Annotated in this window: 50 protein-coding genes, 2 tRNA genes and 1 rRNA gene; 1 reads left to right on the top strand and 52 read right to left on the bottom strand. The window is 36.3% G+C overall.

The window, feature by feature from the left end:
- Positions 1-420: 420 nt before the first annotated feature.
- From lysS to metG, 42 genes are all read right to left on the bottom strand, one after another.
- A complete protein-coding gene (gene lysS / locus ABH957_RS28030) occupies positions 421-1,920 on the bottom strand; it encodes a lysine--tRNA ligase (RefSeq protein WP_404512744.1) in 1,500 nt (499 codons plus the stop codon).
- Between the two features lie 160 nt (positions 1,921-2,080).
- Entirely contained in the window at positions 2,081-3,079 is a 999-nt protein-coding gene (dusB, locus tag ABH957_RS28025) for a tRNA dihydrouridine synthase DusB (protein WP_002009708.1), read from the bottom strand.
- Positions 3,080-3,102: 23 nt separating this feature from the next.
- Positions 3,103-3,306: a helix-turn-helix domain-containing protein gene (locus ABH957_RS28020; RefSeq protein WP_000387027.1), complete on the bottom strand. Its 204-nt coding sequence runs from the start codon at positions 3,304-3,306 to the stop codon at positions 3,103-3,105.
- Positions 3,258-3,773 carry a 2-amino-4-hydroxy-6-hydroxymethyldihydropteridine diphosphokinase gene (gene folK / locus ABH957_RS28015; protein ID WP_404512742.1) on the bottom strand — a complete coding sequence of 172 codons (516 nt, stop codon included), beginning with the start codon at positions 3,771-3,773 and terminating at the stop codon, positions 3,258-3,260. Before folK ends, ABH957_RS28020 begins: the two co-directional genes overlap by 49 nt.
- Complete coding sequence (gene folB, locus ABH957_RS28010; protein ID WP_000358063.1) at positions 3,770-4,132, bottom strand: dihydroneopterin aldolase; 363 nt, start codon at positions 4,130-4,132, stop codon at positions 3,770-3,772. Before folB ends, folK begins: the two co-directional genes overlap by 4 nt.
- On the bottom strand, positions 4,133-4,993 hold the full coding sequence (gene folP, locus ABH957_RS28005; RefSeq protein WP_404512740.1) for a dihydropteroate synthase: 861 nt from the start codon (positions 4,991-4,993) through the stop codon (positions 4,133-4,135).
- Positions 4,968-5,840 (bottom strand): aminodeoxychorismate lyase, encoded by an 873-nt coding sequence (gene pabC, locus ABH957_RS28000; RefSeq protein WP_404512738.1) that lies wholly within the window; start codon positions 5,838-5,840, stop codon positions 4,968-4,970. Before pabC ends, folP begins: the two co-directional genes overlap by 26 nt.
- Complete coding sequence (gene pabA, locus ABH957_RS27995) at positions 5,834-6,421, bottom strand: aminodeoxychorismate/anthranilate synthase component II (RefSeq protein WP_404512736.1); 588 nt, start codon at positions 6,419-6,421, stop codon at positions 5,834-5,836. Before pabA ends, pabC begins: the two co-directional genes overlap by 7 nt.
- Positions 6,422-6,426: 5 nt before the next feature.
- Positions 6,427-7,824, bottom strand: a complete 1,398-nt coding sequence (trpE, locus tag ABH957_RS27990) for an anthranilate synthase component I (protein ID WP_404449621.1) — start codon at positions 7,822-7,824, stop codon at positions 6,427-6,429.
- A 223-nt stretch (positions 7,825-8,047) separates the two neighbouring features.
- Complete coding sequence (cysK, locus tag ABH957_RS27985) at positions 8,048-8,971, bottom strand: cysteine synthase A (RefSeq protein WP_002130221.1); 924 nt, start codon at positions 8,969-8,971, stop codon at positions 8,048-8,050.
- Between the two features lie 117 nt (positions 8,972-9,088).
- Positions 9,089-9,964 carry a redox-regulated molecular chaperone HslO gene (hslO, locus tag ABH957_RS27980; protein WP_002091564.1) on the bottom strand — a complete coding sequence of 292 codons (876 nt, stop codon included), beginning with the start codon at positions 9,962-9,964 and terminating at the stop codon, positions 9,089-9,091.
- Between the two features lie 6 nt (positions 9,965-9,970).
- Entirely contained in the window at positions 9,971-10,759 is a 789-nt protein-coding gene (locus ABH957_RS27975; RefSeq protein ID WP_404512734.1) for a type III pantothenate kinase, read from the bottom strand.
- Positions 10,760-10,981: 222 nt separating this feature from the next.
- Positions 10,982-12,883, bottom strand: coding sequence for an ATP-dependent zinc metalloprotease FtsH (gene ftsH / locus ABH957_RS27970; protein ID WP_002091565.1), 1,902 nt, complete (start codon positions 12,881-12,883; stop codon positions 10,982-10,984).
- Between the two features lie 85 nt (positions 12,884-12,968).
- Entirely contained in the window at positions 12,969-13,511 is a 543-nt protein-coding gene (hpt, locus tag ABH957_RS27965; RefSeq protein WP_002124550.1) for a hypoxanthine phosphoribosyltransferase, read from the bottom strand.
- Positions 13,508-14,938, bottom strand: coding sequence for a tRNA lysidine(34) synthetase TilS (gene tilS, locus ABH957_RS27960; protein ID WP_404449617.1), 1,431 nt, complete (start codon positions 14,936-14,938; stop codon positions 13,508-13,510). Before tilS ends, hpt begins: the two co-directional genes overlap by 4 nt.
- A gap of 203 nt (positions 14,939-15,141) precedes the next feature.
- The gene (gene spoIIE, locus ABH957_RS27955; protein WP_002091571.1) at positions 15,142-17,613 is read right to left on the bottom strand and encodes a stage II sporulation protein E; all 2,472 of its coding nucleotides are present in this window, start codon (positions 17,611-17,613) and stop codon (positions 15,142-15,144) included.
- A gap of 261 nt (positions 17,614-17,874) precedes the next feature.
- A tRNA-Glu gene (locus ABH957_RS27950) sits at positions 17,875-17,946 on the bottom strand.
- A gap of 13 nt (positions 17,947-17,959) precedes the next feature.
- Positions 17,960-18,033: transfer RNA gene (locus tag ABH957_RS27945), tRNA-Met, on the bottom strand.
- Between the two features lie 159 nt (positions 18,034-18,192).
- Positions 18,193-18,681, bottom strand: coding sequence for a S1 domain-containing RNA-binding protein (locus ABH957_RS27940; RefSeq protein WP_002063394.1), 489 nt, complete (start codon positions 18,679-18,681; stop codon positions 18,193-18,195).
- An 87-nt stretch (positions 18,682-18,768) separates the two neighbouring features.
- A complete protein-coding gene (gene divIC, locus ABH957_RS27935) occupies positions 18,769-19,128 on the bottom strand; it encodes a cell division protein DivIC (protein WP_002124547.1) in 360 nt (119 codons plus the stop codon).
- Entirely contained in the window at positions 19,125-19,778 is a 654-nt protein-coding gene (yabQ, locus tag ABH957_RS27930; protein ID WP_113938522.1) for a spore cortex biosynthesis protein YabQ, read from the bottom strand. Before yabQ ends, divIC begins: the two co-directional genes overlap by 4 nt.
- Positions 19,775-20,083 carry a sporulation protein YabP gene (yabP, locus tag ABH957_RS27925; protein WP_001059101.1) on the bottom strand — a complete coding sequence of 103 codons (309 nt, stop codon included), beginning with the start codon at positions 20,081-20,083 and terminating at the stop codon, positions 19,775-19,777. Before yabP ends, yabQ begins: the two co-directional genes overlap by 4 nt.
- Positions 20,084-20,141: 58 nt before the next feature.
- Complete coding sequence (locus tag ABH957_RS27920) at positions 20,142-20,417, bottom strand: RNA-binding S4 domain-containing protein (RefSeq protein WP_002009677.1); 276 nt, start codon at positions 20,415-20,417, stop codon at positions 20,142-20,144.
- A 14-nt stretch (positions 20,418-20,431) separates the two neighbouring features.
- Entirely contained in the window at positions 20,432-21,892 is a 1,461-nt protein-coding gene (yabN, locus tag ABH957_RS27915; protein WP_404512732.1) for a bifunctional methyltransferase/pyrophosphohydrolase YabN, read from the bottom strand.
- Positions 21,893-21,904: 12 nt separating this feature from the next.
- The gene (locus tag ABH957_RS27910) at positions 21,905-23,506 is read right to left on the bottom strand and encodes a putative polysaccharide biosynthesis protein (RefSeq protein WP_404512730.1); all 1,602 of its coding nucleotides are present in this window, start codon (positions 23,504-23,506) and stop codon (positions 21,905-21,907) included.
- A gap of 231 nt (positions 23,507-23,737) precedes the next feature.
- Complete coding sequence (spoVT, locus tag ABH957_RS27905; protein WP_002009670.1) at positions 23,738-24,274, bottom strand: stage V sporulation protein T; 537 nt, start codon at positions 24,272-24,274, stop codon at positions 23,738-23,740.
- Positions 24,275-24,409: 135 nt separating this feature from the next.
- Complete coding sequence (mfd, locus tag ABH957_RS27900) at positions 24,410-27,940, bottom strand: transcription-repair coupling factor (protein ID WP_404449609.1); 3,531 nt, start codon at positions 27,938-27,940, stop codon at positions 24,410-24,412.
- A 105-nt stretch (positions 27,941-28,045) separates the two neighbouring features.
- Positions 28,046-28,270 carry an anti-sigma-F factor Fin gene (locus ABH957_RS27895; protein ID WP_404512728.1) on the bottom strand — a complete coding sequence of 75 codons (225 nt, stop codon included), beginning with the start codon at positions 28,268-28,270 and terminating at the stop codon, positions 28,046-28,048.
- A gap of 70 nt (positions 28,271-28,340) precedes the next feature.
- Positions 28,341-28,901, bottom strand: a complete 561-nt coding sequence (gene pth / locus ABH957_RS27890) for an aminoacyl-tRNA hydrolase (RefSeq protein ID WP_087943057.1) — start codon at positions 28,899-28,901, stop codon at positions 28,341-28,343.
- A gap of 72 nt (positions 28,902-28,973) precedes the next feature.
- Positions 28,974-29,927: a ribose-phosphate diphosphokinase gene (locus ABH957_RS27885; protein ID WP_002091580.1), complete on the bottom strand. Its 954-nt coding sequence runs from the start codon at positions 29,925-29,927 to the stop codon at positions 28,974-28,976.
- Positions 29,928-29,945: 18 nt separating this feature from the next.
- A complete protein-coding gene (glmU, locus tag ABH957_RS27880; RefSeq protein WP_404512727.1) occupies positions 29,946-31,325 on the bottom strand; it encodes a bifunctional UDP-N-acetylglucosamine diphosphorylase/glucosamine-1-phosphate N-acetyltransferase GlmU in 1,380 nt (459 codons plus the stop codon).
- A gap of 325 nt (positions 31,326-31,650) precedes the next feature.
- Positions 31,651-31,944: a septation regulator SpoVG gene (gene spoVG / locus ABH957_RS27875; protein ID WP_000454042.1), complete on the bottom strand. Its 294-nt coding sequence runs from the start codon at positions 31,942-31,944 to the stop codon at positions 31,651-31,653.
- A gap of 152 nt (positions 31,945-32,096) precedes the next feature.
- Positions 32,097-32,471, bottom strand: coding sequence for a RidA family protein (locus tag ABH957_RS27870; RefSeq protein WP_000869819.1), 375 nt, complete (start codon positions 32,469-32,471; stop codon positions 32,097-32,099).
- A 123-nt stretch (positions 32,472-32,594) separates the two neighbouring features.
- Positions 32,595-33,443, bottom strand: a complete 849-nt coding sequence (gene purR, locus ABH957_RS27865; RefSeq protein ID WP_002091587.1) for a pur operon repressor — start codon at positions 33,441-33,443, stop codon at positions 32,595-32,597.
- Between the two features lie 54 nt (positions 33,444-33,497).
- Positions 33,498-34,367 carry a 4-(cytidine 5'-diphospho)-2-C-methyl-D-erythritol kinase gene (gene ispE, locus ABH957_RS27860; RefSeq protein ID WP_404512725.1) on the bottom strand — a complete coding sequence of 290 codons (870 nt, stop codon included), beginning with the start codon at positions 34,365-34,367 and terminating at the stop codon, positions 33,498-33,500.
- Between the two features lie 196 nt (positions 34,368-34,563).
- Complete coding sequence (gene sspF, locus ABH957_RS27855; protein WP_002094215.1) at positions 34,564-34,743, bottom strand: acid-soluble spore protein SspF; 180 nt, start codon at positions 34,741-34,743, stop codon at positions 34,564-34,566.
- A gap of 91 nt (positions 34,744-34,834) precedes the next feature.
- Positions 34,835-35,098, bottom strand: a complete 264-nt coding sequence (gene veg / locus ABH957_RS27850; RefSeq protein ID WP_002009653.1) for a biofilm formation stimulator Veg — start codon at positions 35,096-35,098, stop codon at positions 34,835-34,837.
- A 238-nt stretch (positions 35,099-35,336) separates the two neighbouring features.
- The gene (yabG, locus tag ABH957_RS27845) at positions 35,337-36,200 is read right to left on the bottom strand and encodes a sporulation peptidase YabG (RefSeq protein ID WP_404449604.1); all 864 of its coding nucleotides are present in this window, start codon (positions 36,198-36,200) and stop codon (positions 35,337-35,339) included.
- A 117-nt stretch (positions 36,201-36,317) separates the two neighbouring features.
- Complete coding sequence (gene rsmA, locus ABH957_RS27840; RefSeq protein WP_002091590.1) at positions 36,318-37,196, bottom strand: 16S rRNA (adenine(1518)-N(6)/adenine(1519)-N(6))-dimethyltransferase RsmA; 879 nt, start codon at positions 37,194-37,196, stop codon at positions 36,318-36,320.
- Positions 37,193-37,750 carry a ribonuclease M5 gene (rnmV, locus tag ABH957_RS27835; protein ID WP_002029323.1) on the bottom strand — a complete coding sequence of 186 codons (558 nt, stop codon included), beginning with the start codon at positions 37,748-37,750 and terminating at the stop codon, positions 37,193-37,195. Before rnmV ends, rsmA begins: the two co-directional genes overlap by 4 nt.
- A 260-nt stretch (positions 37,751-38,010) precedes the next feature.
- Positions 38,011-38,778: a TatD family hydrolase gene (locus ABH957_RS27830; RefSeq protein ID WP_002091591.1), complete on the bottom strand. Its 768-nt coding sequence runs from the start codon at positions 38,776-38,778 to the stop codon at positions 38,011-38,013.
- Positions 38,779-38,943: 165 nt separating this feature from the next.
- Positions 38,944-40,926 carry a methionine--tRNA ligase gene (metG, locus tag ABH957_RS27825; RefSeq protein WP_404512723.1) on the bottom strand — a complete coding sequence of 661 codons (1,983 nt, stop codon included), beginning with the start codon at positions 40,924-40,926 and terminating at the stop codon, positions 38,944-38,946.
- A 520-nt stretch (positions 40,927-41,446) separates the two neighbouring features.
- Here metG and ABH957_RS27820 point away from each other — a divergent pair.
- A complete protein-coding gene (locus tag ABH957_RS27820; protein WP_000843037.1) occupies positions 41,447-41,731 on the top strand; it encodes a transition state genes transcriptional regulator AbrB in 285 nt (94 codons plus the stop codon).
- 20 nt (positions 41,732-41,751) lie between these two features.
- On the opposite strand, the gene rsmI is transcribed toward ABH957_RS27820, so the two are convergent.
- From rsmI to rrf, 10 genes are all read right to left on the bottom strand, one after another.
- Positions 41,752-42,627, bottom strand: a complete 876-nt coding sequence (gene rsmI, locus ABH957_RS27815) for a 16S rRNA (cytidine(1402)-2'-O)-methyltransferase (RefSeq protein ID WP_002143972.1) — start codon at positions 42,625-42,627, stop codon at positions 41,752-41,754.
- Complete coding sequence (locus ABH957_RS27810) at positions 42,596-42,886, bottom strand: GIY-YIG nuclease family protein (RefSeq protein ID WP_002130207.1); 291 nt, start codon at positions 42,884-42,886, stop codon at positions 42,596-42,598. The genes rsmI and ABH957_RS27810 overlap by 32 nt, the downstream gene beginning before the upstream one ends.
- Positions 42,873-43,613 (bottom strand): tRNA1(Val) (adenine(37)-N6)-methyltransferase, encoded by a 741-nt coding sequence (locus ABH957_RS27805; RefSeq protein ID WP_002138893.1) that lies wholly within the window; start codon positions 43,611-43,613, stop codon positions 42,873-42,875. The genes ABH957_RS27810 and ABH957_RS27805 overlap by 14 nt, the downstream gene beginning before the upstream one ends.
- 120 nt (positions 43,614-43,733) lie before the next feature.
- Positions 43,734-44,084: a DNA replication initiation control protein YabA gene (yabA, locus tag ABH957_RS27800; RefSeq protein WP_002009639.1), complete on the bottom strand. Its 351-nt coding sequence runs from the start codon at positions 44,082-44,084 to the stop codon at positions 43,734-43,736.
- A 14-nt stretch (positions 44,085-44,098) separates the two neighbouring features.
- On the bottom strand, positions 44,099-44,926 hold the full coding sequence (locus ABH957_RS27795) for a PSP1 domain-containing protein (protein ID WP_002009637.1): 828 nt from the start codon (positions 44,924-44,926) through the stop codon (positions 44,099-44,101).
- 5 nt (positions 44,927-44,931) lie between these two features.
- Positions 44,932-45,915, bottom strand: coding sequence for a DNA polymerase III subunit delta' (gene holB, locus ABH957_RS27790; protein WP_113938530.1), 984 nt, complete (start codon positions 45,913-45,915; stop codon positions 44,932-44,934).
- Between the two features lie 35 nt (positions 45,916-45,950).
- Positions 45,951-46,577, bottom strand: coding sequence for a dTMP kinase (tmk, locus tag ABH957_RS27785; RefSeq protein WP_002009634.1), 627 nt, complete (start codon positions 46,575-46,577; stop codon positions 45,951-45,953).
- Between the two features lies 1 nt (position 46,578).
- Positions 46,579-48,000, bottom strand: a complete 1,422-nt coding sequence (locus ABH957_RS27780; RefSeq protein WP_404512721.1) for an aminotransferase class I/II-fold pyridoxal phosphate-dependent enzyme — start codon at positions 47,998-48,000, stop codon at positions 46,579-46,581.
- 79 nt (positions 48,001-48,079) lie between these two features.
- A complete protein-coding gene (locus ABH957_RS27775; protein ID WP_002091596.1) occupies positions 48,080-48,259 on the bottom strand; it encodes a sigma factor G inhibitor Gin in 180 nt (59 codons plus the stop codon).
- 198 nt (positions 48,260-48,457) lie between these two features.
- A 5S ribosomal RNA gene (gene rrf, locus ABH957_RS27770) occupies positions 48,458-48,549 on the bottom strand; the annotation flags it as partial.

The following is a 48,549-nucleotide window of genomic DNA, read 5'->3' as shown; positions in this document are numbered from 1 at the left end:
GATCAAACTCTCCAATAAAGTTAGTTTGTCTAGCATCTAAAAATAAAAATTGACGTTCACGTTGTTTGTTTCGTTCAGTTTTCAAAGAACTACTTAGCCGCTCATTTGCGACTTCCTTATGTTAACATCTTCATTTTTCGATGTCAACTAAGTTTTTCAATTTCTTTTTTGTCGTTTTCTGCGTTTCCGCATCAGCGACGGTTATTAATATATCATGTAGAAAAATGAAATGCAATAGTTTTTCTAATAAAATTTTTAACTTAGTAAAAAAGCATAAAAACAGCACCTTTCTTCTATATAAGTATAGTTTTTTTAATCCAGCATCCATTTAACGAGTAATAATCTCGCGTTCCTTTTAATAGAAGGTTTCTCTCCCCTCAAATAAAGAAATAAAAAAAGCTTTGGAGAAATCTCCAAAGCTTAGTCTTGTTTATGGCGCATAGCTGGGAATAATAATACGTCACGAATAGATGGTGCGTTTGTTAATAACATAACAAGACGATCAATACCGATTCCTAACCCGCCCGTAGGAGGCATACCGTACTCAAGAGCTTCGATATAATCATCATCCATCATATGAGCTTCGTCATTACCTTGCTCGCGCTCTTTTAGTTGAGCTTCAAAACGTTCTTTTTGATCGATTGGATCATTTAACTCAGTGAATGCATTTGCATGTTCACGTGCAACGATAAATAACTCGAAACGATCTGTGAATCGTGGATCTTCGTCATTCTTTTTCGCAAGTGGCGAAATTTCTACCGGATGACCGTAAATAAATGTTGGTTGGATTAATTTATCTTCTATTTTTTGTTCGAAGAACTCATTAATAATATGACCAACTTCCATTGTATTCTTAATTTCCACATTATGTTCTTTTGCAAGTTCACGCGCTTCTTCTACACTCATTGGATTCCAGAAATCTGCTCCAGAGTGTTGCTTAATTGCATCTACCATATGAAGACGTGTCCATTCTGGCTCTAAATTAATTTCATAATCACCATATTGGATTGTTGTTGTACCCAATACTTTTTTCGCGATATGAGCAACCATATTTTCTGTCAGTTTCATAATATCATTATAATCAGCGTACGCTTCATATAATTCAATCATCGTAAACTCAGGGTTATGACGAGTTGATACACCCTCATTACGGAATACACGGCCGATCTCATAAACCTTTTCTAATCCACCCACAATAAGACGTTTTAAATGAAGTTCAATTGCGATACGCATATATAATTCCATATCTAACGCATTATGGTGTGTAGTGAAAGGACGAGCAGACGCTCCACCTGCAATCGCGTGCATCATAGGCGTTTCTACTTCAAGATAACCGTTGTCATCTAAATATCTTCTCATTTCACGAATGATTTTACTACGGGTAACGAACGTTTCACGGCTTTCCATACTTGTAATTAAGTCCAAGTAACGTTGACGATAGCGTTGTTCAACATCTTTTAATCCATGGTATTTATCCGGTAATGGACGAAGGGATTTCGTTAAAAGTGTAAATCCTATTGCTTTTACTGAAAGTTCTCCAACGTTTGTTTTGAACACTTTACCTTCAATACCTACTAAGTCACCTAAATCTGCTGTCGTAAATAACTCGTACTCTTCATCTCCAACAGTATCTTTACGAACATAAATTTGAACTTGCCCCTGTAAATCTTGAATATGCGCAAATCCCGCTTTTCCTTTACCGCGTTTTGTCATAATACGACCAGCGATAGAAACAGTGATTTCTTTCTCTTCTAATTCTTCTTTAGAGAATTCTCCATATAGACTTACTAAGTCAGTTGTTGAATTTGTGCGTTCAAATCGCTTACCGAACGGATCGATTCCTTGCTCACGCAAATTATGTAGCTTTTCACGACGAACAAGCAATTGGTCGTTTAATTCTTCGTGGTTCATGTTATCCATGATATTAATATCACTCCAGCTCTATTAATTTTTACAATATATACAGTATAGCATTTTCTACTCAACTAGAAAAACTGCCAGCAACTAACTGGCAGTTCTTCTTTCTTTCACGTAATTATAGGAAGTGTATAGAAGAATGTCAATCTCCTATGCCCCCTTATTAACCAACATAAATTGTTTGTTGTTTCGCTTCTACTTCTTCTACAAATGCACCTAATACATTCGCAAGGTCTTCACGTGTGTCGCAAGTATTGATACCATTACGCACACTCGCATTACCACGAACACCTTTTAAATACCAAGCTGCATGCTTTCTCATCTCTCTTACGGCAACATTTTCGTTCTTTAAATCGATAAGACGATCTAGATGCAACATACATACATCAATTTTCTCACGCACTGTTGGTTCCGGCATTAACTCACCTGTCTCTAAATACTTTACCGTACGATAAATCATCCACGGATCTCCAAGAGCAGCGCGACCAATCATAACACCATCTACACCAATTTCATCAAGCATACGCTTTGCATCTTGTGGTGTTTCGACATCACCATTTCCGATAACCGGAATATTTACAGCCTGCTTTACTTGTTTAATAATATTCCAATCCGCTTTACCTTCATACATTTGTACTCGTGTACGCCCATGAACCGCTATCGCTTGTCCACCAGCACGCTCAACAGCTCTAGCATTTTCTATTGCGAAAATATGTTCTTCATCCCAACCAATACGCATTTTAACTGTAACTGGCTTTTCAACAGCATCTACAACCGCCGCTACCATCTCATATATTTTATTTGGGTCTAAAAGCCACTTTGCTCCTGCATCACACTTAGTGATTTTCGGCACTGGGCACCCCATATTAATATCAATAATGTCTGCTGTCGTATATTTATCTACGTATTTTGCAGCATCCACAAGAGTTTCTTTCTCTCCACCAAAAATTTGTAAGCTTAATGGCTTTTCTCTCTCATCGATATATAGCATATCTAATGTTCTTTTGTTATTAAGTAATATTGCCTTATCACTTACCATTTCGGCACAAACTAAACCTGCACCAAATTCTTTTACTGTCAAACGGAATGCAGAGTTACACACTCCCGCCATCGGTGCTAATACAACCGGATTTTTCATCTCAATATTTGCAATCTTTAACACTCGATTTACTCCTTCCTTCATAGTCACTTCGGCATTAGTTCATCTATCGAGACCTTTAATGCTTTAGCAACTTCTACTACAAAATCTTGGGAAGGCGATCGATTCCCTCTCTCAACTTCACCTAAAACAGATACAGATACCCCTAATTCTTTCGCAAAACCTTCTTGTGTATAGCCTTTTAGCTTTCGAAAAGCACGAATGCGTCTTCCCCATTTTTCTGCTTCCATACCGTTACTCCCTCTCGCCTTTTCATTTCTTCTACTTGTGAACGTGAAATGCCTTGTTTTATATCTTGATTGATTTCTAACAACGGAACGATAACAAAAGCTCTTTCGAACATCCGCGGATGCGGAACAATAAGATTCTCTGCTTCAATATTTTCTTGATTATATAGTAAAATGTCAAGGTCGATGGTCCTCGGGCCCCATCTAATTTCCCTTTTTCTTCCTAGGTCATTCTCTACCCTTTGTGTTACTTTCAATAATTCTTGCGGTGATAAATTGGTAGAAATTTTTATAACTAAATTTAAAAAGCAATTTTGGTCAGTATAGCCAACCGGATCGGTTTCATATACAGACGAAACATCATCAACTTGGATATGCTGGTTTTTATTTAAAAACTGAATCGCTTCAGTTAAATAAGTATAACGCTCCCCAATATTGGAACCTAATGCAATGTACGCTATATTATTCATGGACGCTCTCTCGTAATTTCTACCGCTACAGCACGATAATGTCCTGGTATCGGCGGATCCGGTTTAATTACCTTAATTGTACACCGTGAAATACTCTCATATTGTTTCAATATATCTGTAGCGATATTTTCAGCGATACTCTCTACAAGCTTATAAGTTCTATCTTCAACAACTTTTCTACACAGCTCAAAAAGTTCCCCGTAATTGACAGAATGCTCTAAGTCGTCACTTTCTCCTGCGCGTTTTAAATCCAACTCCACCGTTAAATCTACTTTAAATCTCTGACCTAATTTATTCTCTTCTGGGAATACACCATGATAACCGTAAAACTCCATATCATGGATATAAATTTTATCCAATTACTTTACCCCCTTACCAATCATCGCATCCATCATCTTAGCCATACGCGCCATTTCTTTCACATCATGAACACGGATAAATTCACAGCCCTTTTCAATACCAAGACAAACGGTAGCACCCGTTCCTTCAAGACGCTCCTCCACTGGTAAATTTAATACATGACCAATAAAGGACTTTCTTGAAGTACCTAAGAGGACTGGATAACCCAGTACATTTAACTGTTCTAAATTACGCATCGCTTCTAAATTTTGTTCAGGTGTTTTCGCAAAACCGATACCTGGGTCTAAAATAATATTCTCGTCTCGTACACCAGCATCTTTAGCAATTTTAATACTTTCATACAAATCAACAATCATATCAGCCATTAAGTTGCGATAGTTCATATTATCTCGGTTATGCATTAAGATAATAGGTACATCATAATAGGCTGCAACTTCAGCAATCTTCGGTTCCGCCTTCGCTCCCCAAATATCATTAATAATATGAGCACCAGCTTCAATCGCTTGTTTTGCAACTTCAGCTTTATACGTATCGATAGAAATAGGTAATTTCGCTTCTTTCGAAACCGCCTGAATCATCGGAACGACTCGCTTTATTTCTTCTTCTACCGAAACTTTAGCAAAACCCGGGCGGGTAGATTCACCACCGATATCAATAATATGAGCACCTTCATTTTTCATTTCTTTCGCATGTCGCACCGCAGCATCTACTTCGTTGTAACTCCCACCATCAGAAAATGAATCTGGCGTTACATTTAAAATCCCCATAATTAATGTCTTTTCATTTAAGTTCAATGTATATTCGCCGCAGCGCAAATCATAATCCCACTTCAAACTACACATCTCCTCTTCGCAATTCATTTCTGCTCCACAATTTCTCTCTCTGCACTCCATAAAGATCCATAAGTCTTTTTGTAACCACTCCCACTTTACCCGGGAAATCTTTCTCCTCTATACGATAAAGGGGGACAATCTCTTGAATAGAGTTCGTTACGAACACTTCATCCGCTGAAAGCAATTCATCTTTTGTAAAGAAACCTTCCTTTACTTCTATATCTAGCTCTTCAGCAGCCTTTATAATAAACGCACGAGTGATTCCGTTTAAAATCCCTGTTTCTAATGAAGGAGTATATAAAATACCTCCTTTAACAAAAAAGAGATTCGAAACAATACCCTCTGCAACATAACCTGTTTCGGTAAGAAAAACACCTTCCTTATTCACAACATTTCCAATTTCGCGTTTCCCTAAAATATTATTTAAATAATGATGGGACTTCAAGCGAAATGCACCCTCAGGTGTATTTCTCACTTGCTTTAAAATAACTCCTTCTTTTTCCACTACATTCCCTGGAGCTGCTAAAGGTTTTATAAAAACAATAACAGACGGTTCTTCATATACTTCCGTTTGTAATCCTATTTCATCTATACCCGCCGATACATTTAAGCGCACATACGCATGCTTTAACTCATTCTTAACAAGTAGATTCTTTAAAATAAGCATCACTTCATCTTTTGTCATTGTCCATTTGATTTGCAATATATCGAGCGCATCCATTAAGCGTTCATAATGATCATCCAATAAAAAGGGATGACCATTATAAATACGAAATGTCTCAAAAACCCCAAGCCCATATAGGTAACCGTGGTCATAAGGAGAAATTTTCGCTTCACTCGCTTCTACATACGCGCCATTTACGTAAATTAACACGATGTCACACTTGGGCTATATTTGCGAATGAAATTCTGTAGCAACTCTTTCCCGTGAGAAGTCATAATAGATTCCGGATGGAATTGTACCCCTTCAATCGGCAACGTTTTATGACGAAGCGCCATAATTTCACCTTCTTCAGTCCAAGATGTTATCTCTAAACAATTCGGTAACGTCTCTTTTTTAACGATAAGAGAGTGATAACGTGTCGCGGTAAATGGATTTGGGATATCAGAAAAAATCGTCTGCCCATCATGATGCATTAAAGATGTTTTTCCATGCATCAAACGCTCTGCCCTGACAACATCCCCTCCAAATACTTGCGCAATTGATTGATGTCCAAGACAGACCCCAAAAACCGGAAGCTTACCTGCAAAATATTTAATAACATCCATACTGATTCCCGCCTCATTAGGACTACATGGACCTGGCGAAATCATTAAAAAATCTGGTTTCATATTCTCAATATCCGAAATAGTCACTTCATCATTACGCTTAACAATAAGCTCTTGTCCAAGTTCTCCAAGAAATTGCACTAAATTAAATGTAAAAGAATCATAATTATCAATCATTAATATCATTTCTCTCACCTAACCGTTTCTTCGCTACTTTCTTTTGCACGCCATAAAGCGATTGCTTTTTTTAACGACTCTTTATATTCATCTTTTGGATTTGAATCAATTACAATACCCGCTCCAGCTTGCACATGCGCTTGTCCATCTTTAGCAAGTAGTGTTCGGATTACAATATTCAATTCCGTATCTCCAGAATAACCAATCCAACCAATTGAACCCGTATAAATTCCTCGGCGAACAGGTTCTAATTCTTCAATAATTTCCATCGTACGTATTTTCGGGGCACCGGTAATTGTCCCACCAGGAAATACAGCCTTCACCAAATCGAAAGCATCTTTATCTGCTTCCACCTCACCACGCACATTAGAAACAATATGCATAACGTGTGAGTATTTTTCAATTACCATAAATTCATCTACTTCAACAGTGCCATATTTACAAACCCGGCCCAAGTCATTTCGTTCTAAATCCACAAGCATTACATGCTCTGCTCTTTCCTTTTCATTTTCAATTAATTCTTTCGCTAATTCTTCATCCTCTTGCTCACTTGCTCCTCGAGAGCGCGTACCAGCAATCGGTCTTGTACTCACTTCTTTTCCTTGCTTTTTAATTAGCAATTCAGGCGAAGCACTAACAATTTGAAAATCTCCAAACTCCAAGTAACCCATATATGGAGATGGATTAATTTCACGAAGACTTGTATATATTTCTAATGGATGTGTTTGTAATGTTCTTTCTTGTCTTGTCGACAAGTTTACTTGAAACACATCACCCGCTCCAATATATTCTTGAATACGTTCAACGGCCTTCATAAAGCCCTCTTCCGTAAAAGCGACTGCTTCATTTTTCTTTTCAGGACATTCAAACGGCATAATCACTTCGGGAGCTTCTTTCATCCAAAGACCCTTCCATTCATTTAATCGTTCTTCTGCCTCTTCACACTCATCTACATAATGCGTAATAATCCATAATACTTTCTCCTGTTGATCATACACAAACACGTCATCAAATAACAAAAAGAATATGTCAGGTATATTAATATCATCCTCCGCAAGAGAAGAAAGTTTTTCAATATAACGGATACAATCATAACTAAAGTATCCAATTGCCCCACCCTGAAAAGGTGGGTACTCCGGATTATAATCCGTTTTCCATTTCTCCATATACGCTTGCATTAAATCTAATGGATTCCCTCGCTCTATTGTTTCCTTACCACTTTCGCTTATATGTAACGTCTCATTCTTACCCTGAATTACCGCTATTGGATCCAGCCCAACAATGTTATAACGACCACCACGTCCACTTTCTAACAAAATATGTTGCGGCTTATCCTGAGAAAGAAATTTATATTGCTTAAAGAAATCTAACTGATATGGAATAGAAAGCGCTAAAGATTTTCTTCGTTGCATATCAACACCCCGTCTTCTGTTATCCCACCCTCTTAAGCCAATCAACTCAAACTACATAAAATTATTTATATAGAGAATGATTATACTTGAGGGCTAGTGAAAATAAATTAATTATACTACTTCTTATTTTACATGAAGTTTTCTAGTCATTCACTCTTTTCCTTTTTCCAATCAAAAAAGAAAAAGCATCCTTTTTTAAGGATGCTTTTCAAATCACATTCAATTATGACTCAAATTGATAAAGTGGTGTACTTAAATAACGTTCACCGTTACTTGGGATAATAACAAGTACCTTTTTCCCTTTACCTAATTTCTTCGCAACTTCTGTCGCTGCATAAACGACTGCTCCCGAAGAGATACCAACTAAAATACCTTCTTCTTTAGCCACTCTTCTCGCATATTCGAACGCTTGCTCCGTTTTCACTTGAATAATTTCATCATATACCTCTACATCCAATGTCTCCGGAACAAACCCCGCTCCAATTCCTTGGATCTTATGTGGTCCTGGCTTTCCACCAGATAATACTGGTGAATCCGCAGGTTCTACCGCGTAAATTTTGATATCTTTATAAGCTTCTTTCAGCACTTCACCGGCGCCTGTAATTGTTCCACCTGTACCAATACCTGCGATAAACGCATCTAATTGATCCCCCATCTGTTCAACAATTTCTGGACCTGTTGTTATACGATGGATTTCTGGATTCGCTTGATTTTGGAACTGTTGTGGTATAAAGTACCCATGTTCTTCTGCTAATTCAGTTGCCTTTCGAATTGCTCCGCCCATTCCTTCAGGTCCTGGAGTCAATACTAATTCAGCACCGTAAGCGCGTAATAAATTACGACGCTCAATACTCATTGTTTCTGGCATTACTAAAATTGCCTTATATCCTTTAGCAGCTGCTACCATCGCTAAGCCAATACCTGTGTTACCACTTGTCGGCTCAATGATTGTATCGCCCTCTTTTAATAATCCTTTATTTTCAGCATCTTCAATCATAGCTAACGCGATACGATCTTTAACACTGCTCCCCGGATTCATAAATTCTAATTTTAAGTATACATCTGCGCTGTCTGATTCTACGATGCGGTTCAACTTAACGATCGGCGTTTTCCCGATTAATTCTGAAACTGATTGTGCCACTCGCATTCCTGTCACTCCTAACACCGAGTATTTTTATTGGTTTTATCTATATTTAGATTTTGTCAGAAAATTCCCTGTTTGTCAATCTATTCGGGCGGCTGATTCTCCGCCTAAACTTCTTTATTACAGGTTCTCAATTAGACTTGTAATATCTTCTTTAGCGAATTTATGTCGTTCATTACAGAAGTGACAGTGAACTTCCGTCTCTTCTTCTTCTGCACGAATTTGTTCTAGCTCCGCTTTACCTAAACTAATTAGCACGCTTTCAATACGCTCACGTGAACATGTACAATTAAATTGAACATCCATTGTTTCTAGCACTTTCACTTTATCTTCTCCAAGCACTTCATACAGTAATTCTTCTGGAGAAAGACCTTGTTCGATTAATTGTGATACTGGCGGGATTTGTTGAAGACGCTCTTCAATAAATGAAATTGTTTCTTCCTGCGCACCTGGCATAATTTGAAGAATGAATCCACCCGCCGCTAATACGCTATCATCTCCATTTACAAGAACACCAACACCTACAGAAGAAGGCGTCTGCTCAGAAACCGCGAAATAATATGTGAAATCTTCCCCTAGTTCTCCTGAAACAATGGGAGATTGACCAATAAACGGTTCACGCATACCGATATCTTTAATTACCGTTACAAATCCTTCTGTACCTACCGCTTGATATACACGTAATTTTCCTTGTTCCGTTCCTTCAAAATCAACATGCGGATTCGTTACATAACCACGTACATCCCCATTTGCATGAGCATCGACTAAGATAGGACCAATCGGGCCGTTACCCTCTACTTTAATCGTTAACTTCTGCTCGCCTTTTAACATAGCACCCATCATTGTACCCGCAGTTAAAGAACGACCAAGTGCCGCTGAAGCTGTTCTCCATGTATCATGACGTTTTTGCGCCTCACTTACTGTATTTGTTGTACGTACACTATAAGCACGAACCTCTCCATTAAACGCTAACGCTTTTACTAAATAATCTTTCATACTTATTTATTCACCCTTCTCATGTTGTAAATTTGTATTACGCTCATATAACATATACAAACCTTTTAACGTTAAAAACGGATCTACAATATCAATTACATTTGATTCTTCTGAAATTAATTTTGCCAATCCACCTGTTGCAATAACTTTCGGTTCTTGCTTAGCTTCTTCCTTCATACGCTTAACAATACCTTCCACTTGTCCAACGTATCCATAAAGAATACCTGATTGCATTGCACTTACTGTATTCTTCCCGATAACACTACCCGGTTTTGTAATTTCAATACGAGGAAGCTTTGCTGCCCTGCTATATAAAGCTTCTGCCGAAATCATAATTCCTGGCGTAATAACGCCACCCATATAATGCTTCTCTTCGTTAATATAACAATATGTAGTAGCCGTACCAAAATCAACAATAATAAGCGGACTTCCATATAAGTGGATTCCTGCTACTGCATTTACAATTCGGTCCGCGCCTACTTCACGTGGATTTTCATATTTAATATTCAAGCCAGTTTTTATCCCAGGCCCCACTACAAGCGGTTTAATTTTAAAATACTTTTCACACATACGCTCTAAAGCGAACATAATTGGCGGTACGACTGAAGACACAATAATACCTTTCACATCTTCAAAAGAAAGACCTTCATGCTCAAGTAACTGCTTTACAAGCATCCCATACTCATCTTCTGTTTTATGACGATCTGTTTCCATGCGCCAATGCTGACGAAGTTCCCCCTCTTCAAACACACCTAGTACCGCATTTGTGTTCCCTACATCCAATACAAAAATCATATTCTCACCACTTATCTTATTTAATCTATATTTGCGCAGTATGTATAAAACTTATAAAAACATCATATCACACATACTTATATAATCAGTTTTTCTATACTCATCATTGTACAAAAAGATTACTCTCTATTTCAATTTTAAATAATAGTTTCATTCAATTTTTTTTGCCACTTAAATTCATTCCACAAAAAAAAGGAGTGACTATTGTCACTCCTTCGTTTCTTACTTATCTTCTGTATCTTCATCGTCTTTCTTCATATTGATGTTTACTTTCACATCATCTGAAGATGTTGGACGCTCAGGTAATCTGCCATAATCATATAAATGATTAATTTGCTCTGCATCTAATGTTTCTACTTCAAGTAACGTTTTCGCGATAATATCAAGCTTATCTCGTTTTTCAGTAAGAATTTGTTTCGCACGAGCATAACAGTCTTTAATAATTATTTGCATTTCCACATCAATTTCATGCGCGATTGCATCACTGTAGTTTTGTTCTGAATGGAAGTCTCTTCCTAAGAATACCTGACCACCTTGTGAGCTACCAAATTGCATCGGTCCAAGCTTATCACTCATTCCGAATTCTGTAACCATACGTCTTGCAATACCAGTCGCACGTTGGAAGTCGTTGTGAGCACCTGTACTTGCTTCACCAAATACAATCTCCTCAGCTACTCGACCACCAAGTAAACCAGTGATTTTATCAAGTAACTCTGGTTTTGTCATGAAGTAACGATCTTCCTTCGGAAGCATTACCGCATATCCACCAGCTTGACCACGAGGGACAATTGTTACTTTATGAACGATATCTGCTTCATCAAGGACAACACCAATTACAGTATGGCCAGCCTCATGGAATGCAACGATATTACGTTCTTTTTCAGAGATAACGCGACTTTTCTTAGCTGGACCTGCAATAACACGATCCGTCGCTTCATCGATGTCACTCATATCAATTTTCTTCTTATCTTGACGCGCAGCTACTAAAGCAGCTTCGTTTAATAAGTTTTCAAGATCGGCACCAGAGAATCCTGGTGTACGAGTTGCAATTGCTCTTAAGTTGACATTCTCATCAAGCGGTTTATTACGAGCGTGTACCTTAAGTACAGCTTCACGACCATTTACATCTGGACGATCTACTGTAATTTGACGGTCAAAACGACCTGGACGTAATAACGCTGGATCAAGAATATCAGGACGGTTTGTCGCAGCGATGATAATAATACCTTCATTTGCACCGAATCCATCCATTTCAACAAGCAATTGGTTCAACGTTTGTTCACGCTCATCATGACCACCGCCAAGACCCGCGCCACGTTGACGTCCTACTGCATCAATTTCATCAATGAAAATGATACAAGGAGCATTTTTCTTTGCATTTTCAAATAAATCACGTACACGGGATGCACCGACACCGACGAACATCTCTACGAAGTCAGAACCACTAATAGAGAAGAACGGAACGCCTGCCTCACCTGCAACAGCACGTGCTAGTAAAGTTTTACCTGTACCTGGAGGTCCCACTAATAGAACACCCTTCGGAATACGGGCACCAACTTCAGCGAACTTACGAGGGTCTTTCAAGAATTCAACTACCTCAACAAGTTCTTGTTTCTCTTCATCCGCTCCAGCAACATCTCTGAAACGAATTTTTTTCTTTTCATCATTGTATAGCTTTGCCTTACTTTTCCCGAAGTTCATAACACGGCTACCGCCGCCCTGAGCTTGGTTTAATAAGAAGAAGAATAAAATGAAGATAATGACAAACGGAATGATAGAAGTAAAGAACGTTACCCAAGCACTTGTTTCTTCTGCTGGTTGATACTTAACTTCAGCCCCTTGCGCTTTATCATTAATTTTCTTTTGTAATTCCTCAGTATTTGGTGCATAAGTAACAAATTGTTCTCCTTGGCTAGAAGTCTTGAATTGTCCCTTTACCTCAAACACACCATTTTTCGGTTGAAGCTGCACATTACGCACTTCACCTTTTTCAAGTTGAGTAATGAATTTATCGTAGCTAACTGATGTCGTTTTTTGCGTCGAACCATTAAAATAGCTCACGATTCCAATTACTACTAAGAATATCAGTAAATAAAAGATGGTATTACGGAAGATACGATTCATTCCTAACCTCCTCTCACGGCATAAACACTATAGTAAATCGTAACATAAAAAAAATTTCCTATACAATTGTAACGCCTATATTTAATTAATTTGAGTAAACACTTGGTTTTAATACTCCTACATAAGGAAGATTACGGTACTGCTCTTTATAATCTAATCCATATCCTACAACAAATTCATGAGGAACAGTAAATCCAACATAATCTGCTTTCAGATCAACCTTACGGCCTGTTGGCTTATCTAATAAAGTAACAATTTTTACAGATTTCGCTTTACGATATTTAAACAGATCCACTAAATAGCTTAGTGTAAGACCGCTATCAATAATATCTTCAACGATTAAAATATCGCGACCTTCTACCGAAGTATCAAGATCTTTTAAGATTTTTACTTCGCCTGTCGAAACTGTAGAGTGACCGTAGCTAGATACAGCCATAAAATCCATTTCAAGATATGTATCTGTTCTCTTTAATAAATCTGCCATAAATGGCATTGCACCCTTTAGTACACCAATCGCAAGAGGTACTGTATTTTTGTAATCCTCTGCAATAACTGCACCTAGTTCGTGCACCTTTTCTTGTATTTGTTCTTCAGAAATTAATACTTTTTCGATATCTTGATTCATCATTTCATTATCCTCCCGGAAGACTCCTTGCTTTTGTAGTGAATAATCATGTATTTACCCTTCTTTGCTAGCTCTTTCGAAGTAGCAAACGCAGATCGTTTCAACAAGGGTACCCAAATAATATTTCCACTTGCGTCACAAACGATCGGCCATTCTTCTCTTTTTTCTTTTGGTACTTTTGCTTCGATAAAAACAGCTTTTATCTTTTTTGTACCATCCATACCTTGCATTGACATGCGATCTCCATTTTCCCTAGACCGAATACGAAGTGGATACGATATATCATTATACTTAGCAACAAATACTGTTTCATTCATGTTACTCGGTATATCTTCGCTCACCTCTGTTACAAGTTTATCCCCATTCGGCAATATAATTGTCCCAGGTACTGATAAATCTTGCGAAAAAGGAGAAACAATTTCTTGTTTAAATCCAAAACCACATTCTTCGTATGTGCGAACAATTTTCAAACCACCTGGAAAATCTAGTGAACCTGAAGGTTGTGCCCGCTTAAAAAATTCAATCACCTTGTCAATATGTATAGAAGAAAGCGAAGATGGAATCTTATATTCATAAAGATAGTTTAATATTAGTTGAATCCCTCTTCTTTGTAAAGGCATAGACATGGATTCAAAGGCAGGAATTGATAAGCTAATTTGTTTATCGCTTTTTTTTGTAATTACTTTATTCATTTTCTCAAAAGCTAATTCCTGCAAATAAGCCTCATCTTCTTGCATCTGCACGCTAAATTTTTGAAATTTCTCATGCATTTGTGGATTTTCTTCTTTCAAATAAGGAAGGACATATTTACGTAATCGATTCCTTGTATATACTTCTTTTTTATTACTCGGATCTATACGCGGAATAACTTTTAATTTATTACAGTAATCAACAATTTCTTCCTTAGTTACCCCAAGTAACGGCCTAATTAAATATCCATTATGAAAAGATCGCTTCACTGCAATTCCTGCGTATCCTTTCGGAGTACTCCCTCGTACAAGGCGCATTAAAATCGTCTCTACTTGATCATCTCCATGGTGACCAAGAGCTACATAACTCGCATCATATTTCTTCATTATTCTTTCCAAAAATGCATATCTGCATTCTCTAGCTGCAACTTGTGCATTCATTCCATATTGCTGTTGATATTGCGACACATTAATCCTTAGCGTTTCACAAATAACTCCTAGCTCTTTGCAAAGACCCTGTACAAACTGTAAATCCTCATAAGATTCATTACCTCTAAACATATGGTCCACATGTGCTACTACAATTTCTAGCTGTTTTTCTGCCCTTTTTTCTAACAAATAATATAAAAGAGCCAAAGAGTCAGGACCACCAGAAACCCCTACAACAATTGTTGAATGTTTCTTTAATACATCATGCTGCTTTACAAAGTCATCTACTTTTTCAACAAATGCATCTTTCAACTTCGCAATCACCTTTCATTAAACAAGAACAACAACATTAGTTACCTTGTATATAATGGTACAACTTTTACAAACATTGTGCAAAAAAAAGATGTACAAAATCCATATTTTTATCTTACATCCCTCCTGTATATTTAACAAAGTAATCACATTACCTTTTTAATCAAAAAAACCTAGGCATCTACCTAGGTTTTTTGATTATTTTATTGCGCCTGCATTCCTACTATTGGAATCGTAGCCCACTTCGGCATATTTTTCTTTACTTTCGCCACCACAATAGTCATATCATCATTTATATAACCATCACCAGAGCGAATTACTTCTTCCATAATAATATCAGCGATTTCCTGTGGGTCCTCTGTTTGTAGTTCTTTAATTTTACGTTTTATCCATAATTCATGATTCTCCACATGTTGCGCTCCCTCAAAGATGCCGTCACTCATCATGATAAGAAGATCACCCGTTTTTAATTGCTCACCAACCACATCAACTTCAACATCTTCAATGATTCCCATCGGCAAATTACTTGCCTCAATTTTCAAAATATTATTTCCGCGTTTAACAAAACTCGGCGTCGATCCAATCTTTAAAAACTTCGCACTCGCATCCCTTAAATCTACCATAGCCAAGTCAAGCGTTGTATACATCTCCTCTGTCGTCCTTAAAGAAAGAATCGAATTGATGGACTTAATCGCTATTTCTTCATCAATACCTGATTGAAGTATCTTTTGTAATAATTTTACCGTTTCCCTACTCTCCATATGAGCCCTTTGTCCATTTCCCATACCATCACTAATCGCAAGTGCATATTTACCAACGCTCAAATCCATCATCGCGTAGGAATCACCTGAAATAAACCCACCACCTTTTGCAGCTGTGGCCAATCCTGTATCAAGAGAATACGTCTTCGCTGAACCAAATGATATTAAACTGTGCCCATTTGGATATGAGGATTTCTCTTCATGCTTAACGACGATATTCTCTTTTAAAATATCTGAAAGCATTGGAGCAACCAACTTCTCACATTCCCCATGTTCATTAGATGCAGCCGGAATCAACATTTCAATATCAATACTTCCTCTATCTAAACAATAAATATCAACATGCTCCACTTCGACACCAAAATCACGAAACGCTTGTAAAATTTGCTCCTCCTGCGCTTGATGGTTCTCTCTTTCTCGTTGTATCTCCTTAGCGAAATCCTCCATCACTTTTGATACACCTAGTAATTGCTCCGCTACAATTCTACGATTTTCCTTCATTTGTTTTCTTAATTTCTGCCCCTCATAGAAGTGATCTAATTCACCCGCTACTAAATCCGTTACTTTCTTCCCTCTCACACAATGCTTGTCCCATTCACGAACTAACTTCCGATTATGCTGCAGCGTTCCTTCTTCTGTTTCACTCATTATTTGTTTCATATAATCGTATGTTTTATCAAAATTAACTACCCAACATTGATCCTTCTTAAAGCATGTTTGACATGTTTTTGCAGTAATTGTACTTAAAAATAAATCAGCTTCTGTTTCTTTATCTTCCTCCTCCACATACCCGTATACAGAAAAGCTATTAGACAAAGCAGCAAATACATTAGCAAATTGATTGATTTTGTTTGCTGTAACATCGCGCACTCTTCTTAAATATTGTTGTTGATCCTGTGAATGTTCCTGTGTACCCGGCATAAATTTAGCAATACGATCCATAACAAGCTTCGGTGTTAATAAGAAGAAAACAATCGCTACACCAGATTCAATTAAAGTTGTTACAATACTTGTTTGCTTGTCTACATATAATGTAATTAAGCTTGTACCAATTAATAAACCTAAACTAACTCCTATACGCTTCCCTTCTTTTAACAATCCCCCAAGCAATCCTGAAAAGGCAAGGAGACTAAGTTGAGACAAGCTCGCCACATTTGCTAAACTTAATATTAACCCAGTGACAACTCCTACCGTGGACCCTGTAGCTGCCCCTGCAATAAAGGCAAATACTAATACTAAATATCTAGTGAAAATATGTTGAATAGAAGCATCATAAACAAACCAATCCGTTGTGCCCGTTAAAACAGATGCTAGTAATATAATTAAACAAACAATTTCTTCTGTTTCTAACGCTTGTTGCTTCCCTTTCCTTTCCACTAAAAGCGGAACACTTTGTAAAAATATCATCGTTAATACGAAGCTAAGCCCCGCTTCGATCGTACTGACGAGCAGATCATACATGGTGACGGTTTGCTGTGCAAAATATACAACAACTAAATGTGCGGTTAATGCGGAGATAAATACTTGGAATGGTACAAGTCCAACAGTTTTACGTGTAAACCGACTAAAGAAGATATTATAAATAAAGAAGGTAAAGATAGATGCAAAAGTAAAAAATAAATTATCTATTGAAACTGAAAGTGCTCCCCCCATTAGGGCTAAGAACGCGAGCGGCATTTTATCTCGCTTCATAACATAAACAGCAGCAAAAAACGGCAATGCAAACGGTAAAATGTTTGTTAATATATATGCTCGTCCCAAAAGAAAACCAATAACAGCAATAATGAATCCCCATCTAAAGAAAACTTTTTCAAACTTCATTCGCAACTTACTCGTCCACTTTATTGTTCCAAGCTGACTTTCATTCATCGCCAATGCACTTGTATTCATAGTATTCCTTCCTGCTTTAGGCATATTTTTAACACCACCTGCATAGTTTAATTACTGTTATTATAAAAGATGATTATTGGTTTTTTTGTCAAAACAACAGTTTTGACTTTTATAATCGTTCGACTTTTTATTCGAAATAAATCTACATATATACATAGTATTTAATTTATTTAAAGCGAGTTGAAAGAATGTTCAGAAAATATAGGGTGATTTTGTAGAAGTATTGTACGTCTTAATTTATATTTAACAAAAAAAGACCATGCAAATTTGCATGATCTTTTTAGATGACCCGTACGGGATTCGAACCCGTGTTACCGCCGTGAAAGGGCGGTGTCTTAACCACTTGACCAACGGGCCGTTAAATTAAATATAGCGGCGGAGGGGATCGAACCCCCGACCTCACGGGTATGAACCGTACGCTCTAGCCAGCTGAGCTACACCGCCATGTCGTCGTATTTAACGGACAATTAGTATATTACATCAGATATATTTTAAAGTCAATACATCTCAAAAACTTTTTTAAAAATATATTCTCTCACATAAAAAAGTACCCGAGTAATTACTCTGGGTACCTCTCTATATGTTAAGAATTAAACGGACTTATTATCCGCGACGTGCGCCACGGCCACCACGTTTAGATTCTGTGTTACGCTTTAAAGAAGTTAAACGATCTTCACTATCTTTTAAAAAGCGTGCCATCTTTTGCTCAAATGTTTCTTTTGGAGCTCGTTCGTTACCGCCACCGCGGTTATCTCTGTTGGAAGAACGATTATTATTACGTTGTGGACGTCCAGAACGTTGTTGATCACCACCACGTTGGTATTCACCACGCGGACGATCTCCTTCTGTTTTTTCACGTTCTTTCGCTTTCTTAATAGATAGGCCAATTTTGCCATCTTTTTCAACATTGATAACTTTTACTTCTACTTGGTCGCCTACTTTTAAGTGATCGTTAATATCTTTCACATAATTATCAGCAACTTCACTAATATGAACAAGACCTGTTAAGCCTTCTGGCAGCTCCACAAAAGCCCCAAAATTTGTAATACCTGTTACTTTACCCTGTAACTTGCTGCCTACCTCGATTGACATAAAAAAAATGCTCCTCCTTAGTGGTTAAAAAGTCAAATTTTACTTTATTATATATAATCCTAAAATGTAGTGTCAATAAGACATACTCTACTTAGAAACAGGAAAAATTATCTCCCCTTTTCCGGAGAAGAAATAATCCCTTCTAGCAATCTTTAAAACGTACTCTTCATCATTCAACTTTTGAACTTCATCTTTTAGATTCTTTTCTTTTTTCGTTAATGAATCCAGTTCTTTTTTCATGTCCTTAACTTTTGCTTCTTTTGCTTTAATGGAACTGTTTTGTTGATAAAACGTCACACTAATACTAGCAATAATTGTAAAAGCAAAGACAAGAAAAACCGCTAAACGGCGATAAAGTCGCTTCCTGTTCTCATCCGTTTGTATTATATGTTCTTTAACAGGATTTGGACTCTGTTTTTCGATTGTTCTTTGTCTCAGTTCCCTCATTTCCGAGGTCCCCCTAACTTCTTTTTTATACGCACCCATAATTGGAAGATATGTCCCTTCAATTTTGCTACATATTGCAGGAACCCTACATGCTTCATTATAAAAAGTTTAACACGATTAGGGAGAAGTTTCCATATGAGCGAAGCAATAAACCGAACAGGCGAGAAAAAAACTTTCCATATGAAAAGTAATATCCAAATCACCATTTTCCATAACACATGTCCAATTGAAAGCAGTATACGAAATAAGAATAATATAAATGCAATAAATAGCTGTGCTATAATAATAACAGGTTTTATCATGAGTAGCTGTATAATTCGAACAAAAAATTGTGTTGTTTGTACAAAAATATAGATGAGAAAATTTAACATCTTCATGTATAGTACTTTCAATAAGCTTTGATATGCTGCAAAACCACATAGTAACGCCAAAAATACATATATACGTAGTTCGGCTTCATTTACACGCAGTAATACATAAAAAACGAATAATGCTTGGACAATCCAAAATAGTATATCATGTATAAATACAAGCCAACGTTTACGCTCTTGGCGTTTTAAAAACCGTTGGTATGTATCTAAAGAAGCACCAATCCAAGCACCCATTCCAATCATCGAAAGCATTGTATACAACTGAATTGTTAGGCTCATTTAAACAGCTTACTAAAGAAGCCTTTAGTTTTCTCCCCTTGGTTCTCATCAATATACAGCATTTCATGAACTTTCCCTTTAATTGATACAACACCCTTTTCTACATCTAAATTCTTCATTTGCAAATTTTGACCACGAATTGTTAAAAAACCCATTACAGTCTCGAGTAAAAACTCTTCGCTATCAAAACTCTCTACTTGCTTTACACCAGTAATATCGATTACACGCCTGCCACGCATGATAATATCATGCTCTACAGAAACATTTTGTTGATTAGAAGACATAGGTGAGTAACCATTATTCACGAAAATCCCCCCATAGCTTTATACTAGCTAATAGTAATGTATGAAGGGCTAACCTATTTTAGAACAAGCCTTCTTCCGCTTTCACTTTTTCCTCACGAACAAGACTATACATGTTTGCTGCATCTTCTTTTTTAGTTGTTTCTTTCAATTCATTTACTTTCACAGTTACTATTTTTTGCCCGAAACGAATTGTTAATTCATCCTCTACCTTCACATCTGAACTCGCTTTTGCCACTTGGCCATTAATCGAAATTCTTCCTTGGTCAGACACTTCTTTTGCTAATGTTCTTCTTTTAATTAAACGTGATACTTTCAAAAATTTATCTAGACGCATATCAAATCCCCCTATTAACGCTCTGTTTGTTTTGCCTCTTCCCATAAAATATCTAACTGTTCTAATGATAAATCTTGCATTTCCTTATTCATTTCAGCTACTTTTGCTTCCATGTATAAAAAGCGAGCCATAAATTTCTCATTAGTTGAACGTAACGCTTCTTCTGGATCTAATTTATAATGACGAGCTATATTAACAAATGCAAATAGTAAATCACCAAATTCACCTAGCATCTTTTTCTCATCCATGTTTACAACTTCTTGTTGGAATTCTTGCCATTCTTCTAAGGCCTTCTCTATCATCGGCTGCACATCAACCCAATCAAATCCAACCTTTCCAGCTTTCTTCTGAATTTCATAAGCACGCATTAGTTGTGGCAAGCTTTTTGGAATACCCGCTAAAACAGATTCTTTCACGAATCCCTTTTCTTGTTTTTTAATTTCTTCCCAATTTGCAATCACTTCATCAGCATTATTTACATCCGTATCCCCAAACACATGCGGATGACGACGAACCATTTTCTCAGCTAAAGTCCGAATAATGTCATCTATAGAGAACCAACCTTCATCCTCTCCAATTTGGGCATGAAGCATAACTTGTAATAATATATCACCTAGTTCTTCTACTAAATGATCATCATCCTCTTCATCAATTGCTTCTAGCACTTCATACGCTTCTTCAATTAAGTATTTCTTTAAAGATTGATGAGTTTGCTTTTTATCCCATGGGCAACCATTCGGTCCACGAAGATCAGCAATAATTGCTCTAAGCACATCAAACTGCTGATATAAGGACGCACGTTCCTTAACCGGCGGTACATACACACTCGTTAAATTATTTAATTCTGTTTCGTGATCTAACATGTATAACGATACCTTTTTCACTTGCTCGAATGAAGTCCCTGCAGCTGTTACGATATACACTTCGTAATCATCTGGCAAAATCTCCATTAACGTTAGCTTCACATCTGAAGCAACGAATGCATCATACACTTGGCAAAAGATTAAATGTTGACGTAATTCTAATTGCCCTCTTTCAAATGATGTAGCATCAATTAATTGGAACCCTTCAATCGGATCAATTTTTAGACTTGCAAACATCGGATCAAGGAAACTTTGTCCACCTTCAATTCGCACTTCAATATTTGCTGCTTCTCCTTTTTCCAAAAGTAGCTGAACTGTTCTTTCTGCTACAAGCGGATGACCTGGAACAGCATAAATAATTTCTGCGCCTTTAGCTTGTTCTAGCAATGTATTCGCAATTGTTTCATATACGATTTCAAATGTATCATGTGCCTCATATACATTATCAAAGGCCGTATACTTTATAGCTTCTTTCTCCAATTCTTCTATAACTGGGTGTTCCTTCGTTCTAACAAACATATGGTCTGCTTCTTTTATCTTTCGATATACACCCCTCGTTAACTGATCTAACTCACCAGCACCTAATCCTAAAATAGTAATGATTCCACTCACAACCAGTCACCTCTATCCACTCTTCTTCAATGAACCTTCTTTTTTCTCTTGTTTCATAACGGTTCCTAATTCTTCTTTTGTAAATACACGTAATTTTAAAATTAAAAACATATATGCTAATCCACCGATAGCTACACCTAACAGCGCTTCAAGCGTCGCAATTCCTCTATGTCCTGTATCAATTACTAATCCGGACATTCGCAACATACGCATAAAGATTATTAATACAAACCCCATACCGATACCACTAATAGCTACACCTAACATATTCCGCCTATCAATAAGCGGCTCCGATACAGCTCGCATAAGTAACACACTATTTAGCAAGGCAATTACAATAAGCGCAACTAAAGTTGCAATTGCAGCTCCCTTTACACCAAAATACGGCATTAATATATAGTTTAAAACCAACTTCAAACAACCTCCAAATACAACGAATATTGCTGGTTTTAATGTTTGTCCCACTCCTTGCAAAATGGAAGCAGTTGTAATTGACAATGAACTAAATAAAATAGATAAAGATAAAATCGATAACACATCTGATCCATCACTATTTTCAAACAACATAATATTTGTAGGTTGAATAATACAAGTTAATCCAATAGCAGCTGCAAATCCAATAACAAATGTTATTTTCATTGCTAACTTTACCTTTTCTTGAATAAATGAAAGATCTCCTCTTTCTTTCGCCGCTGTAATAATAGGAATAAGTGACAATGAGAAAGAAGTTGTCACAACAGTACCTAATTGCATAAGCGGGATACTTCTATCATAAACACCTTTTAGTGCCTTTGCATTTTCAACTTGCTCTCCCGCACGAATAAGCAAAGTATACAAGGAAATAGAATCCGCCATTTGTATAAAAATAAGGACTAAATTACTAACACAAATCGCTAATCCCTGCCAAAAAAGGATTCGAACAATCCTTTTTTTATTTCCAATTCCCTTCCAACTTTTGAAGAAAATAGCATGGAAATCATGACGCATATAAAGTAAAAGTACGATAATCCCAATAAGCCCGCCTGCAATTGAACCTAGCATGGCACCCGCACCAACTGTATATAAATCAAATCCATGAGCAATAAGGAATAGTGATAAAAATACAATAATAGAAACACGAATCGTTTGTTCAATTACTTGCGAAACAGCCGTCGGCATCATATTATTGAATCCTTGAAAATATCCTCTCGCTACAGATAAAAATGGCATTAGTAGGAATGAAAACGAAATAACGCGTAATAGTTTATCTAAATGTATATCGCCCATAGCCGATGCAATTGTTTTGGCCCCAAAGAATAATGTGAAAAATCCTATAAAGCCAATTCCTAATAAAAACCAAAAAGATACACAAATAATTTCTTCTGCTTCTTTTTGTTTTCCTCGTTCTAATCTTTCTGCGACCATTTTTGAAATAATAATGGGAAACCCATAAGTAGCTAAAATCAAACAAAATCCATAAAACGGATAAATTTGTTGGTAAATATAAAAACCAACATCACCCGCTATATTTTGATATGGAATACGGTAAAAAGCGCTTAATACCTTCGTAACAAAACTTGCGATTGTTAATATAATAGCCCCACGCCAAAAGGCTTGGTACTTCTTCGCTTCCATACAAGAAAACTCCTTTTTCTATTCTCACCCCTCGTATTATATCACAAAGAAAAACTGGCTCTCCTTCATATTCCTTACATTCACTGACTTCTTTCAACAGCAAAAATATTCAATGAAAAAAGGTAGCAAAGCGCTACCTTCGTTCAATATACTTATATCTCCAAATAGTTAATTTCTCAAATAGAAATATCATAATTAGGAAAGATTGCTACTTATAGAAATTACACTTCGCTACTGCTCCATTTGTTTCGCTAAAAAGCTTGCAGCTGTATTTACTGATTTATGCTCCACTTCACTTATAATAGCCTCTTTAGAGAAGATAACGACAGCTCCGATTGGATCTCCATTTGCAATAATCGAGCCAATTGTATAAGAGCTCACTTTTTCTGTTACTCCATCAATAATTGAAATTTCGCTTTCATCTGTCATAATTACAGACTTACGCTCTTCCATTGTCTTCTCAATTAAATCGCCAACACTTTTATTTAAGTATTCTTTTTTAGATGCGCCTGCTACTGCGATAATAGAATCACGATCGCATACAAGCACATTATGTCCTAAGCTATCGTATAAAGCTTCCGTATATTCCTTTGCAAAATTACCTAGTTCACTAATTGGAGAATATTTTTTCAAAATCACTTCTCCATCGCGATCAACAAATATTTCTAGTGGATCTCCCTCACGAATACGTAAAGTTCTACGAATTTCCTTCGGAATTACTACCCTGCCTAAATCATCAATTCGACGTACGATTCCAGTTGCTTTCATTCTAATGCTGCCTCACTTTCTACTGATGATCAAAGTGGTGAATTTACCTGTTCATGTAAAAATCACCAACTATTAAACATAGTATTTTACACATTAGTTCTTCTATGCACGTCGAATTGTATTTTTTATCTTATATTAGGCATTTATTACTTCTTTTTTTACATCTGGCAAGCCTTTTAATAAATTTTCAGCAATTGTTAACCATTTCGACGTCTCTAATCCATTCGTTTTCATCACAATTTTCAATTGTGACCCCTCCATACCAAGACCGATCATACGGCCAAAACTACTTCCTAGCATGAATAATTTTCCACCATCTATATTTTGGCTCGCTTGTTCAGAAAACAGGAATGTTACTTCAAATTTATTTTGCTTAATTAACTCAATTTGTTCTTTCATTGCCAACACTTTAATGTTTGCAATTTGTAATAAATAACCAACTTCTTGTGGATAATCACCAAATCTGTCGATCATCTCTTCCTGCAACTCTTCAATATCTTCAATTGCAGAAATACCTCTAAATTGTTTATACATCATAATTTTTTGTTTACTATCTGAAATGTACGCATCCGGTAAATATGCATCTACTTCTAAATCAATTTCAACATTAACGGTATTTTCAACTCCGTCTGTTCCTCTACGTTGCTCAATTGCATCTTTTAACATTTGAGAATATAGATCAAATCCGACAGAATCAATAAATCCATGTTGTTCTGCCCCTAACAAATTACCCGCACCACGAATTGATAAGTCTCTCATCGCAATTTTGAAACCAGATCCAAGCTCTGTAAACTCTTTAATTGCTTGCAGACGCCTCTCTGCAACTTCCGATAACACTTTATCACGTTTGTATGCAAAGTATGCATACGCGACGCGATTAGAACGTCCAACACGACCACGAAGCTGATACAACTGTGATAATCCCATACGATCTGCATCAAATACAATTAATGTATTTACATTCGGAATATCTACACCCGTCTCAATAATTGTTGTACTTACAAGAACATCATGCTGCCCTTCTAAAAACGATAGCATAACAGACTCTAATTCACCTTCATTCATTTTCCCATGTGCGTATGTTACACGAGCATCTGGAACCAACATCGAAATTTCATCTGCTTTTCTTTCAATATCCTCCACACGGTTATATAGGAAGTAAATTTGACCGCCTCTTGCCAACTCTCGCTCTATCGCTTCTCGCATTAACGCCGGATTATACTCTACTACATATGTTTGTACTGGGAAACGATTCTCTGGTGGTGTCTCAATAACAGATAAATCGCGCACACCAAGCATAGACATATGAAGTGTACGTGGAATCGGAGTTGCCGTTAATGTTAACACGTCAACATTTGCTTTCAATTGTTTAATTTTTTCTTTATGTGTAACGCCGAATCTCTGTTCTTCATCAATAATAAGAAGTCCTAAATCTTTATAAGTAACATCTTTAGATAAAATACGATGCGTTCCGATTACAATATCCACCGTTCCATCTTTTAAACCTTTAATCGTTTCATTTTGTTGTTTTCGTGTGCGGAATCTACTTAGTAACCCTATATTAATCGGGTAATCTTGAAAACGCTCTCGAATTGTTTCATAGTGTTGTTGTGCAAGGATTGTTGTTGGTACTAAAATCGCAACTTGTTTTTCATCCATAATTGCTTTAAATGCCGCACGAATAGCTACTTCAGTCTTTCCATATCCTACGTCACCACAAAGAAGCCTATCCATCGGACGTCCGCGTTCCATATCTTTCTTAATCTCTTCAATAGAACGTAATTGATCCTCTGTCTCTTGATATGGGAATAAAGATTCAAACTCTTGTTGCTCTGCCGTATCTGGTGTATATGCATAACCTTTTGAGGCTTCACGCTCGGCATATAATTTAATTAGGTCATCTGCAATGTCTTGTACAGATTTTTCAACTTTCGTTTTGACCTTCTTCCAATCATTTCCGCCTAATTTATAAACTTTTGGTTCCTTACCTTCAGACCCTACGTATTTTTGCACTTGATCAATTTGTTCAATTGGAACGTATAACTTATCATTACCTTGATATTTAATATTTAAATAATCTTTATGAACACCATTAATCTCTAATGTCTCAATACCTAAAAATTTACCTATACCATGATTTACATGAACTACATGGTCTCCAACTTTTAATTCCGAATAACTTTTAATACGTTCAGCGTTAGATAACTTTTGCTTACGTTGTGATTTTTTAACCTTCTTATGAAAAAGCTCCTTTTCAGTAATGACAACAAACTTTTGCATCGGCATTTCAAAGCCTGCATGTAAATCACCTACAGCAATTTGTAACCTTCCGGGCAATAAGATATCTGTCGCCTCTACAATGTCTGCATCAATATCATAATCACTTAAAATATGTTGTAGTTTTTTTACACGTTCATCATCTGTTCCAAGCACAACGGTCGTAAAATTACCTTCATTCCATCTATCAATTTCAGTTTTTAACAAATGCATCTGTCCGTGGAAATCTTGCATCGTTTTACATGTCACATTCACAATATTTTGAGGATGTGTGTGTGCTATATGGCGTAAGAATAACGTTAAATATACAAACCTTCTTTTTTTATTATGAAGAAACTCCTCAAACGAGTGGGAGAAAGATAAATCCTGAATAATTGTTCCTTCGCCAAGAAGTGAGATATACCATTCCGCTTCTTCTGTTTCAAGATGTGATGCTGTTTCTTGAATACGGGAAATCTCATCTAAAATCACAACACCATTTTCTGGTAAATAATCTATCAGACTAGCAGGTTCTTTATAGAAAATAGATAAATATTTAAACATTTGTTCTATACTTTGCCCGTTTTTCAACATTTCAAGTTCATAACTAACCGTCTCAAGCACAGTAGTCTTTAATTTATCATCGGAAAGCTTTTGCATCGTCTTAGTCAAACCTTCTTCAAGATGCTTAATTCCCGATTTCAATTCTTCCTGTGAAAATAAAAACTCTGTTGCCGGACCAAACCGAACACTTTCCCTTTTATCTTGAGAGCGCTGTTCTTCCACATCAAATAATCGAATAGAATCAACCTGTGTATCAAAGAATTCAATACGAAATGGTAATTCTTCAGTTAATGGGTAAATATCTAATATTCCCCCGCGTAGACTAAAATCTCCTGGAGCTTCTACCATCGACTTACGCTCATAACCAATATGATGTAAGGTATGCAAGAGTGCATCTAAATCAATCTCTTGCCCTAGATTGATTTCAATTTGCCTTTGCTTCCATAATTCTTTTATTGGTAAAAACCTACGCAGCCCTGCAACTGGCGCTACAATAATCCCATTCTCTCCTGCAGCTAAGCGATTTAACACTTCAATACGCTGTGCCTTCAATTCTGGACTTGCAACACCAACCTCCGATGCTATCAATTCATTTACCGGATATAGCCAAACATCTTTTTCACCAAGTAACGCCACTAAATCTTCATGTACTTTTTGTGCTTGGTATAAGTTGTGCGTCACGATAAGTTGTGATTGCTTTGTCTTTTTATATAAAGCTGCCATTAATAATGAACGAGAGGATGTTGCCATACCCGATACAAGTTGTTCTTTCAACCCATCTTCTAGCCCATTAATAACCGATTGTATTTCTTCATTTTTATAAAATTGCTCTAATAAACCTATCATTTTCAAAACTCCTCTCAACATAAAGAGCAAGTTACTATATTTTATGCAAATATTTTGGAAAAAGAAAACAGAAAAATGCTTTGGACACGCCAAAGCGACAACATTTTATTGCAGAAATTTTTCATATTCATAATACTCAGGATAAGATGCGAGCGTTTCTTGACACGATTCACAAATCGTTTTTATATATATATTTCCATTCTCATGAAAATGAATCATATCCGCTACTTCTTGCTCTGTTAGTTGAAACAAAACGTCGCTATATACTTTTTCTGCGATAATGGAGCCCACATTACTTCCACAATGTCTACAGTAATAATAACCTTCCATACTAGCCTCCTAAATATCCAATTGCTACTAGTATGGGATAAAACAAAATAAAATATTCCAGATTGTGCGCTTAACTATTAAAAGTATTCATGATTTGGAGAAAAGGTTTATTTAACCATTCCTCACATGCATCTGCTGCATTTTCAATGGATTGATTAACGCCAGATATTTCTTCAGATGTAAAACGTCCTAATACGTAATCCACTACTTTTATCCCATTTTTCGGACGATCGATTCCCATGCGGATACGTTGAAATTCTTGTGTTCCTAAATGTGAAATTGTTGACTTCACACCATTATGTCCACCCGCACTACCTTTCATGCGAAGGCGTAATTTACCTACAGGAATATCTAAATCATCGTACATAACAATGAAGTCCTCGACATCAATTTTATAATAATCCATGAGTGGACGGATACTTTCCCCAGATAAATTCATATATGTAAGTGGCTTTAGTAAGATTACTTTTTCCCCATTAACAAAACCTGCGCCAAATACCCCTTTAAACTTTTGTTCATTCAAAGAAATACTCCAACGTTTTGCAAGTTCATCGATTGCCATAAATCCAATATTATGCCTTGTTAATTCATATTCTCTACCTGGGTTCCCAAGTCCTACTATTAATTTCATTCTTGTACCACTACTTTCTTTTTTCGATACGAAAAGACGTAACCAAGCTTGGTTACGTCTCATTCTATCCAATTAATTGAATAATACACTTACAGATTCTTCTTCGTATACACGAATGATTGCTTCTCCGATTAATGGAGCAACTGAAAGTTCATGTACTTTATCAATTTTCTTCTCTTCTGGTAATACGATAGAGTTCGTTACAACTAACTCTTTAATATTCGAATTTTGAATACGCTCAATTGCTGGACCAGATAATACTGGGTGTGTACAGCAAGCATATACTTCAGAAGCACCGTTCTCAACAAGAGCGTTTGCCGCTAATGTAATTGTACCAGCTGTATCAATGATGTCATCAATTAAAATTGCTGTTTTGCCTTCGATGTTACCGATAATGTTCATTACCTCAGATACATTCGGACGAGGACGACGCTTATCAATAATAGCGATTGGCGCTTTTAGGCGATCCGCCATTTTTCTAGCACGCGTTACACCACCGTGATCAGGAGATACGATTACGATATCTTTAAGGCCTTTTGCTTCAAAGTAGTCTGAAAGAATCGGTACACCCATTAAGTGGTCGATCGGGATATCAAAGAATCCTTGAATTTGCGGAGCATGTAAATCTAGAGTGATTACACGAGTTGCACCTGCTGTTTCAAGCAAGTTTGCTACAAGTTTCGATGTAATTGGTTCACGAGAACGCGCTTTACGGTCTTGACGCGCATAACCATAGTAAGGAATAACGATATTAATTGTTTTTGCAGATGCACGTTTTAATGCATCAATCATAATAAGTAATTCCATGATATGTTCGTTTACTGGGAAGCTTGTAGATTGAATAATGAATACATCGCAACCACGGATACTTTCTTCAATGTTAATTTGAACTTCTCCATCACTAAAACGATCAACAGAACATTTTCCTAGTCCTACTCCAATGTGCTTTGCGATTTGCTCAGCAAGTTCCTTATTAGAGTTTAAAGAGAATACTTTCAAATTAGAATTTAGATATTGAGTCGACATCTAGATTAACCCTCCACATTATGATTTTTTCTTATTCAGCAATTGATCAACATAGTCTTCTTTGTTAACTTGACGTGCACGTGCTACTGATAATGCTTTTGATGGAACATTCTCTGTTATTGTAGAGCCTGCTGCCACATAAGCACCATCTTCAACTGTTACAGGAGCAACAAGGTTTGAATTACATCCAATAAATACCCCGTTACCAATTACAGTTTTAAATTTATTCTTGCCGTCGTAGTTCACCGTAATTGAACCACAACCAAGATTCACGTCTTCTCCAACTTGTGCATCCCCGATATAACTTAAGTGTGAAGCTTTACTTCTATTACCAAAAACAGTTTTTTTGATTTCTACGAAGTTTCCAACGCGCACTTCATCTCCAATAACTGAATCTGGGCGAATATGTGCAAATGGACCAACTGATACTTCTGTACCAAGTTTGCTGTCATGTACAGTAGATTGATGAATTACCGTACGATCTCCAATTTCACTATCGCGAATTACTGTATGCGGTCCAATTTCACAATCAGAACCAATTACAGTGTTCCCCTCAATAACCGTTCCTGGGTGAAGAACTGTATCACTACCAATAATTGCATCCGCAGAAATGTATGTGTTACTTGGATCAATAATTGTAACACCATTTACCATGTTCTTTCTGTTGATACGATTTTTCATAATAATTTCCGCTTGCGATAGAGCGACCCTGTCGTTAACACCTAACGTTTCATCGAAGTGCTCTGTTTGATAAGCTGATACAATATGACCTTCATTTTTTAAAATTTCAATAACGTCCGGAAGGTAATATTCGCCCTGTACATTATCATTTGAAACTTTAGAAAGTGAAGCAAATAAAGCTTTATTATCAAAACAATACGTACCTGTATTGATTTCTTTAATAGCTAATTCTTTTTCATTCGCATCCTTATGCTCAACAATCTTTTCAACATGACCATTCTCATTACGAACGATACGGCCATATCCAGCAGGCTCTTCTATGTACGCTGTTAGTACCGTCGCCATTGCTCCCGCTTCTTCGTGTTGCTGAAGTAATGCTTCCATCGTTTCAGCAGTTATTAGAGGTGTATCACCACAAATAACTAAAGTTGTTCCCTCTTCATTTGCAAGTACACTTGCAGCTTGATCGACAGCATGAGCTGTACCAAGTTGTTCTGCTTGTAATGCAAACTCACTTACGTTTCCTAGCTGTTCTTGTACCTTTTCAGCACCATGTCCAACGACTGTTACAAGTTTCTGCAATCCTAATTGAGATACTTCATTGACTACATGTTGTACCATTGGTTTTCCACATACAGGATGCAGCACTTTGTATAGCTTGGACTTCATACGTGTGCCTTTACCTGCAGCTAGAATCACTGCAAATCTGTTTGACATATAGACCCTCCATCGCAACCTATTTATCCATTAACGATATTATCCTAAATCATCATATATTTCAAGAAACACATTATAACTATTAAATTTTACCATAATTCTTATAAGATGTTTTACTCTTTAGTATCTTTTTTAAGGAATAAGCTATACTATTTTAAATAAAGATGAAAAAATTAGAAGTTTTTCATCTTTATTTTTTCAAAATATGAATTTTTATAATTAGAAACGTGTATTATTCAAAAAAAAAACAAACTCCTGTAAATGCTTACAGGAGTTTGCTACAAAATTATAAGACTTTCTTTCAAAAGCCCTTTTCATTCGAATTTTACGAAGCGCCTGCTTCTTCAAACTCAACCTCTTCTAACTCGCCTAAACGATGATACTCTGTTAAAACCGCATCTTGAATTTTAGAGCGTGTATTAGAATTAATTGGATGTGCAATGTCACGGAATTCTCCATCTGGAGTACGTTTACTTGGCATTGCTACAAATAATCCATTATTACCATCAATTACACGAATATCATGAACAACAAATTCATGGTCTAGAGTAATAGAGGCAATTGCTCTCATGCGGCCTTCTGTGTTTACGCGGCGTAATCTTACGTCAGTCACTTCCATCTTGTGTTCACCACCCTTTTCTAAATAAGCGATATATTTGTATAAATTCCACAAAATTTCTATTTTCCCTTTAATTTTTTAAAAATTTTTAAGATAAAAATTTTTATTGTAGTTGAATATAAGGATTAGTAGAGGTTATCGCTTACAAAGAGTTACTTAACTAGGGCAATTACTTCGATTTCAACAGAAACATCTTTCGGTAATTTTGCTACTTGTACACAAGAACGCGCTGGTTTATGAGTAGAGAAATAAGAACCGTATACTTCATTAACAGCATTAAAATCATCCATATCCTTCAAGAATACTGTTGTTTTTACCACCGTATCAAATGAAGCACCCGCTTCTGCTAATACCGCTTGTAAATTTTCAAATACTTGCTCTGTTTGTACTGTTACATCTCCTGTTACAAGTTCTCCACTTGCCGTTAACGGAATTTGTCCTGAACTATAGAACATATTATTTACAATAATCCCTTGTGAATATGGTCCGATTGCCTGTGGTGCTTTGCTTGTTTGAACAACTTTCATACTTTTCACCCTTTTATTATTTATTTTTACTCTTTAAAAATAGTGTACCAAAGGCAGTTTGTCCATCTATTTTGTAATTTATAAATAGGAATAAAAAAAGGTAAAGCTATCTGCTTTACCTTTTTACTCAGCCTCTACAAGCCCTTTATCAAATGGTGCAAGTGCATAATTCCCCTTTTCCACTTGAATCGCTTTTTCTTTCACATCAACTTCTGACAGACGAATTAATGATACAAAGTTATTAATAAGTCTTTCTTCAATATCCGTAGACTCTACTAATACGCCAATCCCAACAACATTAGCTTTAAACTCTTCTAGCATGCTCATCATACCTTGAATGGTTCCGCCAGCTTTCATAAAGTCATCAATAATTAAAACATTGGACCCTTCTGGAAGGCTACGCTTTGCTAAAGTCATCGTTTGGATTCGCTTAGAGGAACCTGATACATAGTTAATACTAACAGTGGGGCCTTCTGTTACCTTATTATCTTTTCTCGCAATTACTACCGGTACATCTAAGTAGTTCGCTACTGCATAAGCAAGCGGAATTCCTTTTGTCGCTACCGTCATAACCGCATCAATTGGTTGCCTAGCAAAAACAGAAGCAAATAAACGACCTGCGCCATTAATCTGGCGAGGATTACTTAAAAGATCCGTCATATATAAGTAACCGCCAGGCAAAATACGGTCTGGGTTTTCAAATAAGCTACAAAGCTCGTTAATAATCAGATTTGCCTCTTCTTCACTTATATAGGGAATATATTTCACTCCTCCTGCTGCTCCTGGTACCGTTTGCAATGTGCCGACACCTTGTTGTTCAAACGTTTGCTTAATAATAACTAAATCTTCACTAATGGAAGATTTAGCCGATTGATACCTTTCAGCAAAAAAAGTGAGAGAAACTAGCTGACGAGGATTTTGTAACAAGTAATACGTCAGATCGACCAATCTTGTACTTCGTCTAATTTTCATACTCTCACCTCAAATCACGAATATTCTAAACAAATCATAACGTATTATACGTCTTTATTCAAGCGTTTCTCGCTCTCCTAATAAACGCACTGCATATACTTGCTCGCAAAATCCTTTTAACCCGTTATATATGCGGTGCATTCGCGAATCATGGTGTACAAGACCAAATACAGTTGGGCCACTTCCACTCATTAATACGGCATCTGCCCCAAAGCGTTTCATCTGTGATTTAATACGTGCAACCTCGGGATGCATCGCAAACGTCACATCTTCTAAAACGTTACCAACAGTATCACAAATTCCTTTATAATCGCCATGGTTAATGACTTCAACCATTTTATCTACATTTGGATGAGTAACACGATTTAATTTTAAATTTCCGTACACGTCAGCAGTAGATACACCAATGTGGGGCTTTGCTAAAACAACCCAACAAGAAGGCGGAGTCTTTATATGTTCAATTTCTTCTCCTCTTCCAGTGGCAATAGCAGTTCCACCATATACACAGAACGATACATCTGACCCAATTTCTGCGCCAAGCTTTGCTAATTCATCGATTGCTAGCCCTAAATTCCATAACTTATTAAGGCCACGTAATGTCGCTGCTGCATCACTACTTCCACCTGCTAATCCAGCGGCTACTGGAATCGTTTTTTCAATAGTAATAGACACACCTTTTTTTACATTAAACTTCACTTTTAATAATTTCGCTGCTTGATAAGCTAAATTGCGTTGGTCGTCTGGGACATACCGATTATGGGACAAAATTTCAATACGGTCTTCTGCTAATTCCGTTAGCTCTAAACGATCTGCCAAGTCGATTGTTGTCATAATCATTTTCACTTCATGATATCCATCTTGTCTTTTTCCCAGTACATCTAACGACAGATTAATCTTTGCTGGTGCTTTCACTAGTAGCTTCAATCTATTCACCCACTCTATGTACTCAATCTTTTATCGTTTATTTTACCATAAATTTATAGTAAGACGATGACACTTCCCTAATTATATCGAAAAGCATTCAGAATGAAACTACTTATGTCAAATGATGGCACCTTTTAGCGTGCAAAAAGCCGAGGAATCTCTCCTCGGCTACCGTAGCATAGAAAGTATCTTACAACTACTGGTTTCGTTTCATTAATTGCTGTTCTGCAATTTCTATAGCACGTTTCACCATATTACCAGCATCTTTCGCACGAATTCCGCCCCATCCTTCTTTCTGAACAACATCATAAAAGCCAAGCTCTTTTGCAAGCTCTTCTTTAAATTGATTTGACATGACTCCTCTTCGTCTACTCAATGCAGAGTCCCTCCTTATTTTGCTACGGTATAATTAGTATGCAAAATAATATAGCTTTTCATTTATGGGAATATATGTAACAAAAAATACATTAATTATAAAATACTTCATTTTGAGATTCATCGTAAAATGTTAGCTCTACTGTCTCTGTTAAAACATCTGCATAACTATAAGATACACGTTGCAATGCATCTTCTTGCTGGTCTAATTGTACAACAAACACAGAACGATACGTTTCTGCAAGTACACCTGATTGCTCCACAGTTTTTCTTCTCCCACTATTTGCCTTTAACATAAGTCGCTGTCCAAGATGGTGATCTAATTCGCTTTTAATTTCATCTAAACGTTTTGACATATACTTTGCTACACCTCGCTGTAATTTAGATTGAACACTTAAAACACGATATATCTATCCCAATTATTAACCGCAATTCACAGACAATATCATTATAAAAGCATCATGCGTTCAAATAGATAGAAGAAATACTATATTCTAAAAGTATCATTGTATAGTCTGCACGTTCTTGCCGCTTTTTATCCAGACTCATTTAAATCATTTCCACATAAAAAAGCAAGATACGTATGTACCTTGCTCATTCGTCATAATGTTGAAAGGGCAATCCTGTTCGTAAAATCCCTCTTGTTTCAATTCCGCCTAGTCCCTTTTCGCCAGTAATTGTATTACGCACAACGTCCCATACATTTACTCTTTCCATAAATGAAGTGAAACTAATTTTGCCAACTACATATACAGGATCTAGAGCATGAATATTAATTCTAGACGGTGAACTAGCAAAATTAGCACCTGCTCGAATCAACGCCTCAAAGTGTGATTGACACGCTCCAGCAAAAATAACGAGTTGATCCAATGATGGATATTTTTTTCGCACTTCTCGAACAGCCTGTACAAAATGTCTAGAATGTCTATATGCCGCTAAATCTCCCATAACTCCTTTTGACTTTGTATATGCATCATGTCCTGTAATAACTAAAATGTCTGGGCGAAAATGATCTATTAAGTCTACTACCTTTTCATGCATCTCCGTTTCCTTACAATGAATACCTTGAACAGGAACGCCTATTTTATTATATAAATCTAAGCACTTGCGCAAATATAAAGGATCTCCATCTATATGCAATACACGTCCTGGCATTTGAAAATAATTCACTTCACTTGTATATCCACCAGTTGAAGTATGTTCATGTCTTTGTTTCATCAACACGTAATCTTGCTGAAACAACCGGTAAGTACGCTCCATCGTTTCTTTTTCACGCTTCACTCTATTTTTATGTTCTCGTTGATCTATACTAACTAAATCTGCAAGTGGTGCATCCGCCACAAGTCTAATTTCCTCTCCAAATAATATTGCCATATCGCCTTTTATTTCTATAATACGAAAAAGAATATCCCTATTATGAGAATATCGTTCAACTAATTCTCCAACATGTAAAGCCATTCTCCTACCTCCAAACTCCAAACTCGTTAGGCCATCTTACCTGTTTTTAAAGTATGAATTTAGGAAAGGAAAGGTGACAAAAGGGACAGCTCAAGTTGAACTGTCCCTTTCATATTCTTATGACAATTTATGAAGAATTAATGCATTACTTAATGTTGCAAACTCTTCGATAGATAGCGTTTCGCCTCTTCGCTTCGGATCAATTCCTACTTCTGTCAAAATTCGATCCAACAGCTCTTTATCTTTCGGGAAACCATTTAAATTATTTGATAAATTATTCATTAAAGTTTTACGACGCTGTGCGAAACTTGCTCGTACTACTTCAAAGAAGAAAGTTTCATCTGTCACTTCTACAACTGGTTTAGGACGCTTTAGAAGACGGATAATCGCAGAATCAACATTTGGTTGTGGCACAAACACTGTACGCGGTACAGTCATAACTGTTTCTACCTCTGTATAATACTGAATGGCAATCGATAAAGAACCATACTCTTTCGTTCCTGGTTTAGCAGCTAAACGATCCCCAACTTCTTTTTGCATCATAACAACAAATCCACGAACCGGTAATTTTTCTTCAAGCAATTTAAATAAAATTGGCGTTGTAATATAGTATGGTAAGTTAGCTACTACCATTACATCTTGTCCTTCTTCAAATTGCTCACTAAACACTTCATGTACATCTGCTTTTAGTACATCTTTATTTATAACTGTAACGTTGCTATATGGAGCTAACGTCTCGTCTAAAATTGGTAATAATCTCTGATCAATTTCAAAAGCCACTACTTTTTTAGCACGCTTTGCCAATTGCTCTGTTAACGCACCGATACCTGGTCCAATTTCAATTGCGCCACTTTCTGAACCGATTTCTGCGTGATCAACGATACGATTTAATACATTCGTATCAATTAAAAAATTTTGTCCTAAACTTTTTTTGAATGAAAATCCATACTTTTCAACAATGTCTTTCGTACGATTTGGTGTTGCGATATCCTTCATTTTTTTTCCTCCTGTATTACTTGCTTATAAGCTTCTGCAAATGATTCCTTTGAAACCTGAAACATTTGTAAACGTTTATGTAACTGTTTTGCGTTTGTATAACCAATCTTTAATAGCTTACCCACTCTTTCTCTGCGACTCTTTGCCATTTCTCCGCCCACTAAGCCCGCATCGACTAGATCACTCCAACTAATTTCACTTGTGTAAGCTTCCATTTCTTCATGTATATTCTCTAAAGCACGGCGAATCGACTCATTAGAAGCATGTTCGATTCCAACACCTTTTTTCCTTTTAGCAAGTGCTTCTTCCTTCGTTAAAAAAGCATGCTTACATCCAGGAACCTTGTCAGAAATAATTTTTCGAATACGCTCTCCAGGATAATCCGGATCTGTGAAAATAATAACGCCTCGTTTTTGCTGCGCTAATTTAACTTGCTCAATAACGTGATCACCGATTGCTGAACCGTTCGTTTCGATTGTATCCGCATCAACAGCACGTTTAATCGCAACTGTATCATCTTTACCTTCTACAACGATAATCTCTTTAATTTTCATGCTTGCCTCCACACTCTTTTCATCTCTACTTAGTAAAACAAAAAAATGACGACTTTTCCATTATTATTTTCCCAATCTTACATTTTAAAAAGTAGAAGAGAAAAATCTTTGTTCACTATCCTTATTGTAACACTTCTATCTCCATCTTAATTTATCCGCAGTATTTCTACACTTATGTTATGCGTAAATAGTGGGTTCTTATCACTTCTATTATCTCTCTTCTCAAAAAACAAAAAAAGAATGGGACTCCCCATTCTTTTTTATTCAACACCAAATAAGGCTTTGGCATTCTTTGTTGTTACTTGTGCTACTTCGTCATAAGAAATTCCTTTTAAATTCGCAATTTCTTCTGCTACCAGTTTTACATAACTAGGTTCATTTCGTTTCCCTCGAAATGGATGTGGTGTTAAATACGGGCAATCTGTCTCTATCAATAATTTTTCTAACGGAATCTCCATAGCAACTTCTTTCGGTTTCTTGGCATTTTTAAATGTTACTGGCCCACCTAATGAAATTAAAAAGTTCATATCGACACATCGCTGCGCTACTTCTACACTACCGCTAAAGCAATGCATAATGCCCCCTACTTCAGCTGCATTCTCTTCCTCTAGGATATCAACAATATCTTGAGTTGCATCGCGGTTATGTATAATAATCGGTAATTTCACCTTTTTCGCTAATGCAATTTGTTTACGGAATACTTCCTTCTGTATTTCCTTTGGAGACTTATCCCAGTGATAATCTAATCCCATTTCCCCAATTGCAACCACTTTAGGATGAGCCGCTAATTCTTCTAACCAAGCTAAATGTTCTTCTTTCATATCGATTGCATCAACAGGGTGCCATCCAACTGCAGCGTAAATAAAATCATAAGCCTCTGCTAATTCAATTGCTTTCTTTATCGTTACTTCATCAAATCCAACAACAACTGTATATGTAACTCCCGCTTCTTTCATTCTCGCGATAACTTCTTGTAAATCTTCTTCAAATTGCTCTGCATTTAAATGTGAATGTGTATCAAACAACATAATAAATAACTCCTTTTATATTGAAATCAATTCTCTCATAAAAAAACTACACTCTTTCTAACTTAACGATAACAATACTTCAATTTTAATGCAAAAAACGGAATGTAAAAAGAAAAAAGACGCTTCACTAATGTTACACGTGAAACATCTCTTTTTTTGTCTCAATTACTTGATTTTTGTACCATTTGGTAAATTCTGGTCAATTGATGCTAATGACAATACGCCATTCTCTTCACCTGCTAAAATCATACCTTGTGATAATTCACCACGTAATTTTACAGGTTTTAAATTCGTTACACAAATAACCTTTTTACCTTCTAGTTCTTCTGGGGAATAGAATTTAGCAATCCCAGAAACCACTTGGCGCTTCTCTGTACCTAAATCAAGCTGAATTTTTAACAACTTATCTGCTTTTTTCACAGGTTCAGCGGATATTACTTCAGCTACTCGTAATTCTACTTTAAAGAAATCATCAATTGTAATTTCTTCTGCCTTTGGTTCTTCTGCTTTTTTCTCTTCTACTTTAGGAGCAGAACCTTGCATTTGTTCTTTAATATATCCCACTTCTACTTCCATTTCCAAACGAGGGAAAATTGGGTTTCCTTTTTCTACTTTTGTTCCAGCTGGAATACATCCAATTGTAGATAGGCTTTCCCAAGATTTATGCGCCTCTTCAGTAAGTCCAAGTTGAGCAAACATCTTACTTGGTGCTACTGTTAGGAATGGCATAAGCATAATACCTGTTTGACGAAGTACCTCAGCTAAGTGGGACATTACAGACGCAAGTTTTTCACGATCATTCTCATCCTTCGCTAATACCCACGGCTGCGTTTCATCAATATATTTGTTCGTACGGCTAACTAATTGCCAAATGGAACTTAGCGCTACAGAGAATTCCATATTCTCCATTGCCTCTTCTACTTTTTTCAATGTATCTTCGGCAAATGTCACTAGCGTTTCATCGAACTCAGTTACATTTGCTTTAAATGCAGGGATTTCCCCGTTAAAGTATTTATCAATCATAGCTACTGTACGATTTAATAAGTTACCTAAATCATTCGCTAAATCAAAGTTGATTCGTTCAACAAATCCTTCTGGTGTGAATACTCCATCAGATCCAAATGGAACTTCGCGAAGTAAGTAGTAACGCAATGCATCTAATCCGTAACGATCAATTAATGTAACTGGATCTACTACGTTTCCTTTTGACTTACTCATTTTTCCATCCTTCATTAAAATCCAGCCATGAGCAAAGACTTTCTTCGGAAGTGGTAAATCTAAAGCCATTAAAATAATTGGCCAATAAATTGTGTGGAAACGAACGATTTCTTTCCCAACTAAATGGACATCTGCTGGCCAGAATTTTTTATACTTCTCTTCATTTTCTGTTCCATATCCTAATGCAGTAATGTAATTAGACAACGCATCTACCCATACGTAAATAACGTGTTTTGGGTTACCTGGAACACGAACTCCCCAGTCAAATGAAGTACGAGAAACCGCTAAATCTTCTAATCCTGGTTTAATGAAGTTATTAATCATTTCATTTTTACGGGACTCCGGCTGAATGAAATGAGGGTTATCCTCATAGAACTTTAATAGTCGGTCTACATATTTACCCATTCTAAAGAAATAAGACTCTTCGCGAACAAGTTCTACAGCGTGACCACTATCTGGGCTTTTTCCACCAACTACTTTGTCACCTTCCATAATTGGATCTACTAATTGATGCGCTGTATAGAATGTTTCATCTTGTACAGAATACCAACCTTCATATTCATCAAGATAAATATCGCCTTGATCTACTAGCTGCTTGAAGATTTTCTCAACAACATCTTTATGACGATCTTCAGTTGTACGAATAAAATCATCATAAGAGATATCCATCTTCTCCCAAAGTTCTTTAATCCCTGATACAATGTTATCCACATATGCCTGTGGTGTAACATTTAGTTCTTCTGCTTTCTTTTGGATCTTCTGTCCATGCTCATCAGTTCCTGTTAAATAATGAACATTGTATCCTTGCATACGCTTATATCGTGCCATCGCATCTCCTGCTACTGTCGTATAAGCATGTCCAATGTGTAACTTTCCACTTGGATAATAAATTGGGGTAGTAATATAAAAGGACTTATTTTCCTCTTTCATCGTTTTGGACCTCCCGAATAACCTCATATGTATTTATAAACAGTATATCAAAAACTCATATATAAAGTGAAACTTTAATCCGTGGAGAGTGTTCATCCCCCATGGATTATTAGCCCACACCAATCGGGCTTTTACGAGCAGCCCGACTCCCACTTAACTTCTTTGCTCCGGCTAAATTTTGAAGTGGGAGTCTTACTGCTCGCAAATAGCGGGATAAAACGAGTTAATGCTCGATATCTTTATCATCTATTACTCATATTCAAAAAAAATATACAATATATTTCCCGAAAAGTATAAACATTACAAAAAATAATACAAAACAATTGTAGAAATGACTTACATTCTATCATATATAAGAAGTATAAAAATCTATAAATCTTTTTTTAAAATATAGAATTTAATAATTGACGGAAATGTAAATGATTGGTATCATATGTCCATAGGGTATTTTGTCGAAAAATGACGAATCAAAAAAATAGACTCGAAACTTATAAACTATTTATTTAGGAGGAAAAGAATTATGAAATCTACTGGTATCGTTCGTAAAGTTGATGAATTGGGTCGTGTAGTAATTCCAATCGAATTACGCCGTACTTTAGGTATTGCAGAAAAGGATGCTCTTGAAATCTACGTTGATGATGAAAAAATCATCTTAAAGAAATATAAACCAAACATGACTTGCCAAGTAACTGGTGAAGTATCTGATGGTAACCTATCTTTAGCTGAAGGTAAAATTATCTTAAGTAAAGAAGGCGCTGAACAAGTCTTAAACGAACTTCAAGATTATATCGAAACAGCAAAATAAGCTTCTCAATTATGAGAAGCTTATTTTTTATCCACATGATAGATTTGATATACGTCTCGTTTCGACAAATCTCGATCTTTAGCGACTGTTTTTATCGCTTCTTTTGAATTCATACCTTTTTCATTTATATAATGTTCAATATGATTATATACTGAAATAGCTTCCCACCATTGTTCTTCTGGAGTAGGTTCTTCTGTTGAACCTGCTACTAAAATACAAAACTCACCACGAACTTCATTTTGCTTCGTCCACTCAATCGCTTCTTCAATTGTTCCACGAATAAATTCTTCAAATTTTTTCGTTAGCTCACGACATAATACGATTTCCCTATTTCCTAATACTTCTTGCATAGAGATTAAAGTGTCATCTAAACGATGTGGCGCCTCATAAAACATCATTGTAGTTGGAATATAGCGTAGTTTTTCTAATTCAAGCTTACGTCCCTTTTTATTTCTTTGCAGGAAACCATAGAAATAAAAATGTTTTGTCTCAAGTCCTGATGCAATCAATGCTGTAAGGGCTGCATTTGCCCCAGGAAGCGGGATAACATGATATTGTTCTGCTACAGCCTCTACAACGATATCATAACCAGGATCTGAAATACATGGCATACCAGCATCGCTCACAATGGCTACAGTCTTACCTTCTTCTAACTTATCTAAAATTTTCCGTCCACTTACTCCTTTATTATGCTCATGATAACTCATAACTGGTGTTTCAATTTCAAAGTAATTACAAAGTTTCTTCGTTTGCCTTGTATCTTCCGCTGCAATAATGTCTGCCTCTTTTAAAATTCGGATTGCACGAAATGTCATATCCTCTAAATTTCCGATTGGAGTCGGTACTAAATATAAAACTCCCTTTTCATTTTGCTGAAAGCTTTTTTGCTGCCACATAGCGTTCTCCTTTTTGCATATATTCTTCTTTTTTTTTCCTCGTTAACTGCTTAAAGTGATACTCAGCTTGCATAGCCGTTCGTTTATCCTCGTGATCCTCTACATATTTTAAAACAACTGGAAGTCTAGCGCGTGTATATCTAGCACCTTTTCCACTATTATGGGTCTGAATCCGTTTTTCTATATGATTCGTGTATCCAGCATAATAACTTCCATCAGAACACTCCACCACATAAAAACAATGCTTATTCTTCTCCATATAAAATTGAACGAAGCTCCTTTGTATATTCATTGTTTTCTTCATATACAAAAAGAGGTGGTAAGATTTTTAAATCAGCATTCCCATCCTTAATTCCTTCAATTAACAATGTATTCGCTTCTTTACCAGCCTTAGGATAAACAAATCGCACACGTTTCGGTTCAATTTTGTATTTACGCATTAATGTGACGATGTCGAGCAAACGACCTGGACGATGTACAAATGCTACTTTCCCACCCTGTTTCACTAGCTGGCTACTTGCGTATACAACATCTTCTAGTGTGCACATAATTTCATGACGGGCTATCGCTAAATGTTCATTCATATTCTTCTCAGAAGTTTGTGGTGTTTGAAAATAAGGAGGATTACATGTTACAACATCATATTGATGACGTCCAAGTTTCTCCGGCATATCTTTCAAATCTCCATGGATTAAATGAATTCTTTCTTCTAAATTATTGTATTGAACGCTTCTTATTCCCATATCATATAAGCGCTCTTGAATTTCTACACCTGTAATTTTCCCTTTTGTCCTTGTACTTAATAAAAGAGGGATAACTGCGTTACCTGTACACAAATCAAGTAAATTACCTTTTTGAATTGGCACCCAAGCAAAATCTGCAAGTAAAACAGCATCCAAAGAAAAATTAAATACTGATGGACTTTGTACAATCTTCATATCTTGCGCTAATAAGTAATCTAAACGCTCATCTTCATATAAATTCATATATTGCTCCCTTTCTTACACTTAACCTATCCTATTTCATCTTCTATTAATGTAAAAATAAATTTCATTCTACTCTCATGTATAAAAAATTACCTTTCCAATTATATTGGAAAGGTAATCTCACTTTTTATTTAAAAATGACAGACAGAATAAACAATCTCCCTCTTTACGTACACTTCCATAATGTAGATTGCAAATATGAAAACCTTCTTGATATAGTCTCGCTAGATTATCGTAGCCTTCACCAATATCTGTCTTCGCCTTCATTTCTTTGCGTTTTTGAGTTTTTTGTTTTTCCTTGTTCTGCACTTCTTCAAAACGATGTCGCAAATTTTCATTTTCCATTTTTATATGTTGGTTTTCTTCCAATAATTCTGCAAGATGTTGTTTTAATTCTCCCAACTGTTTGTATAAATGTCCAATTTGCTCTTCCATACTAGAAACCGATGCAAAAATATCCTTTTTCTCCACAAGCACCCACCTCATTAATCTGTGGTTTGACTCGAAACGACCCCTTTATTCATTAATTCATCTAACGTATATTCTACTATCCGTTCCTTGTCTACTAGTTCCACTTGAATTAATCTTTCTAAAATATTTAATCCGATAACACGGCCAGTACCGTGCGGTGTTTGTATACGTTGATCTAAATCAGGAAGTTGTTCCTTTGCTGCCTCATATTCATCATTCTCATATTTTAAGCAACACATTAAGCGACCACATAAACCAGAGATTTTTGCAGGATTTAATGATAAATTTTGATCCTTTGCCATTTTAATGGATACAGGTTCAAAATCTCCTAAAAAAGTAGAACAACAAAGCATACGACCACATGGACCAATACCACCAAGCATTTTTGCTTCGTCACGAACGCCGATCTGTCTCAGCTCAATTCTTGTCCTAAAAATTGCCGCTAAGTCTTTCACTAGTTCCCGGAAATCAATCCGGCCATCCGCAGTAAAGTAAAAAATAATCTTATTACGATCGAACGTATACTCTACATCTACAAGCTTCATATCAAGATTATGTTCTCCTACCTTTTGTTGACAAACTTGATATGCTTCTTTCGCAGCATGCCTATTCTCTTCAACAATAGTACGATCATTTTCATTTGCAATACGAATAACTTTTTTTAGCGGTAATACAACGTCATTTTCATCAACTTGCTTTTTGGTAATAACTACTTTTCCGTACTCAATACCTCTTACCGTTTCTACAATTACAAACTCATTTTCTGAGATATCGAACTGATTTGGATCAAAGTAATATACCTTTCCGGCCTTCTTAAAGCGAACACCTACTACATCATACAAAACGGTCATCCCTCCTGCAACCGCAACACTAACTGTTCGAACACAAGCTGCGCATTTACATTAGCGTTGATTCTATTTTTTGCCTCTAATATATTAAAGAGAGCTGATACAATGCGCTTCTGAGCATAAGAAAAGGATTCAAACATCTCTTTCTGCTCATGAAAAACAAGACGATCTTCTTCTCCAAGTTGAACATATAATAAATCCTTATAAATAAGGAGTAACATATCTAAGCCTTGCTGTAATTGTTCTTTCTCTCCAAAGTGCTTCCCCCATTTTTCTTGTACAAAAAAAATAGAGGCCTTATCTTTTTCGAGCGCTTCACATAATTTTATCACTAAAGCTCTCGCTTGTGCAAACCATTCATCATTACACATTAATAAAGCTTCTTCAAAACTATTTGTAAGCTGCGCAGCAAGTGTAGATAAAGAAACTGTAATACCTTCTTCCTCTAACCTCTTAATTAACGATTCTGTAGGCAACGGCCTAAACGTAACAACTTGACAACGAGATAAGATTGTATTTAAAATCTGATGACTTTGTTCAGTAAGTAAAATAGCTGTTGTATCACTACTTGGTTCTTCTAAAAACTTTAAGAGCGTATTCGCTGCATTTGCTGTCATACGATCTGCATGCTCAATAATATATACTTTTTTATTTGCTTCTAATCCTGTTTTTGAAAACTCTTCTTGTAAATCATGAATTTGCTGTTTTTTAATAGATAATCCATCTGGTTTTACAATATGTAAGTTTGGGTAGTTACCTGAATCAATTCGGCGACAATTCGTACATACATGACAAGGCTCTACACCATTTCTTTGTGAACAGAGAAAACTTTTTGCCATTTGAATTGCTGTGGCGAACTTCCCAGTCCCTTTCCCTCCCTCTAACAAGTAAGCGTGGGATATACGCTCTTTTGCAATGCTATTCATCAACATTTTGACACCGATGGGCTGTATAACAGAAAGCTGCTCCCACGTATTTATCATACTGCATACCTCACTTATTTCATTCTTTCCTTCTATTATAACAATTTATCTTCTATAATCTGAACAACTTCTTCTATAAGTTTTTTCATTGGTTGATCAGCATTTACTAATACAATGCGATTAGAGAAACGCTCTACAACTTGTAAATACCCTTCACGCACACGTTTATGGAAAGAGATATCTTCCATATCTAGTCGATTTACTTCACGTCCTGCATCTTTTCCAATTCGTGCTAAACCTACCTCTGGCTCAATATCTAAATAGATTGTTAAACTAGGCATACAATCTTCCGTTGCGAAACGATTAATTTCAAATACTTTATCCATACCTAAGCCCCTTGCATATCCTTGATATGCTAAAGAGCTATCTATAAAACGATCACATAGTACAAGATAGTTTTCCTCAAGTGCTGGCATAACTTTTTCCACTAAATGTTGTCTACGTGCAGCAGCATATAAGAGCGCCTCTGTACGTGCTTCCATCATCGTATACTCTTGTTTATGTAAAATTGTTCTAATATCTTCAGAAATTGCAATACCACCCGGTTCTCTGGTCGCCATTACCTTTTGTTCCTTTTGCTCAAAATATGGTAATAAACTTTTAATTAATGTTGTTTTACCCGAACCTTCTGGCCCTTCAATTGTTACAAATAATCCCTTCATCCTAAAACCTACTTTCTATATCATACACGTTCATATATTTCGTACTACCTTGAAAACGAGCCCCTGTTTTCTCTAAATGAGTAATTTGCTTTGTATGTTCTTGAGTAATTCTCTCTCCATACATGATCAATGGAATTCCAGGTGGATACGGAATCACCATTTCTGCAGCTATCATACCAACGGCTTCTTCTATAGATACTAACTTCGTTTCGTATCTCTCTAATTGTTTATACGTATACGGTAAAGGGGAAATCTCCCCTTTATAAGTATAACGAATTGATGCTGCCTTGTCTTTTACCTTATATTGCTGCATAGCTAATCGAATGATCTCTATAGCTTTCATATACCCCTCATTTACTTGTAACGGTAATATAAGTAGGACGTTATATGGATCTGCCATTTCCGTATATATACCGACTTTTTCAAATACAGACTGTAATCCATACCCCGATAACTGACAGCGAGTTTGCACCGTAACTTTTAATTCATCTTGCGATGGATATTGCAAAATGGCTATTTGTGGGATAGATCGCAATCCTTCTTTAAATCGGCGTAAAAACTCAACGATTTCATCATGACCCTCTTCCTTTATAACTGCTATTGCAAAACGTGCTATATCAAGAGAAGCCATAATTGGATACGATGGGCTACTAGATTGTAGCATACTTAAATAGGAGGAAACTTTTTCTTCGCTCACCAAACGGCTATTTATATGTAAATAAGATCCCATTGTCATCGCAGGTAATGTTTTATGTGCGGAATGAACCACAATATCCGCACCATAAACTAATGCTGACTTCGGGAAGGGGTCCCCTATACAAAAATGCGCCCCATGGGCTTCATCTACTAGAACAGGAATTTTATGTGCATGTGCGTAAGCGATACTTGCCTCTAAATCAATGCCCATACCATAGTAATTAGGATGTGTTAAAATAAGTGCTTTTGCATTTGGATACTTTGTAATTGCCTCCTTAATAACTTCATCACGAACACCTACTGGTACGTTATGTACTTCATCAATCCATGGATTTAAAAAGACCGGATTCGCCCCTGCTAATTTCAAACCATTAATGATCGATTTATGACAATTTCTTTGTACGAGGACAATATCATGTTCGCCGCAGCAAGATAAAATCATTGCTAAATTTCCAACTGTTGAGCCATTAATTAAAAAATAACTTTTGTGCACGCCGTATACTTCAGCTAATAATTGCTGTGCTTCATCTATACATTCAAACGGGCTATGTAAATCATCTAATCCTGTTAACTCTGTTACATCAATTGATAATATGTCCTTAAACCCCCCTGAAGCTTTCTGAGGGAAGTTTAAACCATTCTTATGACCCGGAACATGAAAAGATAGTAGTCGCCTTTCTTTAAATTCCATTAGCGCCTCATATAAAGGCATACGATTTTGATTCATATATATCTCTTCCTTATTATTCATTGTGTATCTATTATACAGATATTAGGGCAAAAAAAATAATAGGCATAATGCCTATTTAAAAATATGATACTTCTAATTTTCGCAGTTGTTTTAAATAATGTATATACTTCGGGTCATTTGTCTCAGTATTCACCAGATTTCTTTCGCACTCGTAACATATTAAATTATTATATACATATATTCCTTCCCCTCTTTTTGTCTCACAAACGATGCAAATTTCACTTGGTAATTTCATAATCTTTCCTCCCTTTTTAAATAAACATATTATATATCTCTATTCCTTAACAAATTTCTGGAAAATATACATCAATTTCTTATATAATATGATTTATTCTTGGGCAACGTGTTTGTATTACTTATGTATTCCCTTTACTTCTTTCATGTACTGTTTAAAAACAAAAAACACAAGTCAAAAGACTTGTGTTTTTATCTTGCTTGGCGACGTCCTACTCTCACAGGGACAAGGTCCCAACTACCATCGGCGCTAGAGAGCTTAACTTCCGTGTTCGGTATGGGAACGGGTGT

Source organism: Bacillus sp. RC242 (genome assembly GCF_044908245.1).
Taxonomy (GTDB): Bacteria; Bacillota; Bacilli; order Bacillales; family Bacillaceae_G; genus Bacillus_A; species Bacillus_A mycoides.
Note: the sequence above shows the minus strand (reverse complement) of the source record. Positions and strands in the feature narration are given on the sequence as shown.

Coding starts and splice junctions, on each gene's coding strand:
- lysS (WP_404512744.1), bottom strand. CDS start 1,920: ATGGATAACATGAACCACGAAGAATTAAACGACCAATTGCTTGTTCGT.
- ABH957_RS28020 (WP_000387027.1), bottom strand. CDS start 3,306: ATGGAAGCAGAAAAATGGGGAAGACGCATTCGTGCTTTTCGAAAGCTA.
- folK (WP_404512742.1), bottom strand. CDS start 3,773: ATGAATAATATAGCGTACATTGCATTAGGTTCCAATATTGGGGAGCGT.
- folP (WP_404512740.1), bottom strand. CDS start 4,993: ATGAATTGCGAAGAGGAGATGTGTAGTTTGAAGTGGGATTATGATTTG.
- pabA (WP_404512736.1), bottom strand. CDS start 6,421: ATGATATTAATGATTGATAATTATGATTCTTTTACATTTAATTTAGTG.
- trpE (WP_404449621.1), bottom strand. CDS start 7,824: ATGCAACGAAGAAAATCTTTAGCGCTTTCTATTCCATATCAGTTAGAT.
- cysK (WP_002130221.1), bottom strand. CDS start 8,971: ATGCGAGTGGCACAATCAGTTTCAGAATTAATCGGGAAAACGCCGATC.
- hslO (WP_002091564.1), bottom strand. CDS start 9,964: ATGAAAGATTATTTAGTAAAAGCGTTAGCGTTTAATGGAGAGGTTCGT.
- ABH957_RS27975 (WP_404512734.1), bottom strand. CDS start 10,759: ATGATTTTTGTATTGGATGTAGGGAACACAAATGCGGTACTAGGTGTG.
- ftsH (WP_002091565.1), bottom strand. CDS start 12,883: ATGAATCGTATCTTCCGTAATACCATCTTTTATTTACTGATATTCTTA.
- hpt (WP_002124550.1), bottom strand. CDS start 13,511: ATGATGAATCAAGATATCGAAAAAGTATTAATTTCTGAAGAACAAATA.
- spoIIE (WP_002091571.1), bottom strand. CDS start 17,613: ATGCCTAAAGCAGGAAGGAATACTATGAATACAAGTGCATTGGCGATG.
- ABH957_RS27940 (WP_002063394.1), bottom strand. CDS start 18,681: ATGTCAATCGAGGTAGGCAGCAAGTTACAGGGTAAAGTAACAGGTATT.
- divIC (WP_002124547.1), bottom strand. CDS start 19,128: ATGAGGGAACTGAGACAAAGAACAATCGAAAAACAGAGTCCAAATCCT.
- yabQ (WP_113938522.1), bottom strand. CDS start 19,778: ATGAGCCTAACAATTCAGTTGTATACAATGCTTTCGATGATTGGAATG.
- ABH957_RS27920 (WP_002009677.1), bottom strand. CDS start 20,417: ATGCGTCTAGATAAATTTTTGAAAGTATCACGTTTAATTAAAAGAAGA.
- ABH957_RS27910 (WP_404512730.1), bottom strand. CDS start 23,506: ATGGAAGCGAAGAAGTACCAAGCCTTTTGGCGTGGGGCTATTATATTA.
- spoVT (WP_002009670.1), bottom strand. CDS start 24,274: ATGAAAGCAACTGGAATCGTACGTCGAATTGATGATTTAGGCAGGGTA.
- mfd (WP_404449609.1), bottom strand. CDS start 27,940: ATGATAGGTTTATTAGAGCAATTTTATAAAAATGAAGAAATACAATCG.
- ABH957_RS27895 (WP_404512728.1), bottom strand. CDS start 28,270: ATGGAAGGTTATTATTACTGTAGACATTGTGGAAGTAATGTGGGCTCC.
- pth (WP_087943057.1), bottom strand. CDS start 28,901: ATGAAATTAATAGTAGGACTTGGGAACCCAGGTAGAGAATATGAATTA.
- ABH957_RS27885 (WP_002091580.1), bottom strand. CDS start 29,927: ATGTCGACTCAATATCTAAATTCTAATTTGAAAGTATTCTCTTTAAAC.
- glmU (WP_404512727.1), bottom strand. CDS start 31,325: ATGTCAAACAGATTTGCAGTGATTCTAGCTGCAGGTAAAGGCACACGT.
- spoVG (WP_000454042.1), bottom strand. CDS start 31,944: ATGGAAGTGACTGACGTAAGATTACGCCGCGTAAACACAGAAGGCCGC.
- ABH957_RS27870 (WP_000869819.1), bottom strand. CDS start 32,471: ATGAAAGTTGTTCAAACAAGCAAAGCACCACAGGCAATCGGACCATAT.
- purR (WP_002091587.1), bottom strand. CDS start 33,443: ATGAAAATTAGACGAAGTACAAGATTGGTCGATCTGACGTATTACTTG.
- veg (WP_002009653.1), bottom strand. CDS start 35,098: ATGTCAAAACGTTTAGATGAAATTAAAAGCGAATTAGATCACCATCTT.
- yabG (WP_404449604.1), bottom strand. CDS start 36,200: ATGGCTTTACATGTTGGAGAATTAGTTGAACGATATTCTCATAATAGG.
- rsmA (WP_002091590.1), bottom strand. CDS start 37,196: ATGAAGGATATCGCAACACCAAATCGTACGAAAGACATTGTTGAAAAG.
- rnmV (WP_002029323.1), bottom strand. CDS start 37,750: ATGAAAATTAAAGAGATTATCGTTGTAGAAGGTAAAGATGATACAGTT.
- ABH957_RS27830 (WP_002091591.1), bottom strand. CDS start 38,778: ATGTTGTTTGATACACATTCACATTTAAATGCAGAGCAATTTGAAGAA.
- metG (WP_404512723.1), bottom strand. CDS start 40,926: ATGAAAGAGGAAAATAAGTCCTTTTATATTACTACCCCAATTTATTAT.
- ABH957_RS27820 (WP_000843037.1), top strand. CDS start 41,447: ATGAAATCTACTGGTATCGTTCGTAAAGTTGATGAATTGGGTCGTGTA.
- rsmI (WP_002143972.1), bottom strand. CDS start 42,627: ATGTGGCAGCAAAAAAGCTTTCAGCAAAATGAAAAGGGAGTTTTATAT.
- ABH957_RS27810 (WP_002130207.1), bottom strand. CDS start 42,886: ATGGAGAAGAATAAGCATTGTTTTTATGTGGTGGAGTGTTCTGATGGA.
- ABH957_RS27805 (WP_002138893.1), bottom strand. CDS start 43,613: ATGAATTTATATGAAGATGAGCGTTTAGATTACTTATTAGCGCAAGAT.
- holB (WP_113938530.1), bottom strand. CDS start 45,915: ATGATAAATACGTGGGAGCAGCTTTCTGTTATACAGCCCATCGGTGTC.
- tmk (WP_002009634.1), bottom strand. CDS start 46,577: ATGAAGGGATTATTTGTAACAATTGAAGGGCCAGAAGGTTCGGGTAAA.
- ABH957_RS27780 (WP_404512721.1), bottom strand. CDS start 48,000: ATGAATCAAAATCGTATGCCTTTATATGAGGCGCTAATGGAATTTAAA.
- ABH957_RS27775 (WP_002091596.1), bottom strand. CDS start 48,259: ATGAAATTACCAAGTGAAATTTGCATCGTTTGTGAGACAAAAAGAGGG.